Consider the following 57,671-nt stretch of genomic DNA (forward strand, 5'->3'; position numbering starts at 1 on the left):
CTGCGGATCGGCCCCCACATCCGAGGATTCTTCTCCCGTACGGGCGCGCGCCTGCACAACCACTACGGCGCGACCGAGTTCCAGGACGCCACCTCCCACACCCTGGACGGCGATCCCGGAGACTGGCCCGCGATCGCCCCGATCGGGCGACCCATCGACGGAGTGCAGGTCCACATCCTCGACCAGGACCTCCGGCAGGTGCCCGACGGCGCGGAGGGAGAACTCTGCGTCGCCGGAGCGGGCGTCTCGCCGGGCTATCTCGGCCGGCCGGACCTCAACGCCCGGAAGTTCGTGGGCGATCCGTACGGCGGCGGCCGTCTCTACCGGACCGGTGACCTCGGCCGCCGCCTGCCGGACGGCACCGTCGAGCACCTCGGCCGGATCGACACCCAGCTCAAGGTCCACGGCGTACGCGTCGAGGCGGGCGAGATCGAGACGCTGCTCCTCGGACATCCCGGTGTCGAGGCGGTGGTGGTCGCCGCCCACGAGATCGACGGCCACCGCCGCCTCGTCGCCCACGTGGTACCAGGACCGTCGCTCGCACCCGCCACCGCCGCCCGCGAGCTGCACGACTTCCTCGTCCCCGAACTGCCCCCGCTCATGCTGCCGGAGGCGTACGTCCTGCTGACGGAACTGCCCCTCACCACGAGCGGCAAGACCGACCGGGCCCTGCTGCGACCCCCGGCCGTCTTCGAACGGCTCTCGGCCGGAGCCGCCGTCAAGGCCCGCACCGGGACCGAACGGCTCCTCGTCGACGTGTGGCGCACCGTGCTGCGACTCGACGACGTGTCCGTCGACGACCGCTTCTTCGACCTCGGCGGTACGTCCCTGATGCTCGTCGAGGTGCGGACGGCGCTCGTGCGCGCCCTGGGCCGGGACGTCTCGATGACGGACCTGCTGAGCCATCCGACGATCAAGGCCTTCGCGGCCCACCTCGACCGGAACGGCGACGACGCACCGGACCCGGGCACACCCCCCGCCCCGGCCCGGCGCGACCGCCCGCGCGGCGGCACCGGAGACATCGCGATCATCGGGATGTCCGGACGCTTTCCCGGCGCCCCCGACATCGAGACCTTCTGGAACAACCTCCTCCGGGGCGTGGAGTCCGCGGGCGGGCCGCCCGCGGCGGGCGAGGGCCAGCGCGACCCGGGCATCGCGGGCCACCCCGACTTCGTGGCGGCCGGTGCGGTGCTCCCGGACATCGAGCGGTTCGACGCGCCCTTCTTCGGCATCGGGGCCCGGGAGGCCGAACTCCTCGACCCGCAGCAGCGGCTGTTCCTGGAGTGCGCCTGGGAGTCGCTGGAGGACGCCGGGCACGCCCCGGGCGACACCCGGGACGGACGGGTCGGGGTCTTCGCCGGTGGCGGCATGAGCACCTACCTGCTCAACAACCTTCTGCCGCACTTCGGTTACGGGCGGTCCAAGGCGCTGACCGAGTCGGACATGGAGCAGTTCCAGCTCCAACTGGGCAACGACGGCGGATACCTCGCCACCAGGGTGTCGTACGCACTCGACCTGCGCGGCCCGAGCCTGGGCGTGCAGACGGCGTGCTCGACGTCGCTGGTCGCCGTCCACCTGGCCTGCCGGAGCCTCCTGGAGGGGGAGAGCGACCTCGCCCTCGCCGGAGGGGTGCACCTCGTCGTGCCGCAGGGCGCCGGACACCTCTACGAAGAGGGCATGATCCTGTCCCCCGACGGCCGTACGAGGACCTTCGACGCCGGTGCCGCGGGGACCCTGTTCGGCGACGGCTGCGGGGTCGTCGTCCTGAAGCGGCTCGACGAGGCGGTCGAGGACAACGACCGGATCATCGCCGTCGTCAAGGGCTCGGCCGTCAACAACGACGGCGCCGCGAAGGCCGGCTTCACCGCCCCGAGCCCGGCGCGACAGGCCGACGTCGTCCGCGAGGCGCTGGCCGCCGCCGGGGTCGCCCCCGGGGACATCGGCTACGTCGAAGCGCACGGCACCGGCACCGCCCTGGGCGACCCGATCGAACTGGCCGCCCTCACCGAGGTGTTCGGGACCGCGCCCGGAGCGGGCGACCGCGTCATCGGCTCGGTGAAGACCAACATCGGACACCTGGACGAGGCGGCCGGGATCGCCGGGCTCATCAAGGCCGCACTCTGCGTCGAGCGCGGCACGCTCGTACCCAGCCTCCACTACTCCGCCCCCAACCCGGAGATCGACTTCGGCCGTTCCTCCTTCCGCGTCGGCACTCGCACCGCACCGTGGACCACCGACGGACGTCCGCGTACTGCCGGTGTCACCTCGCTCGGCGTGGGCGGGACCAACGCCCACGTGGTGCTCCAGGAGGCTCCGCGACGGGCGGCGCCCACCCCCGAGCCGGGCACCGGGACCTCCGACGAGCCCCGGATCCTCGCGCTCAGCGCCCGCGACGGACGGGCCCTGGACGAGCTGATCCACCGCTACGCCGACGTCCTCGGCACGACCGAGGATCCGGCCCGCTTCGCCGACGTCTGCTTCACGGCCGGTACCGGCCGACGGCACTTCCCGGCCCGGCGCGCGGTGGTCGCCGCGAGCGCGCGGGAGGCCCGGGAGGAACTCCTCGCGGTGCGGCACGACACGACGGCCGACGGCGGGCCCGCCCGGCCCGGTGGAGTGGCGTTCCTCTTCGCCGGACAGGGCGCGCAGTACGCGGGCATGGGCCGGGAGCTGTACCAGCGGCAGCCCGTGTTCAGGGATGCCGTCGACCGGTGTGCCGAACTGCTCGGTGACCGTTCGGGCACGCCGCTGCTGTCCGTGCTCTTCCCCGAGCCGGGCGAGCCGTCCCCCATCGACGAGACCAGCCAGGCCCAGCCCGCGCTGTTCGCCTTCGAGTACGCCCTGGCGAAGCTCTGGGAGTCGTGGGGCGTGCGCCCCGACGTCATGCTCGGGCACAGCCTCGGCGAGTACGTCGCGGCCTGCCTCGCCGGAGTGTTCTCCCTGGAGGACGCGCTGACCCTGGTGCGCACCCGCAGCCGCCTCATGCGGGACCGCACCGAACCGGGGACGATGGTCACGGTGGCCGCCGACGAGGCGACCGTCCGCCCGCTGCTCCGCCCGGACACCTCCGTGGCCGCCGTCAACAGCCCCACCTCCACGGTGATCTCGGGCCGCACCGGCGAGATCGAGAAGATCTGCGCCCGGCTGACCGCCATGGGCGTCCGGCACCGCAGGCTCGGGATCTCCGTCGCCTGCCACTCGCCCCTGATGCGACCGACCCTGGCCGAGTTCGAGGCCGTCGCCCGGACCGTCACCTACCACCCGCCCCGCACGCCGATCGTCTCCTCGGTGACCGGCAAGGACATCGGAGCCGAACTCGCCGACTGGCGCTACTGGGTCGAGCAGACCACCCTGCCCGTCCGGTTCCACGACGCGGCCACGTCCCTGCGCGGGTTCGGCGTCCGCACCCTGCTGGAGATCGCCCCCCGTCCGACCCTGCTGCAACTCGTCGAGGAGCTCTTCGACGAACCGGGTACGGCGCTCGTCCCCGGCATCCGGCAGGACCGGCCGTGGAGCCGACTCCTGGACGCGGTCGGCCGCCTGTACGAGAACGGCGTCGACCTCGACTGGCACGCCGTCACCGGGGGACCGGACCGGCACCGCGTCCCGCTGCCCACGTACCCGTGGCAGCGGGAGCGCCACTGGATCGACGCCCCGGGCCCCGGGGCGTCGGCCGCCGACCCGCACACGGCCCCCCTCCTGGGCCGCCGCCTCGACCTCGCCGACGCCGGAGGCGGCGTGCGGTTCGACGCGGTCGCCGGTGTGCGGACCCTGCCGTGGCTGAGCGACCACCGGGTCTTCGGCTCCCTCGTCCTCCCCGGGGTCGCCTACCTGGAGATGGCGTTCGCCGCGGCCCGCGAGGTCTTCGGGCCGGTGCCCGCCGAGCTGCGGGACTTCCACATCCACCACGCCATGGCCTTCCCGGACGGGGACGCCCCCCGCCAGACCCAGATCGCCCTCACACCGGACGCGGACGGCAGCCACACCTTCGAGGTCCACTCCCGTCCCCTGGCCACCGGCGACCGGACCCGGCGTCCCGGCGACTGGACCCTGCACGCCTCCGGCAGCCTCGCCGCCGCCGCGGGCGACGCCCCGCCGTACACCCGCGCACGGCTGGAGACGGAACGGAGGGCACTGGAGGGCCACGAGCTGCGGCCGGACGAGATCTACCAGCGCGAGCGCGAACGGCAGATCGACCTGGGGCCGCTGTTCCAGGTCACCGAACGGCTCTGGCAGCACGGCCCGAACGCCCTGTCGAAGGTGCGCCTCGGCCCCGAGCTGCGTGCCGGAGCCTCCCTCCACCGGGCCCACCCGGTCCTCATCGAGGCGTGTTTCCTCGCGCTGACGGTGACCTACCCGGAGAAGCTGGGCCGACGGACGTACGTGCCGCTGGGCGCCGACCGGGTGCGCGTCGAAAGCGCCTCCGTGGGGACCGAGGCATGGTGCCACGCCCGGCTGCGGCCCACCCACGAGGAGGACCCGGAGGTCCTGCGCGCCGACATCGACCTGGTCGCGCCCGACGGAACCCTCGTCATCGCCCTGGAAGGCGTCCTGCTCAAGCGGGCCGCGCGGGAGACGATGATCCCGGCACGGCGCGAGCCCTGGCGGGAATGGCTCTACACGACGCGGTGGAACCCGGTCGCGCCGCCGCGCCCGTCCGCCGTGCCCGAGCAGCGGTGGCTGGTGACCGGCGACGCCGGGCTGGGCCGGGAGGTCGCCGCCTTCGCCCGGACCCACGGGGTCAGCTGTGACGTCCTCGACGGCTGGGCGGAGGACGCGGACCTCGGTCCGTACGACCTGGTCGCCGTCTGCCCCGGCGACCGGGAGGGCACCGGTGACGCCGGAGCCGACGCCGTGGCGGACGGCGGCCGCATGCTGCGGCTCACCCAGCGGCTCGCCGTGCTCGACGCGGCCGCGCCCCGTCTGTGCCTGGTCACCGCCGGTGCCCAGGCCGTGGCCGGACGCCCCGTCACCCGCCCCGCCGACGCGGCGCTGTGGGGACTCGGACGGGTCACGGCGGCGGAACTCCCCGAGCTCCGCATCACCCAGATCGACCTCGACCCCCGCACCGACCTCCGGGGCCGCGCCGCCCTGCTGTACGCGGAGCTCGCCCTGCTGAGCGTCACGACGGAGCAGCCCGAGCGGCACCGGGTCGGTTACGACGGCCACCACCGGCACCTGGAGGTCCTCGTCCGGACGGAACAGGCCGGTCCGCCGGGAACCGGGCCGTGGTCCGGTGCGGGGATACGGCCCGACGCCGCCTACCTGGTCACCGGTGGGCTCGGCGGGCTCGGTCTGGAGGCGGCGCGGATGCTGTGCGACGCCGGAGCGCGCCACCTCGTGCTGCTCGGCCGGACCCCGGGGGAGGAGGCCGCGCGCGAGCCGATCGAGCGACTGCGCGCCGCCGGTGCCACGGTGACGACGTACGCCGTGGACGTCGCGGACCGCGAGGCGCTGGCGGACGTACTCGGCCGGATCGACGCCGACCCGGCACTCCCCGCGCTCGCCGGGGTGCTGCACCTGGCCGGTGTCCTGGACGACGGGGTGCTGCTGCTCCAGTCGCCCGAACGCCTGGCGGGGGTCATGGCCCCCAAGGCACGGGGGGCCTGGAACCTGCACCGGCTGACCGCCGACCGGCCGCTGGACTTCTTCGTCATGTTCTCCTCGGCGTCGTCGCTGCTCGGCACGCCGGGCCAGGCCCCGTACGCGGCGGCCAACGCGTTCCTCGACGGGCTGGCCTCCCATCGGCGCGGCCTGGGGCTGCCCGGGCTCGCCATCCAGTGGGGCTCCTGGGGAGAGACGGGCATGAGTGCGCGGGCGGGGCTCAACACCGTCCTCGTGGGCAAGGGCGAACACGTCATTCCGACGGCCGACGGTCTGGCCGTCCTGGCGCTCCTGCTGTCCGCGGAGGGCCCCGACCCCGTCGTCGCCGTGCTGCCGGCCGACTGGACCCGGTTCGAGGACCGCGACGACCCCGCTCTGCGCGGCCTCCTGGCCGACATGCCGGGAGGCAGCCGTGCCGAGGCCCGCCAGGAGGGCGTGCGGGCCGCGCTCGACGAGGCCGGGCCGGAAGCCCGCCGGGAGCTGCTGACCGGCCACGTACGGGAACTGGTGCGGCGGGTGCTGGGGGAGAGCGCGGGGGACGGCGGCGCCCTGACGGACGACCAGGACCTCTTCGCCCGGGGTCTCGATTCGCTCCGTGCCATCGAGCTGAGAAGCCACCTGCAGCGCGGTCTGGAGTGCAAAGTGCCGCCGTCGATGATTTTCGACCATCCGACCGTCACCGCCCTGTCCGAACGACTGCTCGACATGATGGGCAGTGGGGGAGGGACCCGGTGACGAAGCTGGTGTGTCTCCATCACGCGGGCGGCAACGCCTCGGTTTTCCGTCCCTGGGTCCAGTACGCCCCGGCAGGGCTCGAAGTGGTGCCGGTGGCCATTCCGGCCGGGCCGGAACCGGGACGCAGGACCCACCGCACCACCGACGGCCTGGTACCGGCACTCGCCGCCGAACTCGAACCGCACATGGACGACGACTACGTGCTGTTCGGAAAGAGCATGGGCGGACTTCTCGCCTATCTGCTCACCCGGCATGTGCGACAACACGGCGGGCGGCTCCCCAAAGCCCTGGCGGTCGCCGCGTTCGGAGCGCCGCACCTGTCGTGGGGCACCTTCACGGCGGAGGACGACGAGGACACGCTGCTCGCCCGGCTGCGGGCCATCGGAGGCATCCCCGACTGGCTGGTCGCCCATCCCGCCTGGGTCCGGCCCTTCCTGGGCCTGCTGAAGGACGACACGCGCCTGTGCGCCACGTACGAGCACCGGCCGCAGGAACGCCCGCTGCCCGTGCCCGTCAGGGTCTTCGCCGGTGAGGGGGACCCGCTGGTGCCGAGGGAGGCGTTCGAAGGCTGGAAGGAACTCGGCGAGGACGTGGAAGTGGCTTATCTGCCGGGCGGGCATTACCTGGTGTCGCAAGATTTTGGCCTGCTTCGGCAGGCGGTTTTCAGCCTTGCTCTGCATGATCCATCTCCGGCATGTAAAGTTTCGGCCGTCAACTGACAGGATTCGCAACGTGGTTGAACGCGGCTACTGGGTTGCGGAGGGCAGCGGAAGGTGGGAACGATCGTGTCGACAAAACTGAAAAGGGTTCTCGGGATCGCCCTGGCCGTGGCGGGTGTGGTGCTCATCGCGGCTTTCCCGGACACGAAATTCATCTGGTTCGAAGGAAGGCCGTTCGGTATTGCGCTGGTCCTCTTCGGAGGTCTTGAATTCGCGGAGAGTTATCGGCGCGGAAAGCCCCGGGGGTTCGTCGACGAACTGCGCGGCGACTTCGGTCTGAAGTCCTCGCAGGAGCGTCGGCGCGACGACGACCGGCGAAGGGACGACTACCGGCGTGACGACGACTACCGTCGCGACGACCGTCGACGCGACGACTACCGGCGTGACGACGAGGACCGCCGACGCGACGATGACCGGCGCGACGACCACCGACGCGACGACCACCGACGCGACGACCGCCGACGCGACGACGAGGACCGTCGGCGTGACGGCCGTCGGCGTGACGAAGAGGACCGCCGACGCGAGGACGACCGCCGACGCGAGCACGACAGGCGGTGGGACAAGGACGCCGAACGGCGCTGGGACTCGCCCGGCGACTGACCACAGCAACGCAGCAAGGGAGCACACGTGACATCGATGTCCCGGCTCGACCAGAGTGCCGCGGCGAAGGCCCGGCAGGCCCATCTGTTCCTGGTCGCCACCGGCACCCTCTCCACCGCCCACCTGCCGTTCTGGCTGAACTGGCTGTCGGTGAACCGCCCCCACTACAAGGTGACGGTGGGGCTGACCGACTCGGCGGAGCACTTCGTCAGCGCGTCGGCCCTCGCGGCGATGACCGGGACACCCGTCGTCCGCAACACCTGGGACACCGCGGACGGTCGCCGGGAGCCGGTGCACACCCGGATCGCGGCCGACTACGACGGCATCCTGGTCTATCCCGCCAGCGTCGCCTTCCTGTCGGGCCTGGCATCGGGCGCCGGGACCTCTCCCTTCTTCCTCGCCGCGCTCGGCACCAGCGCTCCCGTCGTCATCGCCCCGACCTTCCCGCCGGGGGTCGCACGGAACCCGATCATCACCGACGTGCTGGGCCGCCTCGACGCCGTCCCCCACTACCACCTCGTCGAACCCCGCAAGGGCACCAGCCGTTCCACCGGCGCCGAGACCGATGTGACCGCCCCCCTCTGGGACGCGATCGCCGCCTTCGAGGCGGCCACCACCGAGCCGGCCGCCACCGGGGCGCCGGACACCGAGACCGCGCGCACCGACGCGGCCGTACCCGTCGGCGCCTGAGGAGGCCGGGCATGGAGCACTTCTTCTACACCTTCGCCGATCCCGACTCCTACGACGACATCGCCCGCTGGAAGGCCGACCCCGCCGACGCCAGGTTCCGCTCGACGCGGCGAGGGCTGGTGCCGGTCGTCCACGCCGACGGCTGGCAGTACGCCCAGCACGGCATCTGGACCGTCTGCCGACCCGGCGGCGAACCCGTCACCGGCCAGGGCTGGAAGATCCACATCGCGGTCACGCCCGACTCCTTCGAGGCACTGCGGGAGAAGGTCTCGGCCTTCTGCACGGAACGCGGCGTCCCCTTCAAGTTCCTCGCGCGGTACGAGTACGCCTGGCTGATCAACGCCAAGTACGCGCCCCGGCAGGTCTCCGGCAAGGGCTTCGTCCTCTACCCGGCCGACGAGGAGCAGTCCCTCGTCCTCGCCGCCGAACTGGTCGGCCTGCTCGACGGTGCCGAGGGCCCCCGCATCCTGTCCGACCTCCAGGTCGACCGGAGCGTCGTCCACGTCCGGTACGGCGCCTACACCCGCCAGTACTGCCGCAGCGACGAGGGCAGACCGGTCCTCGCCCTGGAGGACCCCGACGGGCACCGCGTCCCCGACCGCAGGTCCGTGCCGTTCAAGGCCCCCTCGTTCGTCAGGATCCCCGACGCGTTCAGACCGGCGCCGCCCGTCGCCGACGGCCCGGTCCCGCCGTACCGCATCGACAAGACGCTGCACTTCTCCAACGGCGGTGGTGTCTACCTCGCCACCGACCTCGGCACCGGTCGGCAGCTGGTGCTCAAGGAGGCCCGGCCGTTCGCCGGCTACGACCTGGTGGGAGGCGACTCGGTCGCCCGGGCCGCCAAGGAGTACCAGGCGATGCGGACCCTCGCCGGACTGCCCGGGATCCCCGAGGCGTACGACCAGTTCAGCTGGCAGTCGCACCTCTTCACCGCGATGGAGTACGTCGACGGGACCACTCTCCAGGAATGGTGCGCCGCCCGGGTCCCCTTCCTCGTCCGCCCCGAGCCCTTCGAGCCGCCGACGCCCGAGGACATCGGCGCCTACCGCCGCGACGTCGAGGAGATCCTGACGAAGGTCCGCCGCGCGATGGAGGCGATCTGGGACCGCGGCCATGTCTTCGGGGACCTGCACTCCGGCAACGTGATGGTCACGCCCGGCCTCGACGTCAAGCTCATCGACCTGGAGACGTGCCTGCCGGAGGACGCCCCCCGGCCCTTCCCCGGCGCCCCCGGCTTCACCGACCCGGCCAGGACCGGACGGGCCGCCGACGAGTACGCCCTGGCGATGCTGGAACTCTCCTGCTACATGCCCCTCACCCACCTGATCCGCATGGACGGCACCAAGCTGCGCCAGCTGCTGGAGACCTGCCGGACCTGGTACGGCCTGCCGCGGGAGTGGGCCGACCGGCTGCTGCGTGCCGCCCGCCGCCCGGACACCGTCACCGACGGCCCGCTGACGGTCGCCTCCAGCCACCTCGACGACGCGCTCGGCTTCGAGACCTGGGCCGCGCAGATCGTGACCGGCCTCCGGGCCACCAGCAGCCACGACCGCACCGACCGCCTCTTCCGCGGCGACTTCACGGGGTTCTCCCACTCCCCGGTCTCCCTCGCCACCGGTGCGGCCGGAGTGCTGTGGTCGCTCCTCGGGACCCGCGGCCTCGACGTGCCCGACCTCGTGGACGAGGTGGTCGACTGGACCGCCGCTCGGGGCAGGGCATCGGCGACCCGGCTCGAATGCGGCCTGTACGACAGCGAACTGGGCGCCGGATACGCCCTGTGGAAGGCCGGACGCCACGACCACGCCCGCTCCCTGGTGGACTCCGCCCTGGCGAAGGACCGTGACGGCATCGGGCTGAGCGTCTTCAGCGGCCTCGCCGGGATCCAGCTGGCCGCCTCCGAGATGGCGTCGGGCGTCGACCCGCTGGTGCCCGAAGGCCTCGCGGAGGAGCTCGGCGCCCACCTCACCGAGCGCGCCAGGGCCTACCTCGACCGCCTCGCCGGCGCCGACGAGCCCGACGTGTCGCACTACGGCCTGATGCACGGCGTCGCGGGCATCGCCCTCGCCGTCCACCGCCACGGCCTGCGCGCCGGAGACGCCGCAGCCGTCGAACTCGCCCGGGAGCTGCTGGAGTTCGAGCTCTCCGGATATGTGCGGTGCGCCGACGGCTCCCTGCAGTTCAACGAGGCCGGGCGCCGGAGCCTCGGGTACCTGGAGGTCGGCTCCTGCGGCGCCGCGCTCGTCCTCTCCGAACTCACCCGCCACGGGGGATGGGCCTCCGCACAGGCCTCGGTCGAGGACCTGGTCCGGGCGACCGGGCCCGAACTCATGGTGCAGAGCGGCCTGTTCCGCGGCCGTGCCGGTTTCGTCGCGGCCCTGGCCACGCTCGCCCGGGACGGGGTCGCCGAAGAGCGCGCCCGCGCGCTCGTCCACCGGCACACCCAGCAGCTGGGCGTGCACGAGATCCGGCCGCGCGAAGGCGAACTGCACTTCCCCGGCTCACGCAACTTCAAGCTGTCGAGCGACCTGCGGACGGGCAGCGCGGGCGTCCTCACCGGCATCGCGTTCGCCTCCGGCCGCCGGGACAACTGGCTTCCCGGGGTCTTCTAGTGGACGTACTCGGCCGCATCATTCCGCTGGCCCTGATGGACACCCTGAGCGTGTCCACCCTGGCCATCCCGGTCTGGTTCCTGCTCACTCCCCGTGGGCTGCGGATGGCGAACGTCTTCGGCTACCTGTTCAGCGTCGCCTTCGGTTATCTGCTGCTGGGCCTGGCGATGCTGAGCGCGCTCTCCGCCGTACGCGAGCCCCTTCGGTCGGCGCTCCACTCACCCGCCGGGGACATGGCGACGGCGGCCTGCGGTGTGGTGCTGATCCTCATCGGCGGCTGGTACGGCCTGTTGCGGCGGGAGAAGGAGGGACAGGGGCGCCTCACGGCCTGGAGGGAGGCGGCGGTCGGCGCCTCGGCCACGTCCCGCGGTCTGATCGTCGTGGCGCTGACGGCCGTCGCGCTGGAAGTCGTCACGATGTTCCCGTACCTGGCGGCGATCGACGCTCTCGGGGGGTCCGGTCTCCCCTGGGCCGTCCAGGCCGCGATGCTGGCGCTGTACTGCCTGGTCATGATCGCCCCCGCGGTGCTGATGGCGATCGGCCGGGCCGTCTCCCGCAGGGCGGTGCAGCCCACCCTGCGCAGGATCGACCACTGGCTCAGGGTCAACGCCCGGGAGAACACCGCCTGGCTGTTCGCGCTGGTGGGCTTTCTGCTCCTGTCGGGCACCAGCGCCTACGAGAAGGCCATGGACTTCCTCACGGGGTAGCCCCCGTCCCCTCACGGGGCGGCCTCCCCGTCCCCTCATGGGGTAGCCCCCGTTCCCTCACCGGGTCGACCCCGTCCCGCCCCCCATTCTCCGAACGCATGCCCGGGTGCTGCCGCACGCGGCGACCACCCGGGCACCAGGGAAGGAAGAGTGACCTTGCGCAAGCCGCGACACACCATCAGCCGGGGGCCGTCATGAGCCGCTCCGCCGTCCTGGCCGGCCTCGGCGCCGCCGTGCCCCCGCGCGTGGTGGACAACGCCGAGCTGGAGCGACAGCTCGGCCTCGACGAGCACTGGATCCGCTCCCGCACGGGAATCGACCGGCGGCACTGGGCCGCCCCCGGCACCGCCACGGGCGATCTCGCGGTGGCCGCGGCCCGAAGGGCCCTGGACTCCGCCGGAGGCGGCGGCGCCGACATGCTCGTCCTCGCCACCAGCACCCCCGACCACCCGATGCCGGCCACGGCCCCGTACGTCGCCGCGCGCCTCGGCCTCGGGCCCGTCGCCGCCTTCGACGTGTCGGTCGCCTGTGCCGGGTTCGTCTACGGCCTTGCCTCGGCGGCCGGTGCCATCGCGGCGGGCCTCGCCGAACGCGTCCTGGTCGTCGGCGCCGACATCTGGTCCACCCGGCTCGACCTCAAGGACCGCGGCACCGCGATCATCTTCGGCGACGGGGCCGGCGCGGCCGTCCTGCGGGCCGGTGACCCCTCCGAACCCGGCGCGCTCGTCGGCTTCGACCTCGGCGGCGACGGTGCGCTCAAGGACCTGGCGCTGGTCCCCGGCGGAGGTTCCCGGCAGCGGTCCGCCCCGGAGGGCACCACCGAGGCGGACGAGTACCTGACGATGCGCGGCAAGGAGACCTTCACCCATGCGGTGCACCGCATGGGGGAGTCCTCGGCCCAGCTGCTGGAGAAGATCGGCTGGTCCGCCGCCGATGTCGACCGGGTCGCGGGTCACCAGGCCAACATCCGGATCCTCCACACCGTCGCCGACGTCCTCGGGGTGGACCGGGACCGGGTGCTCATCCATCTCGACCGGGTGGGCAACACCTCCGCCGCGTCCATTCCCCTCGCCCTCACCGACGCGGCGGTCCACGGCCGCCTCGCCCCGGGACAGCGCGTCCTCATGACGTCCTTCGGCGGCGGCCTCAGCTGGGGCTCCGCCGCCCTGACCTGGCCCTCTCTCCAGGTGTCCGACGTCCTCCACACCGAACCAGCCGCCCACCCCGACGAGAAAGGCACCACCGCATGACCGCCGACGCACTCACGGAACAGCTCGTCACCCTCTTCACCGACCGGCTCGACGTCAAGGGGGCAGTCACCGCCGAGACCCCGTTCACGGAGCTCGAACTGGACTCCCTCGTGATGCTGGAGTTCTCGGTGATCCTCGAACAGCACTGCGGTGTCGACATACCCGAGGAGGAGCTCCTCGACGCCGGGGACATCGCCGGTGTCGCCACCCTGATCCTCGCGCGGCAGGGTTCCGCCAACTGAGAACCGGAGGCGCCGCCATGGAGACGGCCATTTCCGCGGAGGGTCTCCGCAAGCGCTACGGCGACCACCAGGCGCTGAGCGGGGTCGACCTCGCCGTGCCCACGGGCACGGTGTTCGCCGTGCTCGGCCCCAACGGCGCGGGCAAGACCACCACCGTCCGGATCCTCAGCACCCTGCTGGAGCCGGACGGCGGACGCGCCGTCGTGGCGGGTCACGACGTGGCCACCCACGCCCGCGAAGTGCGCCGCAGCATCGGCCTGGCCGGCCAGTACGCGTCCGTCGACGAACGGCTCACCGGGCGCGAGAACCTCCGGCTGATCGGGGTGCTGCTGCACCTCGGGCGGCGCGGGGCGAAGGCCAGGGCCGACGAACTGCTCCAGCGGTTCGGGCTGGTGGAGGCCGCCGACCGGCCGGCACGGACGTACTCGGGCGGGATGCGCCGCCGCCTCGACCTCGCGGCGAGCCTGGTCGGCCGGCCCTCGGTGCTCTTCCTCGACGAGCCGACGACCGGCCTCGACCTCGGCGGCCGCCGGACGCTCTGGCAGATGGTCCGGGACCAGGTGGCCGAGGGGGTGACCGTCCTGCTGACCACCCAGTACCTGGAGGAGGCCGACCAACTGGCCGACCGGGTCGCGGTCATCGACCGGGGCACCGTCATCGCCGAGGGAAGCCCGGACCGGCTCAAGCGGGAGGTCGGCGGCGAACGCCTCGAAGTGTCGGTGACCTCCGTCGCCGACCTCGCGCCCGTGGCCCGCACCCTGGCCGGACTCGGCCCCGGGAAGCCCGTGACGGACCCCGTGAACCGGACCGTGTCCGTACCGCTGACCGGCGGTGTGCGGACGATCGCCGCGGCCGCGAGCGGCCTCGAAGCGCTCGGGATCGAACCGGAGGACTTCGCCGTACGCAGGTCCACGCTCGACGACGTGTTCCTCGCCCTGACCGGACGGCAGGACGAACCCGAGGGGGAGCGGGCGGCGGCGGTCACCGTTCCCGGGAGAGGGCAGCCGGCATGATCGGGGCAGTCAGCGAATCGTTCGCCCTCGTCGGACGCAGGGTCCGGCACATCCGCCGGATGCCGGAACACCTCCTCGGCGTCACCGTGATGCCGGTGGCGTCCGTCCTCGTCCTCGGCTGCCTCTTCGGCAGCGCCATGCGGGCACCCGGCCAGGGCGGCTACCAGGAATACATCATGGTCGGCATCTTCGCGCAGGTGATGCTCACCAACATCACCACGACCGGCGTCGGCATCGTCAGCGACCTCGACAACGGCCTGGTGGACCGGTTCCGGGTCCTCCCCATCTCCGGCTCCTCCGTCCTGGTGGGACGGACCGTCGCGGACGGTCTGCTGGTCGCCTGGAGCTGCACGGTGATGACCCTCGTCGGATACGCCATCGGCTGGCGCGCCCACAACGGCCCGCTCCAGACGCTGGCCGGATTCGGACTGCTGCTCCTGCTCGGCTTCGCGATGTCCTGGCTCGGCGCACTGCTGGGGCTCGTGCTGCGCAACGTGGAGACGGTGAGCGCGGTGTCCGGTGTCGTCATGATGCCCCTCGTGTTCCTGTCCAACGCGTTCGTGCCGCTGGACGGGCTGCCGGGCTGGGTGCGGGTCCTCGCCGAGTGGAACCCGGTCAGCGCGATCGTCTCGGCCAGCCGGGACCTGTTCGGGAACGAGCGCGGCCCGACCAGCGGGGCGTTCCCCGCCGAGCACCCCCTGCCCACGGCCCTGCTGGTCCTGGTGCTCCTGCTGGCCGTGGTCGTGCCGCTGGCCCGCCGCGCGTACCGGAAGGCGGCCGCACAGCGCTGAGGGGTCTCCCGCCGTCCGCCGGAACGCCCCGGCACGCCCCGGTGTCCGACACCGGGCCGACCCACCTGCCGGTCCGCGCACTCCGGCGGCGAGTGCGACCGGCACCGGCTGCGGTCGTCCGGCCCGTTCGGCGAACCACCGGGCACCCGGCGCCACGGATCACCCGAGAGCGCCCCCGCCCGGTGGTCGAACTGCGGGGAACGCCTGGAAAAGCGGCCGTACTCCGAAAGGATGGGGGCGGCCGGTCCGGGTGGTGGGCGGCCGTGGTCGACAGGGGGTGCGGTGTCGTGGTGCAGCGGTCTTCGGCGGGACGTCGGGCAGTCGCGGTGGTGGGGGTCGGGGCGGCCGGGGCCATGGTCGCGGTGCAGCTCTGTGAGGCCGCGGCGCGGCGGGGCAGCGCGCTGGAGCTGCTGCTGATCGACCCGGGGCCCGAGGCCGGGCGGGGGGCGGCGTACGCGACGGGGGACCCCCGGCACCGGCTGAACGTGCCCGCCGGGAACATGAGCTGCTACCCCGACGACCCGGGGCACTTCGTGCGCTGGCTGTGCCGTCACGGTTCGCCCGAGGTGGCGGCCTCGGACTTCGTCGAACGCCAGCGGTACGGGGCGTACCTCGCCGACACGCTCGGCCGGGCCGTCATCGCCGCGCACGGCACCGTCGCCGTCCGCAGGCTCAGGACCCGGGCCACCGGCTGCCGGTGGCAGGGCCGTACCGCACGGATCGAACTGGCCGACGGCGGCGCGGTGGACGCGGACTGCGTGGTGCTGGCCACCGGGCCCGGCCCGGTCGCCGCCCCGCACTGGGCACCGGCCGGACTGCGCCGCAGCGGCCGGTTCGTCACCGATCCCTGGGCGCCCGGGGCGCTGGACGCGGTCCTCGCCGAGGGCGGCACGCGGGACGTGCTCCTGGTCGGTACCGGACTGACCTCGGTGGACATCGCCCTCTCCCTGGACCGCCCCGGCCGTACCGTGCACGCCGTCTCGCGCGGCGGACGGCTGCCGCAGTCGCACGCCCTGACCCCGCTGCCCGCCGCGGCCTGCGAGGACCATCTGGACGGACTCCCGCTGGTGGGACTGAAGGCCGCGGTCCGGCGGCACGTCGGCCGGGTCCTCGCCGCCCAGGGGGACTGGCGCCCCGCCGTGGACGGGCTGCGTCCGCTCACCGCACGGCTGTGGGGAGCCCTGTCGGAGGAGGACCGGGCCGCGTTCGTCGAGCAGGACAGCGCGCTGTGGAACGTGCACCGGCACCGGATGCCCCCGGCGACGGCGGAGGCCGTGTCGCGGATGCGCCGGACCCGGCGGCTGCGGCCCCGCGCCGGAAGGGTCGTCGACGCCCGCACCGGCCCGGACGGATCGCTGACCGTCGTCCTCGCCCCGCCCGAGGGCCGGGAGACCCGGGAGCTGACGGTCGGCTGGGTCGTCAACTGCACGGGCGCGTACGCGCCGGTCAAGGACACCACCGATCCGCTGTGGCGCGGGCTGCTCGACGACGGCGGGGCCGTGCCCGGCCCGCTCGGCATGGGCGTGGGCACCGACCGGGGGCGGCTCCGGGGCGCGGACGGACGGGCCGGGCGGCCGGTGTGGACGCTCGGTGCGCCGCGCCGCGGCGAGCTGTGGGAGACGACCGCCGTCCCGGAGATCCGCGGGCAGGCGGCGGCCGTCGCCGACGCGGTCCTCGGCCACCTCGCGGGACCCGCCCCGGCGGCGGCGCCCGTACGGCGACCGCCCCGCGACACCTCGGGGTTCGAGCTCAGCACCCATGACGCCGCCGCCGCGGTCTACCGCTCGGGTACGGAGCGGCTGCTGACGCCGAGGCCAGGGGCGGTGCACGCGTTCCGCCGGGCCGCCGCGCTCGACCCCGGCTTCGCCCTCGCCCACGCCGCGCTCGCCCTGACCGGCCACGAGGCCGGGGCCGGGGCCGGTGTGGACGTCGCCCGCGCCCTGGCCGACGCCCGGCGGGCGGTGGCGGAACGGGGGAGCGCGCACGAGCGGTCCTGGGTCGAGGCGGTCGCGCACCACGTACGGGGCACCGGCGGCGGCCAGGCCCTGGTGCGTCATCTGGACGCCCACCCCGGGGACCTGACGGCGCTCGCCGTCGCCGTGCCCGGCGTCACCTCCTCCGGGCTGTCCGGTCCCGACGGTCCGACCGCCCGCCGACTGGCGGAACGGGCGTACGCGGCCCGCCCGGAGCACTGGTTCCCGGCCTCGGTACTGGCCCTCGTACGGCAGGAGGAAGGCAGGTACGAGGAGGCGGAGGCGCTGGCGGGGAAGGCCCTGGCGGCGGAGCCCGCGTCGGGGCACGCCGTCCACGCGCTCGCCCACGTCGACTACGAGCGCGGCCGACACCGGGCGGGTCTGGAGCGGCTCGACCGGTGGCTGGCCGACCGTCAGGGACACGCCGACGCCCATCGCGCCCACCTCGCCTGGCACGCGGCCCTGCACGAACTGGCCCTTGGCGACGGGGCCTCGGCCCGGCGCCGGTGGGAGGCCGAGCTGTCGCCCGCCGAGGTGCGGGGGCCCCGGGCCCTGGTGGACTCCTGCACGCTGCTGTGGCGGGTCGGGCTCACCGGCGGCCGGTACGGCGGCACGGAGGTCCACGAGGTTCTGGACGTGATCGACCGGGACCTGCTGGAGCGCCCGGACACCGCCTTCACCGCGATGCACGCCGCGTTCGCCCTCGCCGCCGCCGCCGATCCGCCGGGGCTGCGACGGCTGCGCGCCCACGCGCTGCGCGGGGACCGGGTGCGGCGGGAGGTGGTGGCACCGTTGTGCGAGGCCCTGGAGCACTTCGCCGAGGAGCGGTGGGGCGAAGCGGCGGCCGGTCTCGGCCGGGTCCTCCCCTCGCTGGACCGGGCGGGCGGCAGCGCGGCCCAGCGCGAGGTGGCCGAGGAGGCCCTGTTGTACGCGCTGGTCGCGGCGGGCCGCCCGGGGGAGGCCCGGACCCGTCTTGAGGAGCGCCTGAGCCGGAGGCCCTCCCCGCACGACCGCACCCGCGCGAACGCGCTGCCGCGCGGGGAGCCGGGGGCGTACGGGAATCCCTGACGCGGCCGTCCCTCCCGTATGTCTGGTGCTGGTGCTGGTGCTGGTGCTGGTGCTGGTGCCTCGGCCGACGCTGGCTGCCCGGTGGCCCGGCTGCCCGGGACCGTCCGGATGGCCTCGGGCCGCCGCCCGACGACATCACCGTCCGCCTGGACACCGGCTCCGGCTACGGCTTCGGCTTCGGCTTCGGCTCAGGCTCCGATTTTGGCTCCGGCAAGACTCGCGTCACGCTCGATGAGCACGGACCGTGGGGCCGGATCGCGCACAGGAGGAGGCGCCCGTCCGGGCGGGCCGAACCGCTCCCTCACCCGCCATGACCCCACCTCCACCCCCACCCCCACCCGTACGACTCCTTCGTCAGTGAGGGGCCGGAAGGGGGAACCGCACGCCGGTGAGTCGTTCCGACAGCTCCCACAGGCGGCGGCCGGTCAGGGGATCGGCTGCCGCAGTGGACAGCCGCACGCGCGTCGGGCCGCCTCGCAGTTCACCGAAGCCGTCCGGCCCGATGAACTCGCCGCCCTTCGCGTCGGGGGCGGTGGCCGCGTACAGCTGGGGCAGCGCGCCCTGCTCCGGGGGCTGGGCGAGCGGGACGAGAACGCGGCCGAACAGCACCTTCACCATGCCGACCGGCGCGCTCGTCTGGAGGTTGGTGGAGGTGTAGCCGGGGTGGGCGAGCAGGCCCCGCACCGGGCTGTCGGCAGCGGTCAGCCTCCGGTGGAGTTCCTGTCCGAAGACGGCGTTGGCGAACTTCGACTGGTTGTAGAACTTCATGGGCGAGTACGTGCGCTCGCCGGACAGGTCGTCGAAGTGGAGTCGGCCCTGCCGGTGGTTGGTCGAACTCACCGTGACCACCCGGGGGTCGTTGCCGTGGGTCAGCAGGTCGAGCAGCAGGCCGGTGAGCGCGAAGTGGCCCAGGTGGTTGCAGGCGAACTGCAGCTCGTGGCCCTGGGCGCTCACTGAACGGGGCGGCGCCATCACACCGGCGTTGTTGACGAGCACGTCCAGCCGCGGTCGATCCGCGCGCAGCCGATCGGCGAAGGCCCGGACGGAATCGAGGTCGGCCAGGTCGAGGCGCCGCACCTCAAGGGCGGCGCCGGGCTGTTCGGCGGTGATCCCCGCGGCGGCCAGGCGGCCTTTCGCCTCGTCGCGTACCGCCATGATCACGTGCCCGCCCGCGCGGGCGAGTGCCCGGGTGGTCTCCAGGCCGAGGCCGCTGTTGGCTCCGGTGACGACACACACCCGGTCGGTCTGGTCCGGGAGGTGATCTGCGGTCCAGTGTCGCTTCTTCGTCATGCGGCACACGCTGTCGTACATGGCACTTGGTGTCAAGAAGTTACCGCGTGCCATGGATGGCATGGCGATAGGGTTGCCCGGTGAGCCCCCGTCCCGAAGTCACCATGGCCCAGCGCAAACGTCAGCTCGTCTCCGACGAGCTGAGGGAAGCGGCGCTGCAACTACTGGCGCTGAAGGGCTTCGACGCGGTCACCATCGACGAGATCGCGGCCACCGCCGGCGTGTCCAAACGGACGTTCTTCCGGTACTTCGCCTCCAAGGAGGACGTGGTCGTCCAGTTCCTGGTCGACATGGGCACCGGTATGCGCGCGGCGCTGGCGTCCCGCCCCGGCGAGGAGCGCCCTTCCGTGGCCCTGCAGCACGCCGTCTGGGTCTCCATGGCCGCCTGCGCCGACCATTCCGACCGGGCGCTGCGCGTGGTGCGGCTGATTCTGAGCACCCCGGCTCTGCGCGCACGCTTCCTGGAGCGCCAGGACCAGTGGCGCGACGACCTGGCGGCGGAGTTGGCGCAGCGCCTGAGGCTCGACCCCGACACCGATCTGTACCCCCGGCTGGCCGCCGGGATGGCGCTCACCGCCTTCGACGCCGTGCTGCGGCGGTGGAGCGGCAGCGGCGGTGCGGAGGACCCCGCCGAACTGACCCGCCGGGCCTTCGCCACGATCGCCCCGGCGCTGGACTCCGTCGGGTGAGCTGTCCCGCGCCCGCGCCCGTGCCCGCACCCGCACCCGCACCCCTGCTGTGCCGCCGCCGGGTGTCATGAGTCCGGCCCCGCCCGGCCTCCGGCGGCGCCCGCGCCGGTGACGCCGGATCCCCGACGCTCCGGGGCGGAGCCCCTGGCGCCCCGTGCGCCGGTGCGTCCGCTGCCCTGACGGGTCCCCGTCCGCCTCGACGTCCTCCCGTCCGGCGGGCCCCTCGGGCGCCGGGCGCCGGGCATCGAGCCCTCCCGGGCCCTGGGAAATCCCGGCGCCGCAGGGCCGTCCGGTCTCTCCGGTCTCTCCGGCCTCTCCGGCGAGACCTCCGGGGCGCCGTGATCCCTCTGAGGCCGGGGCCCCGGCGCCGGACTTCCCGGCCGCAGGGCCCGGCGCCCGGTGATCCCAGCGGCTCGGGATCGTCCCCCGCCCCGCTCGGCGTCCCGCCCCCTTGGTGCCCCGCACCCCGCTCGGCGCCGTAGCCGCCCTCCAGCGGCGTGGGCCCCCGGGAGTCAGGGTGCCCGCCAACCCCTCCCTCCCCGCCCGCCCCGGCGGCGACCTCTCCCGTCCCCCCCTCGAAGTCCCTCCCCGCCCCGTCCTCCGCCTTGTTCGCACTCCGATCAGGAGTGCTAATCAAGGGCCCCTGGGGCAACGGCAGTTACCTCCGTATCGTTTTTGAAGGTAACCGCTACGGAGGAGGAAACCCCAGATGAGCCCCATCGCCCCGCGCCACTACTTCGAGACCCAGCTCCAGCTCACCGAGGACCCGCTGCTGGTCGCCGCCCGTCTCGCGGACTCCGGACTGCACGAGTCCTACGTCGTCTACGAGAACGGCGGCAGCTGGTCCTACGCGGGCGGCGTGCGCGCCGAACTGACGCTCGACCGCACCGGTGCCCGGCTGACCCAGGAGGACGGCACGGACGCCTTCCGCCCCTGGGACGGGCAGCCCCTGCGCCTGGTCTCCGACCTCCTCGGCACCGTCGCCGTGCCGTACTGGCGGGCCTACGGCTGGGCGACCTTCGAACTGTCCTACGCCAAGAGCGGCGACCTCGACCGGATCGGCGAGGGCCGCCTCATGCACCTCATCGTGCCGCGCGCCGAGGTCCGCTTCGAGGCCGGGCACGCCCTGCTGCGCGCCGCGGACCAGGCCACCCTCGACGCCCTCCTCACCACCGTCGCCAGCACCGCGCCGACCGCCGCCGGGCAGCCCCGCCCGCTGGACGTGCACGCCACCGGCGGCAACCAGTACCGCGAGGCGGTACGGCAGGCCGTCGCGGAGATCAACGCGGGCGAACTGCACAAGGTCATCCTGTCCCGGGTCGTCGAGGTCGACGACGAGGTCGACCTGACCGGCACCTACGTCGCCGGGCGCCGGGGCAACAACCCGGCCCGCTCCTTCATGCTCAACCTGGGCGGCACCGAGGCCATCGGCTTCAGCCCGGAGATCGTCGTCCAGGTCTCCGAGGACGGCCGGGTCGTCAGCCAGCCGCTGGCCGGCACCCGCGCCCTCACCGGCGACCTGCTCACCGACGAGGGCCTGCGGGCCGACCTGTTCGGCTCCCCCAAGGAGGTCTACGAGCACGCCATCTCCGTCAAGGTCGGAGCGGACGAACTGGTCGACGTCTGCGTCGAGGGATCGGTCGAGGTCCCCGAGTTCATGGCGATCCGCGAGCGCGGCAGCGTGCAGCACCTCGCCTCCCGGGTGGCCGGACGGCTCGCCCCGGGCCGTGAGGCGTGGGACGCCTTCGGCGCGGTCTTCCCCGCCGTCACCGCCTCCGGAGTGCCGAAGTCGGCGGCGTACGACTCCATCCTCCGCCACGAGCCCGAGTCCCGCGGCCTCTACAGCGGCGCGGTCCTCACCGTCGACCACGTCGGCTCCATGGACGCGGCCCTGGTCCTGCGCAGCGCCTACCGCAAGGACGGCCGCACCTGGCTGCGGGCCGGCGCGGGCATCGTCGGACACTCCACCCCCGAGCGCGAGTTCGAGGAGACCTGCGAGAAGCTCGACAGCGTCGCCCGGTTCCTCGTGCCCGCGGGCGGCACCCGATGAGGGTCACCGGCGAGGTGCACCTCGCCGGGCTCGGCAGCTGGCTGCCCGACGAGGTCACCACCGCCGACGCCGTCGCCGACGGCCGGTACGGGGAGGCCGACCGGAAGGCCTCCGGGATGCTGGCGGTCCGGGTGGCCGAGGACCTCCCCGCCCCCGACATGGCGGTACGGGCCGCCCGCACCGCGCTGAGGCGGGCCGCCCGCACCGGGCTCACCGCCGACGACTTCGGGGCGCTGCTGCACTGCGCCACCTACCACCAGGGACCCGACGGCTGGTCCGCACCCCACTACGTCCTGCACCGCACCCTGGACCGGCCCATCGGGGCGGCCCAGGTGGGACCGGGCTGCCTGGGGATGCTGACGGCCCTGGAGATGGCCGCCCACCGGCTGGCCGCCGACGACGGCAAGGACGCCGTCCTGCTCACCGCGGCCGACAACTTCTCCCCCTCCCTGGTGGACCGCTGGAACTCCTCCCGGCTGTTCCTCCTCGCCGACGGCGGCGCCGCCGCCGTGGTCTCCCGGCGGGGCGGCTTCGCCCGGCTGCTGTCCGTCGGATCGGTCTCCGCCCCCGTGATGGAGGAGCTCCACCGGGGCGGGGAGGAACTCTTCCCGCCCGGCATCACCGTCGGCCGGTCGCTCAACTTCGAGGAGCGCAGCGACTACTGGCGGAGCCGGTGGGCCCAGGGCGCGGCGCCGCCGAAGGTGCACCTGGGCGATGTGGTCGCCGACGCCGTCGACCGGGTCCTGGCGGAGGCGGACACCAGCCTGGAGCAGGTGGCCCGGATCTGCCACACCGGCTACTCCGAAGGCGCCCTCCACACCATCTACCTCGACCCGCTGGACGTCGACGCGGCCGACGGGACCTGGGAGTTCACCCGGAGCATCGGGCACATCGGAGCCGCCGACCCGTTCATCGGCCTCGAACGGCTCTGGACCCGGGGCGAGGTCGGACCGGGGGACCGCGTGCTGCTGCTCGCGGCGGGCCCCGGCATGGAGGTCGCCTGCGCCGTCGTCGAGATCACCGAGCCCTATCTGCCCGCCACCGCACGACCGGAGGAAGACCTGTGATGCTCGAAGGATGCACCCCCTGGCCGGCCGGTACGGCCGAGCGCTACCGCCGGGAGGGGCTGTGGGACGGCACCGACCTGGGCTCGCTGCCGCGCGCCTGGGCCGGGAGGTACGGCGACGCCACCGCACTCGTGGCGGGCGAGGAGCGCGTCTCCTACGCCGAGTTCGCCGACCGGGTGGACCGCAGGGCCGCCGGGTTCGTCCGGCAGGGCGTGCTGCCGGGGGACCGGCTCGTCCTCCAGCTGCCCAACGTCCCCGAGTTCGTGGAGGTGGCGTTCGCCCTCTTCCGGGCCGGAGCGAAGCCGGTGTTCTCGCTGACCTCGCACCGGGCGAACGAGATCCGGCACCTGTGCGCGCTGTCGGGCGCCTCCGGCTACATCGTCCCCGGTGTCTTCCGGGGCTTCGACCACACCGCGCTGGCCCTGGAGACGGCCGCCGGACTGCCCGCCCTGCGCAGGATATTCGCCCAGGGCGAGACCGGATCGCCCGCCGTGGTCCCCCTGGAGGCTGTCAACGCGGAACCGGTGGAACTGCCCCCCAACGACCCCTCCGACGTGGCCTTCTTCCTGCTCTCCGGCGGCACGACCGCACTGCCCAAACTCATCCCGCGCACCCACGACGACTACGCCTACCAGACCCGCACGGTCGCCGCGCTCGCCGGTCTGACCACCGAGGACGTCTATCTGGCCGCGCTGCCGGTGGAGTTCAACTTCACCTGGGGCTGCCCCGGAGTGGTCGGCACGCTCTCCGCCGGAGGGACCGTCGTCCTCGCCCCCGACCCCACCGCCGACGACTGCTTCCGGCTGATCGAGCGGGAACGCGTCACCCTGACCTCGGTGGTGCCCACCGTGGCACGGCTCTGGCTCGACGAACGGGAGTGGTCCGACGCCGACCTGTCCAGCCTCAAGGTGCTCCAGATCGGCGGGGCACGGCTCGAACCGGAACTCGCGGCCCGCGTCGGCCCCGAACTGGGCTGCCGCCTCCAGCAGGTGTTCGGCATGGCCGAGGGGCTCCTCACGATGTCCCGCCCCGACGACACCCCGGACAGCGTCCTGCACACCCAGGGGTGGCCGGTCTCGCCCGCCGACGAGCTGAAGATCGTCGACGAGCGCGGCGCGGAGGTCCCGCCCGGGGTCACCGGAGAGCTGCTCACCCGGGGGCCGTACACCCTGCGCGGCTACTACCGGGCCCCCGAACACAACGCCAGGGCCTTCACGGGGGACGGCTTTTACCGCACCGGCGACCTGGCCAGTCTCACCGAGGACGGCCGGCTCGTGGTCCAGGGACGGCTCAAGGACGTCGTCATCCGGGGCGGCGACAAGATCGCGGCCGGTGAGGTGGAGGCCCATCTGCTCACCGTCCCGGGGATCGCGGCGGCGGCGGTGGTACCGGTGCCGGACGAGTTCCTCGGCGAGCGCATCTACGCCTTCCTGGTCGCCCGCGCGGACCGCGAGGAGACCGGAGCGGGCGCGGAGCGGCCCGCCCTGCCGGAGCTCAAGGCCGCGCTGCACGCCCGGGGCCTCGCCGACTACAAACTGCCGGACCGCGCCGAGTTCGTACCGGACCTGCCGCTGACCCCGCTCGGGAAGATCGACAAGAAGGTGCTCGCGGCGGCCGCCGCGGATCCCGCGCTGCCCCGCGGCTGGAAGCCCGCCGAGCCGTCCGCCGAACAGTCCACCGGGGCACCCGCCGGGTCGCCGGGGACCGCACCGTCCGGTGCCGCGCCCGGCCCCGATGCCGCGCCAGCTCCGGGCGCGTCCGCCCCCTCCACCCCGTCCGCCCCCTCCACCCCGTTCGACTCCTCCGTCCCGTCCGGCTCCCTCCACTCCGCGCAGTCCACCCCCTCCCCCTCCCCCTCCCTCTCCGCCCCTTCCACCCCCCTCCCTTCCCTCTCTGTCTCCGTCTCCGTCTCGTCCTCACCGAAGAGGTGAACCACCATGGCCGCCACACGTGCCGCCCGTACCGCACCGCGCACCGCGCCGCTCTCCGCTGCCGAACTCCGCCAAGAGGTCGCCACCGTGCTCGGCGCCGACCCCGGCGCCCTCACCGATGACGCCCATCTCGTCCATCTGGGCCTGGGTTCCCTGGAGATGATGCGCCTGGTCACCCGCTGGCGTCGGCAGGGCCTGCCCGCCGAGTTCGCCGAACTCGCCGCCGCCCCCACCCTCGACGACTGGCACCGCCACCTCACCGCCGCCTGGAACACCCGTACCGAGGAGGTGGCCTGATGGACGCCCTGCTGGTCAAGGGCGGCTGCCTCTACCCCGCCGACGCCACCGACCGGGTCGTCCCCGACGGCGCCGTCCTCATCCAGGACGGCGTGGTGACGGCCATCGGCCCGACCGGCGAGGTCGAGGCCGGCATCGCACCGGGGCAGCTCGACTCCCTGCGGACGATCGACGCCCGGGGCCGGATGATCCTGCCCGGCTTCGTCAACCCGCACTGGCACGAGATGTTCGCGATGCGCTTCCCCTTCAAGGGCGCGCTGCGCGAGGCCTCGGACCGCGACGACAAACCGGTGTTCATGGCGCTCGGCGGCGACGTCCCGCAGATCTCCGTGATCTTCGACTCCTTCCACGGCCAGGTCGACCGGCTCACTCCCGACGAGGCCCTCGCCATCGCCCGCTACTCGATGTGGACCCAACTGCGCTCGGGCGTCACCGCGCTCGGTGACGTCGGCTCCCTCAACAAACCGGAGGCACTTGCCCGCGCCGCCCGCGACCTCGGGATGCGCCTCACGGTGAGCACCTGGGCCTCGGACGCCGTGTGCGCCCCCGGGGACACCCGATTCCGCCGCACCCGGGACGCGGACGACGAACTCCAGCGGATCGAGAAGCTGCTGATCGACTGCGCGGCCGACCCCGAGGGCCTGGTCCGGGCCTGGCCGACCGCCGTGTACGGGACCAACATGACCGACGAACTCGGTTACGGCTTCGCCGAGTTGACGGCCCGCTTCGACGTCCCGTTCGCCGCGCACGTCGGTGCGCTGCGCAACGAGGCCGAGGTGATGCTCGCGTACCACGGATCGACCCCGGTCCGCCGGTTCGCCGACCTCGGTCTGCTGTCCGATCGGTTCATGGCGGTGCACTGCGCCTTCGCCGACGCGGGCGAACGGGCCCTGCTGATCGGGGCGGGCGCGCACATCAGCCACTCACCGGCCAAGTACGGACCGGCCGGGGAGGCGTCCCTGACGGAGACCCGGCTCTTCCCGGAGTTCCGGCGCGCCGGACTCGACGTGTCGCTCTCCACGGACGGCGCCGCCATGCCGATCGGCGGGATGGCCGAGGCGATGCGCTCGGTGTGGCAGGTCTACAACGAGATGTACGCCGACCCGACCGAGGTGCTGCCCACGGACGCGCTGGCGATGGCGACCCGCATCCCGGCCCGGGGCCTCGACCAGGGCGACCGGATCGGCAGCCTGGAGCCGGGCAAGCAGGGCGATCTGCTGCTGGTCAGGGCCGACGACTGGCGCTACCTCCTCAACCCGCGCCCACTGGAGGGCTTCCTCTCCCTGGGCGGCTCCATGGACGTGGACACCGTGGTCGTCGCGGGCCGGGTCCTGATCGACGAGGGCCGGTCCACCCGGCTCGACGAAGAGGCCCTGGAGGCCGAGTACCTGGAGGCCCTCGGCTCCTTCACCGTCCGCTGCCTCGGTGTGGACGCCGACGCGGTGGCCGCGCGGCTGCGGCTGCGCACCGAGACGCTCGCGGACCGCAGGCTGGCCCGAGCCCGTACGGCATCCCTCTCCACCGACCGGAAGGAACGGCGATGAGCGTGAAGACGGCCCTGGTCACCGGCGCGGCGGGCGGGATCGGGGCGGCGGTCGCACGGGCCCTGGCCGCCGAGGGCACCCGGGTCGCGCTGCTCGACGCCGACCCGATCGCCCTGGAACCGCTGGTGAAGGAGTTGCGGACGGCGGGCGCGGCGGTCCTCGCCCTGGGCGTGGACGTGCGCTCCAGCGGGGAGGTGGACGCCGCGGTCGACCGCACGGAACGCGAACTGGGGCCGCTCGACCACCTGGTGAACGCCGCCGGGGTGCTGCGCACCGGTGAGGTCGCGGGCTTCAGCGACGAGGACTGGGACTTCACCTTCGCGGTCAACGCCACCGGGGTCTTCCACGTCAGCCGGGCGGTCGCCAACCGGATGGTGCCGCGCAGGTCCGGGGCGATCGTCACGGTCGCCTCGAACGCGGCGGGCATCCCGCGCTGGAACATGGCGGCCTACGCGGCCTCGAAGGCCGCCGCCACCAGCTTCACCAAGACGCTGGGCCTCGAACTGGCCAGGTTCGGCATCCGCTGCAACGTGGTCGCGCCCGGCTCCACCGAGACGCCGATGCTCACCGCGATGTACGGGGACGGCGACGCGGCCCGGCCGTCCGTGGAGGGCTCGCCCGGCACGTACCGGCTGGGCATCCCGCTCGGCCGGCTGGCCCAGCCGGAGGACATCGCGCACGCGGTCCTCTTCCTGCTCTCCGACCGGGCCGCGCACATCACCCTGCACGGTCTGACGGTGGACGGGGGCGCCGCGCTCGGCGTCTGAACGGCGCCCCCTTGTCCACCACCCCCGCCCCCCCCACACACCACACACCTGCACAGCCACACAGGCACCCGGCCCCCCACCCCTGTCCCTTCCCTTTCCCTTCTCCTGCCCACTGGAGCCCGCGATGGCGATCCCGCTGATCGATTCCTATCCCATGCCGGCCGAGGACGAGCTGCCGCGCAACACGGCGCCCTGGACCGTCGACCCCGACCGGGCGGTCCTGCTCGTCCACGACCTCCAGAACTACTTCCTGAGCCCCTTCGGCCACGGCGGCCCGGAAACCGGCCGTCAGCCGCTGACCGATCTGATGGACCACACCGAGGCGCTGCGCTCGGCCTTCGCCGAGGTGGGCGCGCCGGTCGTCTACACCGCCCAGCCCGGCGGCATGACGGACGAACAGCGGGGCCTGCTCAAGGACTTCTGGGGCGCCGGGATGAGCGCCGACCCGGACCACCGGGCCATCCCCGAGCGGATCGCCCCAGCCCCCGGCGACGAGGTGTTCACCAAGTGGCGGCCCAGCGCCTTCTGCCGCACCGACCTGCTCGGCCTGCTGCGCCGCACCGGCCGCGACCAGCTGGTGATCTGCGGGGTGTACGCCCACGTCGGCATCCTGATGACCGCCCACGAGGGCTTCTCCCACGACATCCAGACCTTCGTGGTCGGGGACGCGGTCGCCGACTTCTCCGCCGAACGGCACCGCGAGACCCTGGAGTACGTCTCCACCCGCTGCTCCGTCACCGTCTCCACCCGTGCGGTCCTCGCGGCACTGGACGGAGGCGCGCGATGAACGCGACGAGCCCCCACCCGCTGCTCGCCCGGGTGCTCGGCGCCGATCCACCGCCGTTCGCCCTGCTGCACCGGCCCGGGGCCACCGGGCCCGACCGGATCGACCTGGTCGTCGGCGCCACCACCGCGCGCGAGCTGATCGCCGACATCCCGCTGCCGCCGTACGACGGCGGCGGCGCCCGGCACGAGGTCCTCGCCCTGCTGCCCTACCGGCAGATCCGCGAACGCGGGTACGCCTGCCCCGACGACGGGGCACCGCTGCTCACCATGACCGTCGAGGACCAGGCCGTGCTGCCGCTCGACGAGGTGCTGGCCGCCCTGCCCGACCTGCCGATCACCATGGACGAGGGATGCTTCGACGCCGACGACGAGGAGTACGCGGCCCGGGTGCGCCGGGTGCTCACCGAGGAGATAGGCCGGGGCGCCGGGGCCAACTTCGTCATCAAGCGCTCCTTCACCGCCCGGATCGACGACTGGTCCGCGGCCACCGCCCTGTCCTTCTTCCGCCGCCTCGCGGGCCGTGACCCCGGCGGCTACTGGACCTTCGTCGTCCACACCGGTGACCGCACCTTCGTCGGGGCCTCACCGGAGCGGCACATCAGCCTGGACGCCGGTCAGGTCGTGATGAACCCGATCAGCGGCACGTACCGCTATCCGGCCGACGGCCCCGACCTGGACGGGGTGCTCGCCTTCCTCGCCGACCCCAAGGAGGCCAACGAGCTGTACATGGTGCTCGACGAGGAGCTCAAGATGATGGGCCGGGTCTGCGACCTGGGCGGCCGGGTCACCGGCCCCGCCCTCAAGCAGATGGCGCGGCTCGCCCACACCGAGTACCACATCGAGGGCCGGAGCTCCCTGGACGTACGGGACATCCTCCGGGAGACCCTGTTCGCCCCCACCGTCACCGGCGGCCCGCTGGAGAGCGCCTGCGAGGTGATCAGCCGTCACGAACCGGAGGGCCGCGGCTACTACGCGGGGGTCGCCGCGCTGATCGGCCGGGACGGGTCCGGCGCCCGCCGGATGGACTCGGCCATCCTCATCCGTACGGCGGAGATCGACCCGGCCGGACGGGTCCGCATCCCGGTCGGCGCCACCCTCGTGCGGGACTCCGACCCGGCGGGCGAGGCCGCCGAGACCCGCGCCAAGGCGGCCGGCCTGATCGAGGCGCTGCGCTCCCCGGCGGGCACCCCGGCGGGCCTCGCCCCCATGGCGTCCCTCGCGGCCAGGCCGGAGGTGCTGAGGGCGCTGGCGGCCCGCAACGAGCCGCTGGCCGACTTCTGGTTCCGGCCGCCCGAGGACCGGGACCGCGCGGTGCCGGGCCTGGCCGGACGGCGGGTCCTGGTGATCGACGCCGAGGACACCTTCACGGCGATGGCCCGCCATCTGCTGGAGGCACAGGGGCTGCGGATCGTGGTGAGACGGTTCGACGAGGAGTTCCGCCCCGAGGCGCACGACCTGGTGATCGTCGGCCCCGGGCCGGGGGACCCCCGGGACGTGCACGACCCCAAGATCGCCCGGATGCGGGAGGTGACCGCCGAACTGCTGCGCGAGGGCGTCCCGTTCCTCTCCGTCTGCCTCGGCCACCAGGTCCTGAGCACGCTCCTCGGGCTCCCGATCGTCCGGCACCCCCTGCCCACCCAGGGCCTCCAGCGGCACATCGACTGCTTCGGCCGCAGGGAACCGGTCGGCTTCTACAACACCTTCGCGGCCCGCTCCGAGCGGGACCTGATCGACAGCCGGGGCAGGCCGGGGCACGTCCGGGTGTTCCGCGAGGAGACCGGTGAGGTGCACGCGCTGCGCGGCCCCGGCTTCGCCTCGGTGCAGTTCCACCCGGCCTCGGTGCTGACCCTGCGCGGCGGCGAACTCCTCGCCCACCTCGTGTCCGAGCTGCTCGGAGAGGTAACGGAGCTTTATCGGGAGCCCGTTGCCGCGACCCCGATACCTGCATAGCTTAATAACCGGTAACGGAAGTCCGGACCCGCACCACCGGCCACCCCGCCCCTCCCACCGCGCCCACCCTGGAAAGGACCTGTCCGATGCGCTTCGACAACATATGGATCGCCGGCACCGGAGGCACCCTCGGTGAACTCGTGCCGGTGACCGAGGCGGTGGCCGAAGGCTCGTACTCGGCCGATGCCGCCGCGAGCACCGGCATGATCAGCTACTCCCGCTCGGCCGCCGCACCGCCGGAGATGGCCGTCACCGTCGGACGGCAGGCCGTCAAGGAGGCCGCGGAGAAGGGCGCGCGGGTCGACACCGACTCCCTGGTCCTGCACAGCCACGGCCACTTCCAGGGCATCGACATGTGGCCCGCCGCCTGCTGGATCGCCCGGGAACTCCTCGGCCCCACCCTCAACAGCATGCCGATGACCGTCGCCGCCTGGTCCAACGGCTCGCTCGCCTCCGTCGACGTGGCCGCCTCCACCCTGATGGCCCGCCCCGACGTGCCCTCCGCCCTGATCACCCTGGCGGACCGGTTCGCCCCGCCCAGCGACCGCTGGTACACCTCGCCCGGCATGGTCTTCGGCGACGGCGCCGCCGCCGCCGTGGTCACCCGCGACACCGGGCGGCTGCGGCTGCGTTCCCTGGTGAGCGAGACCGACACCGTCCTGGAAGGGCTGTCCCGGGGTGCCGAACCGTTCCGCACCGCCCCCGGCGAGCGCCCGGACATGCGGCGCAGGACCCGGGAGTTCCTCGCCACCGGGGAGATCTCCCTGCGCGAGGTGCAGACCAGGTCGGTCGAGCGCACCCGCAGCGTCGTCGGCCGCGCCCTCGAAGAGGCCGGAGTCGCCCCGGACGGCATCGACTGGCTGGTGACCCCCTTCGTGGGACGCACCCTGCACCGGGAGAGCTTCGTCCGGCACCTGGACATCGCGCCCCGCGCCTCCCTGCACGAACTGGGCCTGACGATCGGTCACCTCGGCCCCTGCGACCAGCTGTACGGGATCGACCACCTGCTCAGGAACGACCTGCTGAACCCCGGAGACAGCATCCTGGTGATCGGTACGGGCATGGGCTTCACCTTCTCCGCCGCCGTCCTCACCGCCGACGGCGTCTGACCACCGGACTCCCCGGGCGGAAGGCGTACGAGCCCCGCTGGACCCGTGTCCACCACGGCACGCGCCCCCGGCGCCACGGCTCACGAGCGCCGAGTCCGCCCACCGGCACCGATCCGCCCACCGGCCCCCGGCGGTACACCAGCACCCAGCAGCACATCGGCCACCCGCACGACGGCCCACCAGCACCCGCACGACGGCTCGCGCACCCGCGAAACCCCGCGACTCCCGCGCGCCGACGACGGCTCCGGCCAGCCGCGTCGCCCTCCGCGCACCCGCGCCGGCGCGGCCCTCCGCCCCCTCTCACCGGCGGGGCCGTCCGACCCGGCCGCGCTCCCGCACCGCCGAGGGCACCCGACGCCGTGCCCGTACCGCCGAAGGCCCCGGGTCCGCCGCGCACCCCCACGCCCGACGGCACCGGGCGACCCGCTTCCCCGCCGCCGAAAGCCGAAAGCCGAAAGCCGCCCCGCTTGCCGCATCCCGCTTCCCGCACCCCCGAGTGTCCGACCGCCGCCCCCTCGCACCCGCACTCCCGCACCAACTCCACCCAGCCGTCACCTCGTCCATGAAGGGACATCCCAGATGAGCCTCATCAGCATCCCCGTCAGCTCCCCCCTCGCCACCTTCTCCGGCGCACGGGCCGCCGCCCGGCTGCCCACGCCCGCCGAGCTCCGCGAGGAGATCCCGCTCCCGCCGCTCGCCCGCAAGACCGCCCAGCGGGGCCGCCGCGAGATCTCCCGGGTGCTCGACGGCCTCGACGACCGTCTGGTCGTCATCGCCGGCCCCTGCTCCGTGCACGACCCGGACGCGGCCCTCACCTACGCCGAGCGGCTCTCCGCGCTCGCCGCCGAGCACCGGGACCGGCTCCTGGTGGTCATGCGGGTCTACGTCGAGAAGCCCCGCACCCGGACCGGCTGGAAGGGCCTGCTCAGCGACCCACGGCTCGACGGCTCCCAGGACCTGCCCAGCGGACTGCGGCTGGCCCGTGGCCTGATGGCCCAGATCGCCGGCAGCGGACTGCCCGTCGCCTGCGAGTTCCTCGACCCGATGGTCCCGCACTACCTCGCCGACGCGGTCTCCTGGGGCGCGATCGGCGCCCGTACCGTGCAGAGCCAGGTGCACCGGCAGGTCACCAGCGGCCTCGGGATGCCGATCGGCTTCAAGAACGCCACCGGCGGCGGCGTCGAGGACGCGGTCGACGCCATCGTCTCGGCCTCGCACCCGCACGTGTACCCCGGCATCGGGGACGACGGCCGGGCCGCCGTGGTCAGCACCGAGGGCAACCCCGACGGCCATGTGGTCCTGCGCGGCGGCAGCAGCGGCCCCAACTACGAGGCGGGCCCGGTCGCCGAGGCCCTCGCGCAGCTCGCCGCCGCCGGACTCCCGCGCCAGCTGGTCGTCGACGCCAGCCACGGCAACAGCAACAAGGACCACGAGCGGCAGTCGCTCGTCATCGACGACATCGCCCGGCGGATCGCCGCAGGCGAGGAGGGCGTCGCCGGAGTCATGATCGAGAGCTTCCTGACCGCCGGCCGGCAGGACCTCAAGATCGGCCGCACGGACCTGCTCACCTACGGACAGAGCGTCACCGACGCCTGCGTGGACTGGCAGGAGACCGCCCGCATGATCGAGGTGCTGGCCGCCGCCGTGGACGCCCGCCGCGCCCGCGCGTAGGCCCCGGCCCCGCCGCCGTCCCGGCCCCGGCCTCCGGATCCCCGGCCGGATCCCCCCATCGACTCAGCACACATCCGAGAGGAATGAACACCGTGGCAGTCAACACGAGTTCCACCCTGCCCCTGGCCCGGGTCCTCGACGGCGCGCGGACCGCCGCGCCGCACCGGCACACCCTCATCGTCCCCGCGTCGGCCGCCGCCCGCCCCGAGGAGTACGCCACCGCCGCCCTCGCCGCCCTCGTCCACCGCTACACGGGCGAGACCGAACTGCTGGTCGGACGGCTCCGGCCCGGAGCCCCGGCCGAGACGATCGGCATACGCGTCGCCGGGGACACCAGCGCCGAGCAGCTCCTCGAAGCGGTCGCCCACGCCGAGCCCGCCCACCCCTCCGCCGCCTCCGGCCGCCCGCCGCACGCCGCCGTGACCACCGGGGGCCACCCCGACCAGCCCCCGGTCGCCCTGACGCTGTCCTTCTCGCCCGGCGAAGGGACCTACGAACTCCTCATGGACAGCGAGGAGTTCGACGCACAGGCCGCCGTCCAGTACACCCGGCACCTGGAGCGCGTCCTCGGCGCCCTGGCCGCCGCGCCCGGCGGCACCGTACGGGACATCGCCCTGCTCACCGACGAGGAGACCCACCGCACCCTGGTGGAATGGAACGACACCGAGGGGCCGGTCCCGGAGCCCTTCTTCCACGAGCGGGTCGCCGAGCACGCCCGGCGCACCCCCGACGCGCTCGCCGTCATCCTCCCCGGCGTCCGGCTGACGTACCGCGAGCTGGACGAGCGGGCCAACCAGCTCGCCCACCGGCTGGCCGCCCGCGAGGTGCGCCCCGGGGACCGGGTCGGCGTCTGCTTCCCGCGCGGCGCCGAGAGCCTGATCGCCCAGCTCGCCTGCTTCAAGCTGGCGTGTGCCGCGATCCTGCTCGACAGCGACTTCCCGGAGGAGCGCGTCCGCTTCATGATCGAGGACGCCGCGGCGGCGATCGTCCTGACCCTGGAGGCCCACGTCCCGAAGGTCGAGGGCCTGGCCCCGGTCCTCGCCCTGGACACCGACGACTGGCGCACCGAGCCGGTCACCGCCGTCAGCGAGCCCGTCGGACCCGACGACCTGATCCACATCTGCTACACCTCCGGCTCCACCGGCGCGCCCAAGGCCGTCATGGTCCGCTTCGGCGCGGCCCGCAACCTGATCCACAGCATGAGCGAGCTGTGCGGCATGGACAGCACCTCCCAGGGCACCTGGCTGGCCGCCCCCGGCTACGGGATGATCGAGGTGGAGTGCTTCCCGGTGCTCGCCGTCGGCGGCACCGTGCACATCCCGGACGTCTCCGTCGTCGCCTCCGAGTACCGCCTCCAGGAGTGGTTCCTGCGCGAGGGCATCACCACCACCCTGCTGATGAAGCCGATGGCCGAGAGGCTGTGGCGGCTGGAGTGGCCGGAGGACACCCCGCTGGAGAACATCCGGGTCTGCGGCGAACGCATCCAGTCCTGGCCGCCCGCCGGACTGCCGTTCCGGCTGATCAACCTGTACGGCTCCGCCGAGGCGACCGTGGTCGCCGCCTGCGACATCACCGACCTGGGCGAGCGGCTCGGCGCGGAGGGGCGGGAGCGCAGGCTGCCGCCGATCGGCCGGCCCACCACCAACGTCACCATCTACGTCCTCGACGAGGACTTCCGCCCGCTGCCGCCGGGGCTCGTCGGCGAGCTGTGCATCGCCGGTGCCAGCCTCTCGGCCGGATACCTGGGCCGCCCGGAGGCCACCGCCGAGAAGTGGATCACCAATCCGATCGACCCGGCCCGGCACCCGGTCATGTACCGCACGGGCGACCTCGCCCGGTACTGGCCGGACGGCAGCATCGAGATCGTCGGCCGCACCGACAACCAGGTCAAGGTGCGCGGCAACCGGGTCCACCTCGGTGAGATCGAGGTCGTGCTCACCACCCTGCCGGGCGTCCAGCAGGCCGCGGTGCTGGCCCGCCAGGACGGCCAGGGCGACGTCCAGCTGACCGCCTACATCGAGCCCGACGCCGGTGCCTCGCCCTCGGTACGGGACATCCGGCGCGGCCTCGGCCGACGCCTCCCGGCCTTCATGGTCCCGGCCGCCTATGTCGTCGGCGGCCTGCCGACCACCACCAACGGCAAGATCGACCGCACCGCGCTGCCCGAGCCGCCCAGGTCCCGCCCGGAGGTCGACACCGCCTACCAGGCCCCCGAGGGGCCCCTGGAGGAGTCGCTGCACGGACTGTGGACGAAGACCCTGGAACTGGACGGCGTCGGGGTGCTCGACAACTTCTTCGACCTGGGCGGCGACTCGCTGCGGGCCGCTCGGCTCACCGAACTGGTCCGCGAGCGGCACGGGGTGGAGCTGGAACTGGTCGACCTCTTCGACGAGCCCACCGTCCAGAAGATGGCAGAACTCGTCGCCCGTACGGTCGCCGCGGGCTGAACCGCCCGACCGCACCAGACCACCCGACTGCCCTGACCACCGAGTGCCCTGACCGGCCGTGGCCCCCCACACCCGTGGGGGGCCACGGCCGTGCGGGTCAGCGGTTGCCCAGCATCTCCAGATAGTGCTCGTTGTACATGATGCCCAGGACGTTGCCGAAGGGGTCGGTCACCGAGGCGGTGACGAAGCCGGGACCGTACTCGGTCAGCGGTGTGTACGGCTCCGCCCCCATGGCGAGCAGCTGGTCGAGGGTGCCCCGCACGTCGTCGACGTGCCAGTGGCCGATCGCCCCGCCCGGCGAGGCGGGCAGGCCCGGGGGAGCGTACCGGCGGTCGATCAGCCCCAGTTCGGTCTGGTGGTCACCGACCCGGAACTCATAGTAGGCGGCGGAGCCTTCCTCGCCGGGGCTCTCGAAGTACGGCTCCACACCGAGCAGTTGCGCGTACCAGTCCTTTGCCGCTTCCACATCGTCCGCGTAGAAGTTGACGGTGGCGAGTCCTCGCAGCATGGGGTGGTTCCTCTCGTGCGTTCCCTGAACACAATCCATCTTCCGCTTCAAACCGCTCACCCATTGAGCACTTTCCGGGAGAAGACTGGAAACATGCGTGCTGACCGACTCGTTGCCGCCCTCATGCTCCTCCAGACCCGCGGCCGGATGACCGCCGCCGAACTGGCCGGAGAGCTGGAGGTGTCCGTGGCCACCGCCCGCCGTGACCTGGAGGCGATGGCCGCCGCGGGCATCCCGGTGTACCCGCAGCCCGGCCGCGGCGGCGGCTGGGCGCTGGTCGGCGGAGCCCGTACCGACCTCAGCGGGCTTTCGGCCACCGAGGCGCAGGCGCTCTTCCTGCTCGTCGGTCCGGCCGCTGCGGTCTCCGGACAGGCCAAGGCGGCGCTGCGCAAACTGCTGCGCGCGCTGCCGCAGACCTTCCGCGCGGACGCCGAGGCCGCCGCCGGCGCCACGGTCGTCGACCCCACCCCGTGGGGCGAACGGGAGCGGCACCGGCCCGAGATGGTCGACCGGCTCCAGGAGGCGGTGGTCCGCCGCCGCCGGGTCCGGCTGACGTACACCGACGGCGCCCGGGAACGGACCGAACGGCTCGTCGACCCCTGGGGCCTGGTCGACAAGGACGACGCCTGGTACCTGATCGCCGGGACCGAGCGCGGCCGGCGGACCTTCCGCGTCGACCGGATCGGCGAGGCCGAGGAGAACGGCGAGAGCGCCGGACGCCCGGACGGCTTCACCCTGGCCGAGGCCTGGCGGGAGGTCGTCGGCGATGTCGAGCGGCGCCGCTCGCGGACCTGGGCGACGGTGCTGGTCGAGACGAGGTACCTGGCCGTCCTGTGCGACCGGTTCGGACGGCACTGCCACCCCGAGGGCACGGCGGACGACGGCCGGGCCCGGGTGCGCCTCGCCGCGCCCACCCCGCTGGACCTGGCGCGGAACCTGGCGGGCTGGGGCGGCCTGGTCGAGGTCCTCGAACCCGCCTCGGTCCAGGCCGAACTGGGGCGCATCGGGGCCGAACTCGCCGGGCGGTACGCCGCCGCGCGGACATGAGGACGACCCCGCCCCCCGCCTCGCGGGGGTGACGGGGCCGCCTCGTGAGCCCTGTGCGGCTCGTGTGCCTCGTACGGCTCGTGTGTCCTGTACGCCGTTCGCCTCAAACGCATCTCGTGCATCTCGGTCTCGTGCGTCTTGTACGCCTCCGGCGTCTCGCGAGCTGGGCGGCGTACGGGGTGCGCGGGGGAGCGGGTCACCCGGCCTCGGCCGCCGCGAGCGCGGGCTCCCGGGACCCGGTGAACGACGTGCAGCCGTGCAGCCACGCCACTGCGTCCCGCAGCCCGGCGGGGGAGAGCCCGGCGAGGAGCGCGTTACGGGCGGACACGTCCGCCCCGGCCGCGTGGTAGAGCCGCTCGCCCATCTCCCGGGCCGTCAGCGTGGTCCGGGCGGTCCGGTCCCGCCGCAGCGCGTTGTACTCCGCCAGACGTCCCGGGACGTCCCACGGCTCGCCCGTCAGCAGCCCGCCCAGCACCACCGCGTCCTCCAGCGCCATGCAGGCGCCCTGGGCGGCGTACTGGAGCATCGGGTGCGCGGCGTCACCGAGCAGCGCCACCCGGCCGTCCACCCAGCCGTCGACCGGATCACGGTCGCAGAGCACCCAGATCCGCCAGTCCCGCCCCAGTTCGAGGAGCCGCCGGGCCTCGGCGCACAGCCCGGGGAACTCGCCGAGGACCCGGGAACGGCTGGCCGCCGCCCCGGTGATCTCCTCGCGGGCCCCGTCGTCGCGGGTGGCCGCGAGGTTGAGGAAGGCCCCGCCGCCGATCGGGTAGTGCACGAAGTGCCAGCCGGGACCCGCCCACAGGGCGACGGCCTTCTCCCGCAGCTCCGGCGGCACCTCCGCCATCGGGATCACCGAGCGGTAGATGGTGTGCCCCGAGATGCGCGGGCCGCCGTCACCGACGAGCTGGGCCCGTACCGCCGACCGCAGCCCGTCCGCGCCGACGAGGACGTCCGCGGAGAACCGGCCGCCCCCGGCGGTGAGCGCCGTCGCCCGGTCCCCGGTCTGCCGGTAGCCGGTCACCCGGTGTCCCGCGAGCAGCTCCACGCCCGCCTCGCGGCAGCCCTCCAGGAGCGCCCGGTGCAGATCGCCGCGGTGGACCACGGCGTAGGGGCCGCCGAACCTGGTCCGGTAGGCGCCGGTCAGCTCCATCGTGGCGACCCGCCGCCCCGACGCGCCGTCCAGGAAACGCAGTTCGTCGATGAAGTCGGCCTGCCGCGCCACCCGCTCGCGCACGCCGAGCGCGTCGAGCGCGCGGAAGGCGTTGGGCGCCAGCTGGATGCCCGCGCCTATCTCGGAGAACTCCGGCCGGCCCTCCAGGACCGTCGCCCGGTGTCCGGCACGCGCCTGGGCCAGAGCGGTGGCGAGTCCGCCGATGCCGCCGCCCGCGACGAGTACGTGTGTCATCGCCTGCTCCTTGTCTGGTGGTCCTGCGTGGTCCTGCGTCGTCCTGGTGGTCCTGCGTCGTGCTGCGTCGTCCTGCGTGGTCCTGGTGGTCCTGCGTCGTCCGGTGTCCCCGTCGTTCCGCGCGGGTCCGCGCGGGTCCGCGCGGGGCGGTCGGGAGGGGGGGAAGCGCTGCGGCGGGGGGCCCCCCGGGGGGGGGGCCGGCCCCCCCCCCCCCGCCCGGGCCCACATACCCGCCGGGGCCCCCCGCGGAGGGGCCGGCGGGGCGGGGCGGGGGGGGGGGGGGGGGCGGGGGGGGGGGGGGGGGGGGGGGGGGGCGGCGGGGGGGGGGGGGGGGGGGGGGGCCGGGGGGGGGGGGGGGGCCGCGGGGGCGGGGGCCCCCCCGCCGGAATCCGAGCCGGTGCCTACTTCACGGCGGGGACCGCCGTCGGAGCGGCGGCGGGAGCCTTCCGCTCAGCGGCGGCCGAGGCCACGGCGGTGCGCCGCAGACCGAGGACCGACACGACGACGATGGCCGCGGAGATGGCCGTGGTGAACCAGAAGGCGGTCTGGAAGCCGTCCACCGGGATGCGGGCGGCGGTGCCGTGCACCACACCCGCCAGGGCCACGCCCAGGGCCAGGCAGAGACCGACACCGAGCTGACGGCTGGAGTTGAACAGACCGGAGGCCAGACCCATCTGCGGTCCGGTGACCCCGCTGGTGCCCGCGATGGCCGTGGCGATCATCATGACCGTCACACCGAGGCCCAGCAGCACACCGCCGGGCAGCACCCCGAGCAGGTAGGAGCTGTCCGCCGTCACCTGCGCCAGCAGACCCGAACCGATCGTCAGCAGCACACCACCGGCGATCAGCACGTTCCGGGCGCCGAGCTTGTGGGTCAGCTTGACCACCGGCAGGCTGAACAGGAAGACCACGAACGCCTGCGGGAAGAAGCCCATGCTCGCCTTGAGCGCGGAGTACCCGAGGACCTGCTGCATGTACATGGTGATGAAGAAGGTCGAGACCGACATCACCCCACCGGACAGGAACGCGATGCCGTTGCCCGCCGACAGCGCGCGGTTGCGGAAGATGGAGAGCGGGACGAGCGGCTGGGAGACCTTGGTCTGCACGACCAGGAAGGTGATCAGCAGGACGGCGCCGGCGGCCAGCGCCACGAGCACCGGGGTGGCGTCCCAGCCCTTGTCGGACGCCGCGGTCAGCCCGTAGGTGAGGGCGCACATCGCCGAGGTGACCAGGATCGCGCCGGGCAGGTCGAGCCGGGAGGAGCGGGTGGCGTGGTGGTCGGCGAGCAGCCGCTTGGCGGCCAGCGCCACGAGCACGATGCCGACCGGGACGTTGACGAGCATGACGGCGCGCCAGGTGAGGTACTCGGTGAGCACGCCACCGGCCACGACACCACCGGTGAAACCGGCCGAGGAGACCGCGCCGAAGACGCCCATGGCCTTCACGCGCTCGGAACCCTCGGGGAAGCCACCGGCGATCATCGCCAGGACCGCGGGAGAGACGGCCGCCGCCGACAGGCCCTGGACGGCACGGGCCAGCACCAGCACCCACGAGTCGGTGGCGATGCCGCCGACGAGCGAGGCCAGGGTGAAGACGGCCAGACCGACCACGAACATCCGCTTGCGGCCGAAGACGTCACCGGCACGGCCGCCCAGGAGCAGGAAGCCGCCGTAGAAGAGGGCGTACGCGCCGACGACCCACTGCAGTCCACTGGCGGAGAAGTCGAGGTCACGCTGCATGGCGCCCAGGGCGACGTTCACGATGGCGAAGTCGAGGACGAGCATGAACTGTGCGGCGCACAGCAGGAGGAGCGGCGGCCGGGCGCCGGCCGCGGCGTTGGTGCTGGTCATGATTTTCCTTTCACGGGGAGAGGGACAGGAGCGGGGGATACCGGCGAATCCGCTTGGCCGGTAGGGTCTGGGAGATGACCGAACCCAAGCGCGTGCGTCAGCCGGGTGACCGTGAGGTGGCCCCCGGCCGGCTCGCACTGGTGCAGTCCTTCGTGAACAGCGTCAATGTCGAGTTCGGACCGGACGAGTTCGCGTCCGGGACGGGTCTCGTCCGGTGGATGGAGGGGAACGGCTTCCCCGCGGGCACCGCGGCCCCCTCCGAGTCCGACCGCCTGGAAGCGGTCGCGGTACGGGAGGCGCTCCGCGCCCTGATGCGGGAGAACAACGGCGCCGGAGCCGATCCGGCGGCCCGCGCCCTGATCGAACGCGTCGCCGCGCACTGCCCGCTGGTCCTGGCCTTCGACGGGACCGGAGCCCCTGGACTGCGCCCCGGCGGCACCGGTACCCGCGGCATGATCGCCCAGATCCTGGCGATCGTCGTCGAGTCCACCGTCGAAGGCGCCTGGCACCGTCTGAAGGCCTGTCACGAGCACCGCTGCGAATGGGCCTTCTACGACCGGGCCCGCAACCGCAGCGGACGCTGGTGCTCGATGGCCGTGTGCGGGACGCGCTCCAAGATGCAGGTCTACCGGCAGGGGCTGCGCACCGCGACCGCAGGCCGCTGACAGCAGGACGGCCACGGACCGTACGGCGTCCGGCGACCGTAAGGCACCCGCCGGGCCCTCGGCGACCGGGGCTGCGGGAGCGGTCGGGGCGCTCACGGCGCGAACTCCTTCCCGAGCAGCAGCCGGGCCACCGTCAGCTTGGTGGCCGCCGCGGTGCCGTCCGCGAGCTGGAGGCCGATGACGTCCCGCAGCCGCTGGGCCACCGGTCCGTCCTCGCTCCACCCCTGGTGACCCATGGTCAGCAGGGACTGGTGCACGGCCTCCACCGCCGCCTTGGGGGCCCACCACTTGGCCATGTTCGACGGGATGCGGGGGTCCTCGCCCCGGTCCGCCCGCCACAGCGCCTCGTGACACACCAGCCGGGCCGCGTGCAGCAGCGTGGTGTGCTCCACCAGCGGGAACACCACCGACTGGAAGCGGCTGATGGGCTGCCCGAAGGCGGTCCGCCCCGACGCGTGCGCGTACGCCTCCGCGAGGGCGGCGTCACCGACACCGATCGCCATCAGCGCGATCAGCGCCCGCGACACCCCGAAGCCGCGCATCACCGCGGTGAAACCGCCGCCGGGGACCCCGACCAGGTCCTCGGGCCCGACCCGCAGCCGGTCGAAGAGCAGCCGGCCGCGACCACCGGAGCGGCAGCCCAGATCGTCCAGCCGCTCCTTGCGGACCCCGTCGCCGTCGATCCGGGCGTAGAAGGCGCTGATGCCGTGCGCGCCCTCGCCGCCGGTCCGGGCGAACACCAGCGCGTGGGTGGCGTACGCCGTCACCATGATCGAGGTCTTCTCGCCGGACAGCAGCCAGCCGTCGCCGTCGGGCTCGGCACGCATCCCGATGCCCGCGGCGTCCGTGCCGTGACCCGGCTCGGTCAGCGCCAGCGCCACCAGCGCCTCGCCCCGCGCGATCGGCGGCAGCCAGCGCTCCAGCTGCTCCGGGGTGCCGCTGGAGGCCAGGACCCCGCCGATCAGCGCCGCGTTGAGGACCGGGAAGCACACCGACAGATCGGCGGCGGCCAGCTTCTCCAGCGCGATGCCCGAGCTGACGGCGTCCAGACCGAGCCCGCCGTACTGCTCGGGGACCCGCAGCGCGAACAGTCCCGCCTCCGCCATGTCCTCGATCAGGCCCGGGTGGTAGGCGCCGCGCCGGTCGTTCTCCCGCCGGTGCGGCGCCACCCGCTCCTCGGCGAACGCGGCGACGCGCTTGCCCAGGTCCTCCTGCTCCGCGGTGAAGCCGAAGTTCATGAGACCGTCTCTCCTTCCCGGGGCCTGAGCCGGTCCCGCAGCGCGAATTTCTGGATCTTTCCGGACGGGGTCCTCGGCAGCGCGGGCACCAGTTCCAGCCGCTCGGGCCAGTACGTACGGGCCATGCCGAGCCCCGCCAGATGGGTGCGCACCTCGTCGAGGCCGGGCGCGTCACCGGAGGTGACCAGGAACGCGCACGCGCGCTCCCCGAGCCGCCGGTCGGGGTAACCGACCACGGCCACGTCCTTGACCGCGCGGTGCCGCAGCAGCGCCGCCTCGATCTCCAGGACCGGGATGTTCTCGGCGCCCCGCATGATGACGTCCTTGACCCGCCCGGTGATCCGTATCCCGCCGTGGCCGTCCGCACGGGCCAGGTCGCCGGTGTCGAACCAGCCGTCGGCGGTCACCGAGGCGTCGTAGACCTCCTGGCGCCGGAAGTAGCCCAGGCACTGGGCGGAACCGCGCACCTGCAGCAGTCCGGGAGCCCCCGGTGCCACCGCCGTGCCGTCCTCGCCGACGATCCGGACCTCCATGCCCGGCACCGGGGTGCCGTCGCTCTCGGCGGCGCGCAGCGCGGGCTGTTCGGGGCGGGTGACGGTGACGCAGCCGTTCTCCGTCATCCCCCACAGCGCGTACAGACGGCAGCCGAGCACCTCGCGGGCGTCCTCCACGAGCAGCGGCGCTATCGGTGCGCTGCCGGTGGCGAAGGTGCGCAGCGCCGACAGGTCGTGGGGGGTCTCGCGCTGGCCGTCGATCAGGTCGGAGAGGAAGGTCGGGGCGCCCATGAAGAAGGTCACCCGCTGTTCCTGGAGCGTGCGCAGCATCTGCCGGGGCTCCCAGCGGTCCACCTGGACGGCGGTCGCGCCGAGCAGCAGCGGCATCACGAAGTTCCAGGTGAAGCCCGCCTGGTGGGTCGTGGGGGAGCCCATCGCGGTGACGTCGGAGCCGGTGACGCCGAGGACGTCGGCCTGGGCCCGGTTCATCGAGTACAGGGTGTTGTGGCTGTGCAGCACGCCCTTGGGTTCACCGGTGGTGCCGGAGGTGAACATGATCTGGGCGGCGTCGTCGGGTCCCGCCTCCAGCGCGTCCAGGGAGGCGAGCAGCTCCGGGTCGGGCTCCGGCCCGTAGAGGTCCCGTACGAAGTCCAGCGCGCCGTCCTCGTCGGTGCCGCCGAGGAGCACCCGGTGGCGCAGGGTCGGTACGGCCGAGGCGACCTCGGCGCTCATCTCCGCGTAGGAGAAGCCCCGGAACTCGGCGGCGGCGATGTAGACCGGGCTCTCGGTGAGCCGGGTCATGAACTCCACCTCGCGGCGGCGCATCACCGGGACCACCGGGCCCGCGACCGCGCCGATCCGGGCGGCGGCCAGGCAGAGCGCCACGAGCACCCAGGAGTTGGGCAGCTGGAGGGTCACGACGTCGCCCCGGCGGACCCCCAGGCGGAGCAGGCCGACCGCCAGCCGGTCGACCCGGCGGGCGAGTTCGGCGTAGCCGACGGTCTCGTACGCGTCCCCCTGGTAGCAGACCAGGGCGGGCTTGTCCGGCTGTTCACGGGCCCAGCGGCGCAGGTCGTGCAGCACGGTCTCGTCGCGCCACCAGCCCGCGGCGCGGTAGGTGTCGGCGGTGGTCAACTCGGGCCTCCCCGGCCGGTCTCGACGGCTGTCCGGGCGCGTTCGGCGATCTGCCGGGCGCTGACCCCGCCCCGTTCGAGCAGATAGCGCTGGCTGCCGGCGACCGGGACGAACTCGTCCGGCAGGGCCATCCGGTGCACCCGTACCGGGCGTACGGCGCTGAGCGCCTCGGTGACGGCGGAGCCGAAGCCGCCGGACCGCCAGTGCTCCTCCACGGTGATGACGGTGTCCCGTACGCCGAGCGAGCTCAGCAGTGCCGGGGTGTCCAGCGGCTTGACGGTGTGCAGGTTGAGCACGTTCGCCGTGATGCCCTCGCACTCCAGGAGGTCGGCCGCCTCCAGGGCGGCGAGGACCGGGTAGGGTCCGCAGGCCGCCAGGGTGATGTCCGAGCCGTGCCGCAGCTGCTGGGCCTTGCCGAGCCGCAGTGGCGGACCGGCGGGCAGGTCGGGGGTGGCGCCCCGGCCGAGCCGGAAGTACACGGGTCCGCCCAGGGTGAGCGCCTGGCGCAGGAGTTCCTCGGTGCCCGCGGCGTCGCCGGGGACGACCACGGTCATGTGGGGCAGGGCCCGCATGACCGCGATGTCCTCCAGGGCGTGGTGGGTCGGTCCGAGGTGGCCGGCCGAGACCCCGCAGTGGGTGGCGGCGATCAGCACCGGCAGGTTGCCCATCGCGATGTCGATCTTCACCGCCTCCACGGCACGGGAGGAGGCGAACGCCCCCATCGTGTTGACCAGCGGGATGCGGCCCTCCCGGGCGAGTCCGGCCGCCGCGCCCATCAGGGTGTGCTCGGCGATGCCCAGGTTGAGGTAGCGGTCGGCGGCGGAACCGAAGTCCACCCCGCCGAAGAGGCCGGTGTCGCTGTCCAGGACGACGAGCCGGGGCTCGCCGGGCAGCAGCTCGGCCACGGTGTCGCGGTACACCTCGCGGGCGGACCGGTCCGGGGCGGGGGCGAGGGCCGTGCTCATCGGGGGTCACCGCCCGCCGAGGCGCGGACCGCGTTGAGCGCCCGCAGGTGCTGGCGCCCGCTCAGCCGGGCGTAGTGGCTGCGGGCCTGGCCCTCGATGAACGGCACTCCCTTGCCCTTGACGGTGTGGGCGATGAGCACGGTGGGGCGCCGGGGGTCGGCGGGCCGGGTCAGGGCCTCGGTGAGCGCCTCGGCGTCGTGACCGTCGGTCTCCAGGACCCGCCAGCCGAAGGCCTGCCAGCGGTCGGCCAGCGGTTCCAGGGAGTTGACGGTCTCGGTCCCGCCGGTGATCTGGAGGCCGTTGCGGTCCACGATCGCGGTGAGTCCGGCGAGGCGGTGCGCGGACGCCACCGAGGCGGCCTCCCACACGGAGCCCTCCTGGAGCTCGCCGTCGCCCATCACCACGAAGCAGCGCCGGTCGGAGCCGTCGAGCCGGTTCGCCAGGGCGTAGCCGACGCCGAGCGCCAGACCGTGGCCGAGGGAGCCGGAGGCGATCTCCACACCGGGGATCTCGGGGTGCGGGTGGGCCATGAAGTGGCTGCCGGGCCTGGCGTACTCCTCCAGGGACTCCGCCGGGAAGTAGCCGGCCTCGCACAGCGCGGCGAAGAGGGCGATGCCGCCGTGGCCCTTGCTGAGCAGCAGGACGTCCCGCTCGGGCAGTCCGGGGAAGCGGGGGTCGTGCCGCATCACCCGGAAGTAGAGGACGGACAGGATCTCGACGAGCGACATCGACCCGCCCAGGTGGCCGCCCTCGGGTCCGGCGCACATGGCGACGACGTGTTCCCTGATCCGCCCGGCGATGACCGCGAGCTCCGCGGCGCCGGGGCCGTGCGGGTCGGGACCGGTGGTGCCGACGGCGGTGGTGTCCGTACGGGCGTGGTCGGTGGTGTCGGTGCGGGCGGGGGCGCCCCGCAGCAGAGGCGGGCTGCTCATGCCAGGTCCTTTCGCTGGGTCCGGTGGGTGGGAGCGGTCGAGCGTGCGTGCCGGGCGCCGCCGGGCGGGCGGGACTCTCGGAGCACGCCCTAGTTGGGGTGGAGGCCGGTGAATTCGAGGCCGCGTCCCTCGGGCTCCCCGAACCGCACGTTCATGCACTGCACGGCGTTGCCCGCGCCGCCCTTGACGAGGTTGTCGAGCGCCGCGATCACGGTGACCGTGGAGGCGCCCCGGTCCAGGGCGAAACCGATGTCGCAGAAGTTGGAGCCGGAGAGGATCTTGGCGTCGGGGAAGCGGTGCAGCCCGCGCCGGGCGGCCACGATCCGTACGAACGGCTCACCCGCGTAGCGGCTCCGGTAGGCGGACCGGATGGCCCGCTCGTCGACGCCCTCGGCCAGGCCCGCGCGGCTCAGCAGCTGGACGCCCCGGACCGCCTCCACCCCGGTCGCCGACATCCGTACGGTGTGCCCGGTGGCCTGGGATATCTCGGCCTCGTGCCGGTGCCGGGTGGGGGCGAACACCCGGAGCGCGCCGCTGCGTTCGGCGTGCAGGTTCTCCGCGCCCGCCTTCGCCCCGGAGCCGCTGGAGCCCGTCCTGGCGTCCACCGTGATGTCGCCCGCGATCAGCCCCGCCTCGGCCAGCGGCACCAGGGACAGGATGCCGGCGGCGGCCATGCAGCCGGGCACGGAGATCCGGTCCGCGGAGCGCAGCCGCTCGCGGTGGAACTCGGGCAGTCCCTGGACGAAGGTGTCGATCAGCCCGACGGCCTCGTGGGAGGCGCCGTAGTAGTCCTCGTACACCCCGGGGTCGTTCAGCCGGAAGTCGCCGGACAGATCGATGACCACCCCGGCCTTCTCCAGGAACTCCGGCATCCGCTGCATCGTCTCGCGGTGCGGGGTCGCCAGGAACAGCACGTCGCAGCGGGTGAGCTGGTCCTCCGCCGAGAACGTCAGCTTCGTGCGGTGCCGCAGATTGGGGTGGACGCCGTCGACCTGGCGCCCCTGGAGGGTGCGGGAGGTGGCGGCGACCACCTGGACCTGGGGGTGGCCCACGAGCAGCCTGAGCAGCTCCCCGCCGATGTACCCGGCGGCCCCCACCACTGCTGCGCGGATCATGACTCTGCCTTTGCTGTCAGGAGGGCGGCGATCGTGTCCGCCACATCGAGGTCGGTTCCGTACGTCGACTGCAGGCCCCGGAACTCGACCCGGTCGTTGACCTCCAGGACGGTGAGCAGGCCGCCCGGCTCCTCCAGGAGGTCCACCCCCGCGAGGGTGGCGCCGACGGTGTCCGCGGCCCGGACCGCGAGGGCGGTGAGGTCGTCGGTCAGCGGGCAGCGTTCGCTGACCGCGCCGCGTGCCACGTTGGTGCGCCAGTCCTCGCTCCTGCGGTACGTCGCCCCGACCGCCCGGCCGTCCACCACGAGGACCCGGATGTCCCGGTCCGCCTTGGCGACCTCGCGCTGGACGTAGACGACGTGCGACTGGGGGGAGGGCAGGGCGGCGACGTGTTCGAGCACCGCCTCGGCCATCGCCCGGCCGGTGACCCGGGTCACCAGCCGGCCCCAGGAGCCGACCAGGGGCTTGATGACGGCCGGGTAGCCCAGTTCGTCGAGGGCCTTGAGGGCGGCCTCGGGGGTGAGGGCCAGGGTGGTGTCGGGGGTGGGCACACCCCCGGCGACCAGGGCCGCCGAGGTCTGCCACTTGTCCCCGCAGACGGCCGTGGCGGCGGCGCTGTTGACCACCGTCACGCCCGCCGACTCCAGCGCGGCAGCCGCGTACAGGGCCCGGTAGTGGCCCACTTCGCGGTTGAGCACGGTCCGCGGACCGTCCCAGGGTTCACCGGCCCGGACCGAAAGGGCGCGGGGGTCGATGTGTTCGCATGCGACGCCGCGCCTCTCCAGCGCGGTCAGGATGTTCTTCTCCTCGAACCTGACCCGGGAGGCGAGGACACCGAGTCGCGCTGCCGCAGGGCTCATCAGGGTGATCTCCTTCTCGATGGTGGTGGCCGGTCCGTCTACTCGCCCCAGTCCTCCTCGACCTCGGGGGCCAGCAGCAGCCGCGGCGGCTCGACCGACTCGATCTCCAGCTCCAGCCGGCAGTCGGGGCACTCGACTATTTCGCTGACCCGGGCGTCCTGGCCCAGCGAAACCTCGGCGTCGCACTCGGGGCACGCGGGGGCGATCAAAGTGTCCTGCATGACGATTTCCTCAATTCTTCTGAAGGATGGTAAATCCAGGAGACGGTCGACCTGGAATTACATTAGTGCTGCATTTCGGTCCGCCCGGTCCATTCCAATGAATGCTCTGGATCGGAACCGAGGCGAATACTTATGGGGCGGGAGCGAAGGGGGAGCCGCCCGGGGCCGGGGCGCCCGGGGTCACGGACCGTCAGGCGACGGCGCCCGCGAGCACCTGGCCCGCCCCGTCCGCCGTCCCGTCCGCCGGTCCCGTCCGGGGGCCGTGCGCCGGTCCGTCCGACGGTCCGTCCGCAGGTCCCGCCCCGGCTCCGTGCGCCGGTCCGTCCACCGATCCCGACGGGCCGGCCTCCGCGACGGGCCCCGCCTGCACCGGAGGGGTCCCCGGGCCGGTGCCGTCCGGGGGCGGGACCAGCGGGTAGGACCGCAGGGCCTGGCGGAGCGCCTTCTCCGCGATGTCCGTGAAGCCCTCCGGTACGGCCCCGGTGGCCACCGCCAGCGTCACCGGCAGCGGCTCCGGCGGCGCCGGGAGCCCGGGGCGCACCGACGGGGCCAGGCCCCACAGTTCGTCCCCGTTGGCGACCAGGCACGTCATGCCGAGGCCCGCCTTGGCGGCCGACCGCAGCCCGATCAGCTCCCCGCTCTCGTACGAGACCCGCCAGGCGATGCCCGCGGCGTCGAGGGCGTCGCGGACCCGTCCGCGCAGGGTGCACGGCTCGGGGAAGAGCGCCAGCGGCACCGCCTCCCGCTCGCCGTGGGCCGGCCGGCCGAACCAGGCCAGCCGCATCCTGCCCAGTTCGACGCTGTCCGTGCCGGGCCCGGTCGGCTCGGCCTGGAGCAGCAGCGCCGCGTCGAGCTGGCCGCCGGTGAGCTGCGCCGCCAACTCCTCGCTCGAACCGGTCCGTACGCTCAGCTGGACCTGGGGCATCCCCCGGTTCAGCACCCGGAGGAACTCCGGCAGCACCTCCCCGAGCTGGCTCGACACGCCCACCGAGAGCATGACGTGGCCCGCCTGCGGGATGAACCGGTCGACCGCCTCGTCGTTGAGCGCCACCATCCGGCGGGCGTATCTGAGGAGTTCCTCGCCCCGTGGACTGAGCCGCAGGTTGCGTCCCGTGGAGGCGAACACGGGACTTCTGATGAGACCGCTCAGCTGCCGTATCTGCTGGCTGACCGCGGGCTGAGTGATGTGCAGGGACTCCGCCGCCCGCCGGAAGCCGCCGAGGTCGACCACGGCGACCAGCGTCCTCAGCCTGTTGATCTGCAAGTCGTGATGCATGCTCCCACCCACATCGTCGGGGACGTTCCGTCTTCCGCGTTCCGGTGTCGCGTGTTCCTTGCCGAGTGTTCCGCGAGGTCTTGAATGAAGCGTAGATCCGAGGGTTTCGCCGCCGCCACGGATGGGCTCACGGACCGCATGTGACATCGTCATGCCGTCGGTATGCACTGTTCAAGAACGGGGAATCAGCCCGCCTTATTCGATTCATAAACACGCGCCATCGGATTTCTTCCCCGCAATTCTCCCGGCTGTCTAATGTGAATGACCGAAGAGCGATTTCACGGAACCCGAGGAGAGACGTCATGCTCGCAGCCACCGCCGGTCCCGCAGTGCAGCAGGGAGTCCAGATACAGTTCGCCGACCCGGCGCTCACCACCCGCAGCCCCGGCGAGGAGTTCGCCTGGTCGGTCCGCGCCGCCGCCGCGGACCAGGACCACACGGTGCCCTTCCAGGCCCATCTCCCGGCCGTCTTCCCGCTGTTCGCGACCCGGCCGCGCTACGCCGTACGCCACCTGCTCAAGACCGCCTCGGTGGCCGACGCGCCGGTGACCTTCGTGCACGAGCCGCCCGCCGCGAAGCTGGCCGCCGCCGGAACCTCCTACCAGGCCACCCCCGAGGGCGCGTTCGCCCCGCGCCTCGAGCGGGCCGAGCTCACCGACCTCACCGTGCGCGTGCCGCTGCCCGACGGCCTCCTCGACCAGCCCGCGCTGCTCGCCTCCTTCATCGACTACCGGGTTCTGGTCCGCCTCTCCGTCGTCGAGAACGAGACCCTGCTGCACGGCAGCGCCGACAAGGCGATCAGCGGCCTCCTGAACCTCCCGCAGATCCGCCGGGGACAGCTCGGCGAGGACGTGTACGCCTCCATCACCGAGGCCGCCGCCGAGGTCGAGGAGACCGGCGGCTCCTGCGACGGGATCGTCGTCCACCCCTTCACCTACTGGGAGCTGGTCAGGACCGGAGTGCTCGGCCAGCTGGGCGCCGCCGGCATCACCGTCTCGCGCACCCGCATGATCCCGCGCGGCCAGGTCCTGCTCGGCGACTTCCGGGCCGCCGTCACCCTGCTCGTCCCGGGCGTGGCCTCGCTGTCCCTGCGCCGGGGCGCGGGCCCCGGCGGCTCCGACGCCGTCGAGGCGAGCAGCCGCATCGGCCTCGCCGTCCACCTGCCCCAGCACTTCCTGCTGCTGACCAGCGGCTGACGCGCGACCGACCCGCCACCCGGCGCGGCCGACCGCGCCGAAGGCACCACGAAGGGACCCCCACCATGACCGGCCCCTCCCCGACGGACCGCCCGCCGCGCGTCCTCTACATCACCGGATGGATGCGCAGCGGCAGCACCCTGCTCGGCAACGTCCTCAACGAGATCCCCGGCGTCCGCCACGTCGGCGAACTCCACTACCTCTGGCGCAACGGCGTCCTGGGCGCCGGCACCAACACCAGCTGCGGCTGCGGCGAGCCGGTCCGCACCTGCCCGCTCTGGTCCGATGTCCTCGCCGAGCTGCCCGAGGGCTCCGTCGAGGCCGTCGCGCACCGCACGACCACCCTGCAGCGCGCCCTGCTGCGCACCCGCCACACCCCGGCCCGGCTCGCCGAGGCCCGGGGCGAACGGCCCGCGCCCCCCGGCGTGGACGAACTCCTCGACCGGTCGGCCGCCGTCTACCGGCGGGTGGCCGCCCTCGGCGCCGACCGGCTGATCGTGGACGGCTCGAAGTACCCGGCGGAGGCGGCGGCCCTCCTCGGCCGCCGTGACCTGGACGTCCGGGTGCTGCACATCGTGCGGGACCCCCGGGCCACGGCCCTGTCCTACCGCAGCGCCAAGGACTACATCGACCCCATGTCCCCGGCCCGCAGCAGCGGCTACTGGACCGCCTTCAACCTCGCCTCCGAACTCGTCGGCCGCACGGCGGGCGGACGCTACCTCCGGGTCCGCCACGAGGACCTGTCCCGCGATCCGCGCGAGGTCACGGCCCGGGTGCTCCGCTTCGCCGGACTCGACGACGAGTCCCCGGTGGACGCCCTGGGACGCGTACCGCTCGGCGCCAACCACACCGTCACCGGCAACCCCGACCGGCTGCGCCGGGGCGTCACCCACATCCGGCCCGACGAGCGGTGGCGCAGCGCGCTGCCGGGCACCGCCATCGCGGCGGCCACGGCGGCGGCGGCCCCCCTGCTCTCCCGCTACGGCTACCCGCTGGCCCCCGTCCGCACCGCCCTCGCGGGGTGAGGGCGGTGGACCTGGGACTCGCCGGACGGGCCGCGCTCGTCGCGGCCTCCAGCAGCGGGATCGGCCTCGCGGTGGCCCGTGTCCTGGCTTCGGAGGGCGCCGACGTGTCGCTCTGCGGCCGGGACCCCGAGCGGCTGGCCCGCGCCCACCGGGAGGTGGACGACTCCGGGCCCGGCCGGGTGCTGAGCACCGTGGTGGACCTGCGCGACGAGGACGCCGCCGCGGCCTGGGTGCGGCGCACCGCCGAGGAGTTCGGGGCCCTGCACGTGGTGGTCACCAACTCCGGCGGGGTGCCCTTCGGCCCCGTGGAGGACTTCGCGGTCGCCGAGTACCGGGCGGCGGTCAACGAGAACCTGCTGCCCCACGTGTCGCTGTCGCTGGCCGCCGCCCCGTATCTGCGGGAGGCCGGCTGGGGACGGATCGTGATGCTCACCTCGGAGTCGGTGCGCCAGCCCCATCCGGGCAGCGGACTGTCCTCGGTGGCCCGGCTCGGCGTCCTCGGCTTCGCCAAGGGGCTCGTCCACGCCTTCGGCCCGGCCGGGGTGACCGTGAACGTGCTCGCGCCGGGCTTCCACCGCACCCCGATCCTCGACGTCCAGTACGGGGAGAAGGTCGAGGAGCGGCTGGCCGAAGTGGCCGCCGGGATCCCGCTCGGCCGGATCGGCCGCGCCGAGGACCTGGGCGCCCTGGTCGCCTTCCTCGCCAGCGAACAGGCCGGGTACGTCACCGGCGGGGTGCTGGTCGCGGACGGCGGCAACACCCGGGGCATCGGCTGACCCGGCCCGCCCCCGACACCCGCCGCCGACACCCACCGCCCACCCGCCGCACCGGCTGAAGCCCCACACCCGCCGACCACACCGCCCGCCCTTCACCTGCCACCCCGCCCGCCCCACCTGCCACTTCTCACCGGCGGCGCCACCCGCCGCCCCACACCGGCTGCCGCACCGGCCGCCCCCGAGCCGTCCCGTACGGGAATCCCCCGCCCGTACGGGACACCCCCTCCCGCACGCCCCGGTCCGTACGCGCCCCCACCGCGCCCGGCCCCCCACCCGTACGCCCTCCAGGACCCGCCCCTCAGGGCGCCGACGTCCCGGAACCCGGCCCCACCAGCCCGCTCCCCCCGCCCACAGCGCATCGGCTCAGCCCGTACGACCCGCCCGCCGGGCCCGCGACCGCCGCACCACCGGTCCGCCCGCCCACCGCCCGCATCCGAAGGAGTCCCGTTCATGCAAGTCCTCGGGGAAGTCGCCAGTTCACGCGAGGCCGCGCTCTACGTGGTCAAGCTGGGCAGCGCCACTCTGCTCCACAGCAAGGTCTTCGACGAGCTGCTCGAACTCAGCCGACGCGGCGCCCGGCTGCTCGTCATCGCCGGGGGAGCGGCCGGGATCGCCGAGCACTACCGGCGCACCGGCCGCGAGATCCGCACCCTGGTCTCCCGCACCGGCGACGAGATCCGCTACTGCCCGCCGGAGGAGATGCGGCACATCGTCGCCGCGTACGAGGAGGTCACCCTCCCCCTGGTGGAGGAGGAGCTGACCAGCCGGGGACTGTCCGTCTTCGCCGCCGTCGCACGCACCGGCGCCCTGGTCAAGGCCACCGCCAACGGCCCGCTGCGCATCCAGGAGGAAGGGCGGACCCGACTGGTCCGTGACCACCGCGCGGGCACCGTCAGCTCCGTGGACGTGCCCCGGCTCAGCGGACTCCTGGCCACCTTCGACGTGGTCTGCCTCTCCCCGCCGGTCGCCGACGCCGACGGCGGCACCCCGCTCAACGTGGACGCCGACGTGCTCGCCGCCGAGGCGGCCCTGGCCCTGGACGCCGACCACCTGCGCCTGGTCACCGGCACCGCGGGACTGCTCACCGACCCCGCCGACCCCGCCAGCAGCCTGCGCCACCTCACCGAGGGCGAGGGACGGCGCTACGCCAAGGGCAGGATGCGGCAGAAGGTCCGAGCGGCCGAGATCGCGCTGAAGGGCACCTCCGACACCGCCATCACCGGCCCGCACACCCTGTCCGCCGCGGGCGCCACCTGGTTCTGGCGGGCCCCCGCCCCCGCCGCCGACCTCGAACTGCTCTCCCGTACCGTCGAGTTGTCCTCGGTCTCCCGCGACGAACGCGAGATCGCGGAGTTCCTCGCCGGGTGGTGCGAGGAGAACGGCGTCAAGGCCGAGATCGACGCCGCGAACAACCTGGTCGCCACCAAGGGGGCGGGCCCCCGGCGGCTGCTGATGCTCGGACACCTGGACACCGTCCCGCACCGCTGGCCGGCCCGCTGGGACGGCGAGGTGCTCTCCGGACGCGGCTCGGTGGACGCCAAGGGCAGCCTGGTCGCCTTCCTCCAGACCCTGGCCGCGTTCGACCCGCCCGAGGGCGTCGAGATCCGAGTCGTCGGCGCGGTCGAGGAGGAGATCACCGGCGCCGGAGCCTTCCACATCCGCGACGCCCTGCCCGTCGCCGACGCGGTGATCGTGGGCGAACCCAGCGGCGCCGAAGCCCTCACCCTCGGCTACTACGGCCTGGTCAAGATCCGCTACAGCGTGCGGGAACCCACCGGGCACACCGCGGGCGAAGGCGTCCGCACCGCCGGGGACCGCATGGTGGAGGTGCTCGCCGGACTGCCCGCGGCGGTGGCCGGACTGCACCCGGACGCGCTGACCGCCGTCCTCGGCGTCCGGGCGCTCAACCAGGGCGACACCCAGGCGGGCGAGGCCGTGGTGGACGTCCGCGTCCCCCCGGGCCTGGACGTCACCGAGACGGTGGACGCCCTGCGGGCCCTCGCCACCGACCCGGTGCGCTTCGAGGTCCTGCGGGCCACCCCCGGAGTGAGCACCGGCCGCACCAGCCCCCTGGTCAAGGCCTTCCAGCGGGCCTTCAGGGCCGGAGGGGTCACCCCCCGGTACCTGATGAAGAAGGGCAGCAGCGACATGAACACCCTCGCCACCACCTGGCACGGCGTCCCCATGGTCGCCTACGGGCCCGGTGACGCGAAGCTCGACCACACCCCGGACGAACACCTGCACGCGGACGAATTCCGGCGGGCCCAGCGCCTGCTGGCGGCCGCGGTCCGAGAATGGAGCTCGATGTGACCGTCCTGACGGCCGCCGCCCCCGGGCAGGATCTCGCGGCCCCCTTCGCCCACTGCGCCTGCTACCCGGGATCCACGGTCTGGCTGACCGGCCTGCCCAGCGCGGGCAAGACCACCGTCGCGTACGCCGCCGCCGAGATCCTGCGCTCACGCGGCCGCCGCGTGGAGGTCCTCGACGGCGACGAACTGCGCCTGACGTTCTCCTCCGGCCTCGGCTACTCCCGCGGCGACCGGCGCAGCAACGTCGAACGCATCGGCCGGGTCGCCCAGGTGCTCGCCCGCAACGGCGTCACCGTCCTCGTCCCCGTCATCGCCCCCTACGCCGACGCCCGCGACCTGGTGCGCTCCTGGCACCAGGGCAGCGGCACCGACTTCCTGGAGGTCCATGTGGCCGCCCCCCTCTCGGTCTGCGCCCGCCGTGACGTCAAGGGCCTCTACGCCCGCCAGGCGGCCGGTGAGATCAGCGGCCTGACCGGCGTCGACGACCCCTACGAGGAGCCCCTCGCCCCCGACCTGCGGATCGCCTCGCACACCCAGACCGTCACCGAGTCCGCGCAGGAGCTGCTCGCCCTGCTGGCCGAAAGGGGGCTGGCATGACCGCCACGACCGTCACCGGGACGGCCGCGCCCGTCGCACCGCCGTCCACCGTCCACCCCCGGGACGCCTATGGCCTCTCCCACCTCGACGCCGTCGAGTCCGAGGCCGTGCACATCTTCCGCGAGGTGGCGGGCGAGTTCGAGCGGCCGGTGATCCTCTTCTCCGGCGGCAAGGACTCCATCGTCATGCTCCACCTGGCGCTGAAGGCCTTCCGGCCCGCGCCGCTGCCCTTCGCCCTGCTCCACGTGGACACCGGCCACAACTTCCCCGAGGTCCTCGCCTACCGCGACCGGGTCGTCGCCGAGCACGGGCTGCGGCTGCACGTCGCCCGGGTACAGGACTTCATCGACGACGGCCGGCTGCGCGAACGCCCCGACGGCACCCGCAACCCCCTCCAGACCGTCCCCCTGCTCGACGCCATCACCACCGGCCGCTACGACGCCGTCTTCGGCGGCGGGCGGCGCGACGAGGAGAAGGCCCGCGCCAAGGAGCGGGTGTTCTCGCTGCGCGACGAGTTCGGCGCCTGGGACCCGCGCCGCCAGCGCCCCGAGCTGTGGTCGCTCTACAACGGCCGCCACGCCCCCGGCGAACACGTCCGGGTCTTCCCGCTCTCCAACTGGACCGAACTGGACGTCTGGCAGTACATCCAGCGCGAGGCGATCGACCTCCCGGAGATCTACTACGCCCACCACCGCGAGGTCTTCGCCCGCGACGGCATGTGGCTGGCACCCGGCGAGTGGGGCGGCCCGCGCGCCGCCGAACGGCTGGAGACCCGCCTGGTCCGCTACCGCACGGTCGGCGACATGTCCTGCACCGGAGCGGTGGAGTCCGCCGCCACCACCGTGGAGGCGGTGATCACCGAGATCGCCGCCTCCCGGCTCACCGAACGCGGCGCCACCCGCGCCGACGACAAGATGTCCGAAGCCGCCATGGAAGACCGCAAACGCGAAGGGTACTTCTAGCCGTGAACATCACCGACGCGCACTCCGCGCCGCACCACGCGCCGTACGGTCCGGGCACCGCGGTGGACACCCTGCGGTTCGCCACCGCCGGTTCCGTCGACGACGGCAAGTCGACCCTGGTCGGACGGCTCCTCCACGACTCCAAGTCGGTCCTCGCCGACCAGCTGGAGGCCGTCGAACACGCCTCCAGGAAACGCGGCCAGGCGGCACCCGACCTGGCACTGCTCACCGACGGCCTGCGGGCCGAACGCGAGCAGGGCATCACCATCGACGTCGCCTACCGCTACTTCGCCACCGCCCACCGCCGCTTCATCCTCGCCGACACCCCCGGCCATGTGCAGTACACCCGCAACATGGTCACCGGCGCCTCCACCGCCGACCTCGCGCTCGTCCTCGTCGACGCCCGCAACGGGGTCGTCGAGCAGACCCGCAGACACCTCGCCGTCGCCGCCCTCCTCCGCATCCGCCATGTGACCCTGGTGGTCAACAAGATGGACCTGGTGGACTGCTCCGAGGAGGTGTTCGCCCGGACCGCCGCCTCGTTCGCCGAGTGCGCCGCCGCCCTCGGCGTCGACCGGGTCACCGCCATCCCGATCTCGGCCCTCGCCGGGGACAACGTGGTGCGCCCCTCCGAACGCATGGACTGGTACGCGGGACCCACGGTCCTCGAACACCTGGAGTCGGTCCCGGTGGGCGCCGACCCGCGCACCGAGTCGGCCCGGCTGCCCGTCCAGTACGTCATCCGGCCGGGCACCGCCACCCACCCCGACTACCGGGGCTACGCGGGCCAGATCACCTCCGGAGTGCTCCGGGTCGGCGAGCGGATCACGGCCCTGCCGTCCGGCGCGGTCAGCACCGTCGTGGGCATCGACACCCTCGACGGGACCGGCACCGACACCGCCTGGGCACCCCAGTCGGTGACCGTGCGCCTGGCCGACGACCTCGACATCGCCCGGGGCGACCTGCTGGCCCCGGCGGCCACCGCGCCGCACCCCGTCCGCCGGTTCACGGCCACCGTCTGCCACCTCGGCGAGCAGCCGCTCCACGTCGGCCGGCAGGTGCTGCTGCGGCACGCCACCCGTACCGTACGGGCGGTGGTCGCGGAGATCTCCTCACGGCTCGACATGCAGGACCTCTCGGAGCGTCCGGGACCCGACCGCCTCGGCGTCAACGACATCGGACGGATCACGGTCCGCACCGCCGCACCGGTCGCCCTGGACGGTTACGGGGACTTCCGGCGCACCGGTTCGTTCCTGCTGATCGACCCCCTCGACGGCAGCACCCTCACCGCCGGGATGGCGGACTCCCCGGCTCCGTCGGAAGGGGGGTGACGCCCTCGGAAGATGACCATGAGAACTTCATGTCGGCCCGGTGACACAGGCACTGTCGGCCCTTCCCCCGGCACAGCAGACTCTTTCTCGTCAGCAAGCCGAAACCCATCGGGAAGGGCCGACATGAACCTCGACATCGCCACCGCCGTCACCGCCATAGCCG

The 57,671-nt window shown here is 73.6% G+C and carries 45 protein-coding genes (2 of these 45 cut by a window edge); 33 read left to right on the top strand and 12 right to left on the bottom strand.

Annotation, left to right across the window (positions count from 1 at the left end):
- The 11 genes from ACIRQY_RS12070 to ACIRQY_RS12120 form a co-directional block, all read left to right on the top strand.
- Positions 1–6,339: the 3' portion of an amino acid adenylation domain-containing protein gene (locus ACIRQY_RS12070; protein ID WP_403924261.1), read on the top strand. It extends 891 nt beyond the left edge of the window; only the last 6,339 of its 7,230 coding nucleotides appear in the window; its start codon lies beyond the left edge, outside the window; the stop codon is at positions 6,337–6,339.
- Positions 6,336–7,058, top strand: coding sequence for a thioesterase II family protein (locus ACIRQY_RS12075; protein ID WP_403924264.1), 723 nt, complete (start codon positions 6,336–6,338; stop codon positions 7,056–7,058). The genes ACIRQY_RS12070 and ACIRQY_RS12075 overlap by 4 nt, the downstream gene beginning before the upstream one ends.
- Before the next feature lie 66 nt (positions 7,059–7,124).
- Positions 7,125–7,658: a hypothetical protein gene (locus ACIRQY_RS12080; RefSeq protein ID WP_403924267.1), complete on the top strand. Its 534-nt coding sequence runs from the start codon at positions 7,125–7,127 to the stop codon at positions 7,656–7,658.
- 36 nt (positions 7,659–7,694) lie between these two features.
- The gene (locus ACIRQY_RS12085; RefSeq protein ID WP_351781605.1) at positions 7,695–8,348 is read left to right on the top strand and encodes a flavoprotein; all 654 of its coding nucleotides are present in this window, start codon (positions 7,695–7,697) and stop codon (positions 8,346–8,348) included.
- Positions 8,349–8,359: 11 nt separating this feature from the next.
- Positions 8,360–10,957, top strand: a complete 2,598-nt coding sequence (gene lanKC, locus ACIRQY_RS12090) for a class III lanthionine synthetase LanKC (protein WP_403924270.1) — start codon at positions 8,360–8,362, stop codon at positions 10,955–10,957.
- Entirely contained in the window at positions 10,957–11,664 is a 708-nt protein-coding gene (locus ACIRQY_RS12095; RefSeq protein WP_403924272.1) for a GAP family protein, read from the top strand. The genes lanKC and ACIRQY_RS12095 overlap by 1 nt, the downstream gene beginning before the upstream one ends.
- Before the next feature lie 194 nt (positions 11,665–11,858).
- Complete coding sequence (locus ACIRQY_RS12100) at positions 11,859–12,914, top strand: beta-ketoacyl-ACP synthase 3 (RefSeq protein WP_403924275.1); 1,056 nt, start codon at positions 11,859–11,861, stop codon at positions 12,912–12,914.
- The gene (locus tag ACIRQY_RS12105; RefSeq protein WP_351781267.1) at positions 12,911–13,156 is read left to right on the top strand and encodes an acyl carrier protein; all 246 of its coding nucleotides are present in this window, start codon (positions 12,911–12,913) and stop codon (positions 13,154–13,156) included. Before ACIRQY_RS12100 ends, ACIRQY_RS12105 begins: the two co-directional genes overlap by 4 nt.
- Positions 13,157–13,173: 17 nt before the next feature.
- The gene (locus tag ACIRQY_RS12110; protein ID WP_403924278.1) at positions 13,174–14,169 is read left to right on the top strand and encodes an ATP-binding cassette domain-containing protein; all 996 of its coding nucleotides are present in this window, start codon (positions 13,174–13,176) and stop codon (positions 14,167–14,169) included.
- Positions 14,166–14,960 carry an ABC transporter permease gene (locus ACIRQY_RS12115; RefSeq protein ID WP_351781271.1) on the top strand — a complete coding sequence of 265 codons (795 nt, stop codon included), beginning with the start codon at positions 14,166–14,168 and terminating at the stop codon, positions 14,958–14,960. The genes ACIRQY_RS12110 and ACIRQY_RS12115 overlap by 4 nt, the downstream gene beginning before the upstream one ends.
- Before the next feature lie 329 nt (positions 14,961–15,289).
- A complete protein-coding gene (locus tag ACIRQY_RS12120) occupies positions 15,290–18,001 on the top strand; it encodes an FAD/NAD(P)-binding protein (protein WP_403924692.1) in 2,712 nt (903 codons plus the stop codon).
- 354 nt (positions 18,002–18,355) lie between these two features.
- Here ACIRQY_RS12120 and ACIRQY_RS12125 read toward each other — a convergent pair whose 3' ends face one another.
- Positions 18,356–19,291, bottom strand: coding sequence for an oxidoreductase (locus ACIRQY_RS12125; protein ID WP_403924282.1), 936 nt, complete (start codon positions 19,289–19,291; stop codon positions 18,356–18,358).
- A 104-nt stretch (positions 19,292–19,395) separates the two neighbouring features.
- Here ACIRQY_RS12125 and ACIRQY_RS12130 point away from each other — a divergent pair, with 104 nt between their 5' ends.
- The 12 genes from ACIRQY_RS12130 (at position 19,396) to ACIRQY_RS12185 (ending at position 35,599) form a co-directional block, all read left to right on the top strand.
- A complete protein-coding gene (locus ACIRQY_RS12130; RefSeq protein WP_403924695.1) occupies positions 19,396–19,980 on the top strand; it encodes a TetR family transcriptional regulator in 585 nt (194 codons plus the stop codon).
- A gap of 709 nt (positions 19,981–20,689) precedes the next feature.
- Positions 20,690–22,030, top strand: coding sequence for a salicylate synthase (locus tag ACIRQY_RS12135; protein WP_403924284.1), 1,341 nt, complete (start codon positions 20,690–20,692; stop codon positions 22,028–22,030).
- The gene (locus tag ACIRQY_RS12140) at positions 22,027–23,097 is read left to right on the top strand and encodes a ketoacyl-ACP synthase III family protein (protein ID WP_403924287.1); all 1,071 of its coding nucleotides are present in this window, start codon (positions 22,027–22,029) and stop codon (positions 23,095–23,097) included. Before ACIRQY_RS12135 ends, ACIRQY_RS12140 begins: the two co-directional genes overlap by 4 nt.
- On the top strand, positions 23,097–25,028 hold the full coding sequence (locus ACIRQY_RS12145) for a (2,3-dihydroxybenzoyl)adenylate synthase (protein ID WP_403924290.1): 1,932 nt from the start codon (positions 23,097–23,099) through the stop codon (positions 25,026–25,028). The genes ACIRQY_RS12140 and ACIRQY_RS12145 overlap by 1 nt, the downstream gene beginning before the upstream one ends.
- A 6-nt stretch (positions 25,029–25,034) precedes the next feature.
- Positions 25,035–25,325: a phosphopantetheine-binding protein gene (locus ACIRQY_RS12150; RefSeq protein WP_403924293.1), complete on the top strand. Its 291-nt coding sequence runs from the start codon at positions 25,035–25,037 to the stop codon at positions 25,323–25,325.
- On the top strand, positions 25,325–26,869 hold the full coding sequence (locus ACIRQY_RS12155; RefSeq protein ID WP_403924296.1) for an amidohydrolase family protein: 1,545 nt from the start codon (positions 25,325–25,327) through the stop codon (positions 26,867–26,869). Before ACIRQY_RS12150 ends, ACIRQY_RS12155 begins: the two co-directional genes overlap by 1 nt.
- Entirely contained in the window at positions 26,866–27,636 is a 771-nt protein-coding gene (locus ACIRQY_RS12160; RefSeq protein ID WP_351781285.1) for a 2,3-dihydro-2,3-dihydroxybenzoate dehydrogenase, read from the top strand. Before ACIRQY_RS12155 ends, ACIRQY_RS12160 begins: the two co-directional genes overlap by 4 nt.
- 124 nt (positions 27,637–27,760) lie before the next feature.
- Entirely contained in the window at positions 27,761–28,423 is a 663-nt protein-coding gene (locus ACIRQY_RS12165; protein WP_403924299.1) for an isochorismatase family protein, read from the top strand.
- Entirely contained in the window at positions 28,420–30,372 is a 1,953-nt protein-coding gene (locus tag ACIRQY_RS12170) for an anthranilate synthase family protein (protein ID WP_403924300.1), read from the top strand. Before ACIRQY_RS12165 ends, ACIRQY_RS12170 begins: the two co-directional genes overlap by 4 nt.
- An 86-nt stretch (positions 30,373–30,458) precedes the next feature.
- A complete protein-coding gene (locus tag ACIRQY_RS12175) occupies positions 30,459–31,481 on the top strand; it encodes a ketoacyl-ACP synthase III family protein (RefSeq protein ID WP_403924303.1) in 1,023 nt (340 codons plus the stop codon).
- 579 nt (positions 31,482–32,060) lie between these two features.
- Complete coding sequence (locus tag ACIRQY_RS12180; protein WP_403924306.1) at positions 32,061–33,152, top strand: 3-deoxy-7-phosphoheptulonate synthase; 1,092 nt, start codon at positions 32,061–32,063, stop codon at positions 33,150–33,152.
- Between the two features lie 92 nt (positions 33,153–33,244).
- The gene (locus ACIRQY_RS12185; RefSeq protein WP_403924309.1) at positions 33,245–35,599 is read left to right on the top strand and encodes an amino acid adenylation domain-containing protein; all 2,355 of its coding nucleotides are present in this window, start codon (positions 33,245–33,247) and stop codon (positions 35,597–35,599) included.
- A gap of 97 nt (positions 35,600–35,696) precedes the next feature.
- On the opposite strand, the gene ACIRQY_RS12190 is transcribed toward ACIRQY_RS12185, so the two are convergent.
- On the bottom strand, positions 35,697–36,107 hold the full coding sequence (locus tag ACIRQY_RS12190; protein ID WP_351781297.1) for a VOC family protein: 411 nt from the start codon (positions 36,105–36,107) through the stop codon (positions 35,697–35,699).
- A gap of 93 nt (positions 36,108–36,200) precedes the next feature.
- On the opposite strand from ACIRQY_RS12190, the gene ACIRQY_RS12195 reads away from it, so the two are divergent.
- Positions 36,201–37,154 carry a helix-turn-helix transcriptional regulator gene (locus ACIRQY_RS12195; RefSeq protein ID WP_403924312.1) on the top strand — a complete coding sequence of 318 codons (954 nt, stop codon included), beginning with the start codon at positions 36,201–36,203 and terminating at the stop codon, positions 37,152–37,154.
- Between the two features lie 196 nt (positions 37,155–37,350).
- On the opposite strand, the gene ACIRQY_RS12200 is transcribed toward ACIRQY_RS12195, so the two are convergent.
- Entirely contained in the window at positions 37,351–38,562 is a 1,212-nt protein-coding gene (locus ACIRQY_RS12200; RefSeq protein ID WP_351781301.1) for an FAD-dependent monooxygenase, read from the bottom strand.
- 401 nt (positions 38,563–38,963) lie between these two features.
- On the bottom strand, positions 38,964–40,412 hold the full coding sequence (locus tag ACIRQY_RS12205; protein ID WP_403924316.1) for an MFS transporter: 1,449 nt from the start codon (positions 40,410–40,412) through the stop codon (positions 38,964–38,966).
- A 74-nt stretch (positions 40,413–40,486) separates the two neighbouring features.
- Here ACIRQY_RS12205 and ACIRQY_RS12210 point away from each other — a divergent pair, with 74 nt between their 5' ends.
- Positions 40,487–41,077, top strand: a complete 591-nt coding sequence (locus ACIRQY_RS12210; RefSeq protein ID WP_366441237.1) for a CGNR zinc finger domain-containing protein — start codon at positions 40,487–40,489, stop codon at positions 41,075–41,077.
- 92 nt (positions 41,078–41,169) lie between these two features.
- Here ACIRQY_RS12210 and ACIRQY_RS12215 read toward each other — a convergent pair whose 3' ends face one another.
- The 8 genes from ACIRQY_RS12215 to ACIRQY_RS12250 all read right to left on the bottom strand — a co-directional run bounded on the left by ACIRQY_RS12215 (position 41,170) and on the right by ACIRQY_RS12250 (position 49,312).
- Complete coding sequence (locus tag ACIRQY_RS12215; RefSeq protein ID WP_403924319.1) at positions 41,170–42,315, bottom strand: acyl-CoA dehydrogenase family protein; 1,146 nt, start codon at positions 42,313–42,315, stop codon at positions 41,170–41,172.
- Positions 42,312–43,943, bottom strand: a complete 1,632-nt coding sequence (locus ACIRQY_RS12220) for an AMP-binding protein (protein WP_403924322.1) — start codon at positions 43,941–43,943, stop codon at positions 42,312–42,314. The genes ACIRQY_RS12215 and ACIRQY_RS12220 overlap by 4 nt, the downstream gene beginning before the upstream one ends.
- A complete protein-coding gene (locus ACIRQY_RS12225) occupies positions 43,940–44,908 on the bottom strand; it encodes a transketolase C-terminal domain-containing protein (RefSeq protein ID WP_351781310.1) in 969 nt (322 codons plus the stop codon). The genes ACIRQY_RS12220 and ACIRQY_RS12225 overlap by 4 nt, the downstream gene beginning before the upstream one ends.
- Entirely contained in the window at positions 44,905–45,840 is a 936-nt protein-coding gene (locus tag ACIRQY_RS12230) for a transketolase (protein WP_403924325.1), read from the bottom strand. Before ACIRQY_RS12230 ends, ACIRQY_RS12225 begins: the two co-directional genes overlap by 4 nt.
- 89 nt (positions 45,841–45,929) lie before the next feature.
- Complete coding sequence (gene argC, locus ACIRQY_RS12235) at positions 45,930–46,955, bottom strand: N-acetyl-gamma-glutamyl-phosphate reductase (protein ID WP_351781314.1); 1,026 nt, start codon at positions 46,953–46,955, stop codon at positions 45,930–45,932.
- Entirely contained in the window at positions 46,952–47,815 is an 864-nt protein-coding gene (locus ACIRQY_RS12240; RefSeq protein ID WP_351781315.1) for a RimK family alpha-L-glutamate ligase, read from the bottom strand. Before ACIRQY_RS12240 ends, argC begins: the two co-directional genes overlap by 4 nt.
- Before the next feature lie 38 nt (positions 47,816–47,853).
- Complete coding sequence (gene lysW / locus ACIRQY_RS12245) at positions 47,854–48,036, bottom strand: lysine biosynthesis protein LysW (protein WP_351781317.1); 183 nt, start codon at positions 48,034–48,036, stop codon at positions 47,854–47,856.
- A gap of 190 nt (positions 48,037–48,226) precedes the next feature.
- Entirely contained in the window at positions 48,227–49,312 is a 1,086-nt protein-coding gene (locus ACIRQY_RS12250; protein WP_403924330.1) for a LysR substrate-binding domain-containing protein, read from the bottom strand.
- Positions 49,313–49,614: 302 nt separating this feature from the next.
- Here ACIRQY_RS12250 and ACIRQY_RS12255 point away from each other — a divergent pair, with 302 nt between their 5' ends.
- The 8 genes from ACIRQY_RS12255 to ACIRQY_RS12290 form a co-directional block, all read left to right on the top strand.
- Positions 49,615–50,508, top strand: a complete 894-nt coding sequence (locus tag ACIRQY_RS12255; protein WP_403924333.1) for a family 3 encapsulin nanocompartment shell protein — start codon at positions 49,615–49,617, stop codon at positions 50,506–50,508.
- A gap of 65 nt (positions 50,509–50,573) precedes the next feature.
- Complete coding sequence (locus tag ACIRQY_RS12260) at positions 50,574–51,533, top strand: sulfotransferase (protein ID WP_351781322.1); 960 nt, start codon at positions 50,574–50,576, stop codon at positions 51,531–51,533.
- 5 nt (positions 51,534–51,538) lie between these two features.
- Positions 51,539–52,309: an SDR family oxidoreductase gene (locus ACIRQY_RS12265; RefSeq protein ID WP_351781324.1), complete on the top strand. Its 771-nt coding sequence runs from the start codon at positions 51,539–51,541 to the stop codon at positions 52,307–52,309.
- Positions 52,310–52,759: 450 nt separating this feature from the next.
- Entirely contained in the window at positions 52,760–54,619 is a 1,860-nt protein-coding gene (locus ACIRQY_RS12270) for a M20/M25/M40 family metallo-hydrolase (RefSeq protein WP_403924337.1), read from the top strand.
- Entirely contained in the window at positions 54,616–55,215 is a 600-nt protein-coding gene (gene cysC, locus ACIRQY_RS12275; protein WP_403924340.1) for an adenylyl-sulfate kinase, read from the top strand. The genes ACIRQY_RS12270 and cysC overlap by 4 nt, the downstream gene beginning before the upstream one ends.
- Complete coding sequence (gene cysD / locus ACIRQY_RS12280; RefSeq protein ID WP_351781328.1) at positions 55,212–56,177, top strand: sulfate adenylyltransferase subunit CysD; 966 nt, start codon at positions 55,212–55,214, stop codon at positions 56,175–56,177. The genes cysC and cysD overlap by 4 nt, the downstream gene beginning before the upstream one ends.
- Positions 56,178–56,185: 8 nt before the next feature.
- Positions 56,186–57,508 carry a sulfate adenylyltransferase subunit 1 gene (locus ACIRQY_RS12285; RefSeq protein WP_403924698.1) on the top strand — a complete coding sequence of 441 codons (1,323 nt, stop codon included), beginning with the start codon at positions 56,186–56,188 and terminating at the stop codon, positions 57,506–57,508.
- 123 nt (positions 57,509–57,631) lie between these two features.
- Positions 57,632–57,671, top strand: partial view of a hypothetical protein gene (locus tag ACIRQY_RS12290; protein WP_351781330.1) — the start only. It continues 95 nt past the right edge of the window; the window shows 40 of its 135 coding nt (coding positions 1–40); the start codon lies at positions 57,632–57,634; the stop codon falls past the right edge of the window.

The sequence above is a fragment of the Streptomyces sp. NPDC101490 genome (genome assembly GCF_044767145.1).
Lineage (GTDB): Bacteria > Actinomycetota > Actinomycetes > Streptomycetales > Streptomycetaceae > Streptomyces.

Excerpts from the sequence above, each read along its gene's own strand:
- ACIRQY_RS12205 (WP_403924316.1), bottom strand. The coding sequence starts at position 40,412 with ATGACCAGCACCAACGCCGCGGCCGGCGCCCGGCCGCCGCTCCTCCTG.
- ACIRQY_RS12110 (WP_403924278.1), top strand. The coding sequence starts at position 13,174 with ATGGAGACGGCCATTTCCGCGGAGGGTCTCCGCAAGCGCTACGGCGAC.
- ACIRQY_RS12150 (WP_403924293.1), top strand. The coding sequence starts at position 25,035 with ATGGCCGCCACACGTGCCGCCCGTACCGCACCGCGCACCGCGCCGCTC.
- ACIRQY_RS12200 (WP_351781301.1), bottom strand. The coding sequence starts at position 38,562 with ATGACACACGTACTCGTCGCGGGCGGCGGCATCGGCGGACTCGCCACC.
- ACIRQY_RS12240 (WP_351781315.1), bottom strand. The coding sequence starts at position 47,815 with ATGAGCCCTGCGGCAGCGCGACTCGGTGTCCTCGCCTCCCGGGTCAGG.
- ACIRQY_RS12135 (WP_403924284.1), top strand. The coding sequence starts at position 20,690 with ATGAGCCCCATCGCCCCGCGCCACTACTTCGAGACCCAGCTCCAGCTC.
- ACIRQY_RS12215 (WP_403924319.1), bottom strand. The coding sequence starts at position 42,315 with ATGAACTTCGGCTTCACCGCGGAGCAGGAGGACCTGGGCAAGCGCGTC.
- lysW (WP_351781317.1), bottom strand. The coding sequence starts at position 48,036 with ATGCAGGACACTTTGATCGCCCCCGCGTGCCCCGAGTGCGACGCCGAG.
- ACIRQY_RS12190 (WP_351781297.1), bottom strand. The coding sequence starts at position 36,107 with ATGCTGCGAGGACTCGCCACCGTCAACTTCTACGCGGACGATGTGGAA.
- ACIRQY_RS12250 (WP_403924330.1), bottom strand. The coding sequence starts at position 49,312 with ATGCATCACGACTTGCAGATCAACAGGCTGAGGACGCTGGTCGCCGTG.
- ACIRQY_RS12130 (WP_403924695.1), top strand. The coding sequence starts at position 19,396 with ATGGCCCAGCGCAAACGTCAGCTCGTCTCCGACGAGCTGAGGGAAGCG.
- ACIRQY_RS12210 (WP_366441237.1), top strand. The coding sequence starts at position 40,487 with ATGACCGAACCCAAGCGCGTGCGTCAGCCGGGTGACCGTGAGGTGGCC.
- ACIRQY_RS12145 (WP_403924290.1), top strand. The coding sequence starts at position 23,097 with ATGCTCGAAGGATGCACCCCCTGGCCGGCCGGTACGGCCGAGCGCTAC.
- cysD (WP_351781328.1), top strand. The coding sequence starts at position 55,212 with ATGACCGCCACGACCGTCACCGGGACGGCCGCGCCCGTCGCACCGCCG.
- ACIRQY_RS12140 (WP_403924287.1), top strand. The coding sequence starts at position 22,027 with ATGAGGGTCACCGGCGAGGTGCACCTCGCCGGGCTCGGCAGCTGGCTG.
- lanKC (WP_403924270.1), top strand. The coding sequence starts at position 8,360 with ATGGAGCACTTCTTCTACACCTTCGCCGATCCCGACTCCTACGACGAC.
- ACIRQY_RS12165 (WP_403924299.1), top strand. The coding sequence starts at position 27,761 with ATGGCGATCCCGCTGATCGATTCCTATCCCATGCCGGCCGAGGACGAG.
- ACIRQY_RS12105 (WP_351781267.1), top strand. The coding sequence starts at position 12,911 with ATGACCGCCGACGCACTCACGGAACAGCTCGTCACCCTCTTCACCGAC.
- ACIRQY_RS12115 (WP_351781271.1), top strand. The coding sequence starts at position 14,166 with ATGATCGGGGCAGTCAGCGAATCGTTCGCCCTCGTCGGACGCAGGGTC.
- ACIRQY_RS12175 (WP_403924303.1), top strand. The coding sequence starts at position 30,459 with ATGCGCTTCGACAACATATGGATCGCCGGCACCGGAGGCACCCTCGGT.
- ACIRQY_RS12230 (WP_403924325.1), bottom strand. The coding sequence starts at position 45,840 with ATGAGCAGCCCGCCTCTGCTGCGGGGCGCCCCCGCCCGCACCGACACC.
- ACIRQY_RS12085 (WP_351781605.1), top strand. The coding sequence starts at position 7,695 with ATGTCCCGGCTCGACCAGAGTGCCGCGGCGAAGGCCCGGCAGGCCCAT.
- ACIRQY_RS12155 (WP_403924296.1), top strand. The coding sequence starts at position 25,325 with ATGGACGCCCTGCTGGTCAAGGGCGGCTGCCTCTACCCCGCCGACGCC.
- argC (WP_351781314.1), bottom strand. The coding sequence starts at position 46,955 with ATGATCCGCGCAGCAGTGGTGGGGGCCGCCGGGTACATCGGCGGGGAG.
- ACIRQY_RS12225 (WP_351781310.1), bottom strand. The coding sequence starts at position 44,908 with ATGAGCACGGCCCTCGCCCCCGCCCCGGACCGGTCCGCCCGCGAGGTG.
- ACIRQY_RS12170 (WP_403924300.1), top strand. The coding sequence starts at position 28,420 with ATGAACGCGACGAGCCCCCACCCGCTGCTCGCCCGGGTGCTCGGCGCC.
- ACIRQY_RS12180 (WP_403924306.1), top strand. The coding sequence starts at position 32,061 with ATGAGCCTCATCAGCATCCCCGTCAGCTCCCCCCTCGCCACCTTCTCC.
- ACIRQY_RS12100 (WP_403924275.1), top strand. The coding sequence starts at position 11,859 with ATGAGCCGCTCCGCCGTCCTGGCCGGCCTCGGCGCCGCCGTGCCCCCG.
- ACIRQY_RS12260 (WP_351781322.1), top strand. The coding sequence starts at position 50,574 with ATGACCGGCCCCTCCCCGACGGACCGCCCGCCGCGCGTCCTCTACATC.
- ACIRQY_RS12255 (WP_403924333.1), top strand. The coding sequence starts at position 49,615 with ATGCTCGCAGCCACCGCCGGTCCCGCAGTGCAGCAGGGAGTCCAGATA.
- ACIRQY_RS12125 (WP_403924282.1), bottom strand. The coding sequence starts at position 19,291 with ATGACGAAGAAGCGACACTGGACCGCAGATCACCTCCCGGACCAGACC.
- ACIRQY_RS12160 (WP_351781285.1), top strand. The coding sequence starts at position 26,866 with ATGAGCGTGAAGACGGCCCTGGTCACCGGCGCGGCGGGCGGGATCGGG.
- ACIRQY_RS12270 (WP_403924337.1), top strand. The coding sequence starts at position 52,760 with ATGCAAGTCCTCGGGGAAGTCGCCAGTTCACGCGAGGCCGCGCTCTAC.
- ACIRQY_RS12195 (WP_403924312.1), top strand. The coding sequence starts at position 36,201 with ATGCGTGCTGACCGACTCGTTGCCGCCCTCATGCTCCTCCAGACCCGC.